Annotated in this window: 70 protein-coding genes (2 of these 70 running past the window's edge); 16 read left to right on the top strand and 54 right to left on the bottom strand. The window is 35.2% G+C overall.

Features of this window, described 5'->3' with window-relative positions; translation table 11 throughout:
• Positions 1-115: the 3' end of a hypothetical protein gene (locus tag ACX5JI_RS05315; protein ID WP_459500025.1), read on the top strand. It extends 410 nt beyond the left edge of the window; only the last 115 of its 525 coding nucleotides appear in the window; its start codon lies beyond the left edge, outside the window; it ends in the stop codon at positions 113-115.
• Between the two features lie 136 nt (positions 116-251).
• Here ACX5JI_RS05315 and ACX5JI_RS05310 read toward each other — a convergent pair whose 3' ends face one another.
• The 13 genes from ACX5JI_RS05310 to ACX5JI_RS05250 form a co-directional block, all read right to left on the bottom strand.
• Complete coding sequence (locus ACX5JI_RS05310; RefSeq protein WP_459500024.1) at positions 252-449, bottom strand: hypothetical protein; 198 nt, start codon at positions 447-449, stop codon at positions 252-254.
• Complete coding sequence (locus ACX5JI_RS05305) at positions 449-1,537, bottom strand: response regulator aspartate phosphatase (protein WP_459500023.1); 1,089 nt, start codon at positions 1,535-1,537, stop codon at positions 449-451. Before ACX5JI_RS05305 ends, ACX5JI_RS05310 begins: the two co-directional genes overlap by 1 nt.
• Positions 1,538-1,708: 171 nt before the next feature.
• Positions 1,709-2,710, bottom strand: a complete 1,002-nt coding sequence (locus tag ACX5JI_RS05300; RefSeq protein ID WP_459500022.1) for a GH25 family lysozyme — start codon at positions 2,708-2,710, stop codon at positions 1,709-1,711.
• A complete protein-coding gene (locus ACX5JI_RS05295; RefSeq protein ID WP_459500021.1) occupies positions 2,710-3,135 on the bottom strand; it encodes a phage holin family protein in 426 nt (141 codons plus the stop codon). Before ACX5JI_RS05295 ends, ACX5JI_RS05300 begins: the two co-directional genes overlap by 1 nt.
• Positions 3,136-3,197: 62 nt before the next feature.
• Positions 3,198-4,877 carry a terminase large subunit gene (locus ACX5JI_RS05290; protein WP_459500020.1) on the bottom strand — a complete coding sequence of 560 codons (1,680 nt, stop codon included), beginning with the start codon at positions 4,875-4,877 and terminating at the stop codon, positions 3,198-3,200.
• Between the two features lie 63 nt (positions 4,878-4,940).
• Positions 4,941-5,309 (bottom strand): hypothetical protein, encoded by a 369-nt coding sequence (locus ACX5JI_RS05285; protein ID WP_459500018.1) that lies wholly within the window; start codon positions 5,307-5,309, stop codon positions 4,941-4,943.
• A gap of 46 nt (positions 5,310-5,355) precedes the next feature.
• On the bottom strand, positions 5,356-5,793 hold the full coding sequence (locus ACX5JI_RS05280) for a P27 family phage terminase small subunit (RefSeq protein ID WP_016079070.1): 438 nt from the start codon (positions 5,791-5,793) through the stop codon (positions 5,356-5,358).
• Between the two features lie 104 nt (positions 5,794-5,897).
• Positions 5,898-6,272 carry an HNH endonuclease gene (locus tag ACX5JI_RS05275; RefSeq protein WP_459500017.1) on the bottom strand — a complete coding sequence of 125 codons (375 nt, stop codon included), beginning with the start codon at positions 6,270-6,272 and terminating at the stop codon, positions 5,898-5,900.
• Complete coding sequence (locus ACX5JI_RS05270) at positions 6,269-6,562, bottom strand: Rho termination factor N-terminal domain-containing protein (RefSeq protein ID WP_459500016.1); 294 nt, start codon at positions 6,560-6,562, stop codon at positions 6,269-6,271. Before ACX5JI_RS05270 ends, ACX5JI_RS05275 begins: the two co-directional genes overlap by 4 nt.
• Before the next feature lie 2 nt (positions 6,563-6,564).
• Positions 6,565-6,729 (bottom strand): helix-turn-helix domain-containing protein, encoded by a 165-nt coding sequence (locus ACX5JI_RS05265; protein ID WP_459500015.1) that lies wholly within the window; start codon positions 6,727-6,729, stop codon positions 6,565-6,567.
• A 168-nt stretch (positions 6,730-6,897) separates the two neighbouring features.
• Positions 6,898-7,785 (bottom strand): M23 family metallopeptidase, encoded by an 888-nt coding sequence (locus ACX5JI_RS05260; RefSeq protein ID WP_459500014.1) that lies wholly within the window; start codon positions 7,783-7,785, stop codon positions 6,898-6,900.
• A 334-nt stretch (positions 7,786-8,119) separates the two neighbouring features.
• On the bottom strand, positions 8,120-9,139 hold the full coding sequence (locus ACX5JI_RS05255; RefSeq protein ID WP_459500013.1) for a lysozyme family protein: 1,020 nt from the start codon (positions 9,137-9,139) through the stop codon (positions 8,120-8,122).
• 228 nt (positions 9,140-9,367) lie between these two features.
• Positions 9,368-9,754 carry a DUF1492 domain-containing protein gene (locus ACX5JI_RS05250; protein ID WP_459500012.1) on the bottom strand — a complete coding sequence of 129 codons (387 nt, stop codon included), beginning with the start codon at positions 9,752-9,754 and terminating at the stop codon, positions 9,368-9,370.
• An 82-nt stretch (positions 9,755-9,836) separates the two neighbouring features.
• Between ACX5JI_RS05250 and ACX5JI_RS05245 the strand changes: the two genes are divergently transcribed.
• Positions 9,837-10,568 carry a hypothetical protein gene (locus ACX5JI_RS05245; protein WP_459500011.1) on the top strand — a complete coding sequence of 244 codons (732 nt, stop codon included), beginning with the start codon at positions 9,837-9,839 and terminating at the stop codon, positions 10,566-10,568.
• A gap of 430 nt (positions 10,569-10,998) precedes the next feature.
• On the opposite strand, the gene ACX5JI_RS05240 is transcribed toward ACX5JI_RS05245, so the two are convergent.
• From ACX5JI_RS05240 to ACX5JI_RS05160, 17 genes are all read right to left on the bottom strand, one after another.
• Positions 10,999-12,117: an alpha-helical endospore appendage domain-containing protein gene (locus tag ACX5JI_RS05240; protein ID WP_459500010.1), complete on the bottom strand. Its 1,119-nt coding sequence runs from the start codon at positions 12,115-12,117 to the stop codon at positions 10,999-11,001.
• A gap of 176 nt (positions 12,118-12,293) precedes the next feature.
• Positions 12,294-12,731 (bottom strand): hypothetical protein, encoded by a 438-nt coding sequence (locus ACX5JI_RS05235; RefSeq protein ID WP_459500009.1) that lies wholly within the window; start codon positions 12,729-12,731, stop codon positions 12,294-12,296.
• A gap of 50 nt (positions 12,732-12,781) precedes the next feature.
• A complete protein-coding gene (locus tag ACX5JI_RS05230; RefSeq protein ID WP_459500008.1) occupies positions 12,782-13,054 on the bottom strand; it encodes a hypothetical protein in 273 nt (90 codons plus the stop codon).
• Positions 13,055-13,085: 31 nt separating this feature from the next.
• Positions 13,086-13,232, bottom strand: coding sequence for a Fur-regulated basic protein FbpA (gene fbpA, locus ACX5JI_RS05225; protein ID WP_459500007.1), 147 nt, complete (start codon positions 13,230-13,232; stop codon positions 13,086-13,088).
• Positions 13,232-13,771 (bottom strand): ERCC4 domain-containing protein, encoded by a 540-nt coding sequence (locus tag ACX5JI_RS05220; protein ID WP_459500006.1) that lies wholly within the window; start codon positions 13,769-13,771, stop codon positions 13,232-13,234. The genes fbpA and ACX5JI_RS05220 overlap by 1 nt, the downstream gene beginning before the upstream one ends.
• Positions 13,772-14,206: a hypothetical protein gene (locus ACX5JI_RS05215; RefSeq protein WP_459500005.1), complete on the bottom strand. Its 435-nt coding sequence runs from the start codon at positions 14,204-14,206 to the stop codon at positions 13,772-13,774.
• Between the two features lie 299 nt (positions 14,207-14,505).
• Positions 14,506-16,893 carry a phage/plasmid primase, P4 family gene (locus tag ACX5JI_RS05210; RefSeq protein WP_459500004.1) on the bottom strand — a complete coding sequence of 796 codons (2,388 nt, stop codon included), beginning with the start codon at positions 16,891-16,893 and terminating at the stop codon, positions 14,506-14,508.
• A gap of 69 nt (positions 16,894-16,962) precedes the next feature.
• On the bottom strand, positions 16,963-17,397 hold the full coding sequence (locus tag ACX5JI_RS05205) for a DUF669 domain-containing protein (protein ID WP_459500003.1): 435 nt from the start codon (positions 17,395-17,397) through the stop codon (positions 16,963-16,965).
• A gap of 20 nt (positions 17,398-17,417) precedes the next feature.
• Entirely contained in the window at positions 17,418-17,576 is a 159-nt protein-coding gene (locus ACX5JI_RS05200; protein WP_459500002.1) for a hypothetical protein, read from the bottom strand.
• A complete protein-coding gene (locus ACX5JI_RS05195; protein ID WP_459500001.1) occupies positions 17,573-18,508 on the bottom strand; it encodes a DEAD/DEAH box helicase family protein in 936 nt (311 codons plus the stop codon). The genes ACX5JI_RS05200 and ACX5JI_RS05195 overlap by 4 nt, the downstream gene beginning before the upstream one ends.
• 2 nt (positions 18,509-18,510) lie before the next feature.
• On the bottom strand, positions 18,511-18,765 hold the full coding sequence (locus ACX5JI_RS05190) for a hypothetical protein (RefSeq protein ID WP_459499999.1): 255 nt from the start codon (positions 18,763-18,765) through the stop codon (positions 18,511-18,513).
• Positions 18,766-18,767: 2 nt separating this feature from the next.
• Complete coding sequence (locus ACX5JI_RS05185) at positions 18,768-19,316, bottom strand: host-nuclease inhibitor Gam family protein (RefSeq protein ID WP_459499998.1); 549 nt, start codon at positions 19,314-19,316, stop codon at positions 18,768-18,770.
• Positions 19,294-19,578, bottom strand: a complete 285-nt coding sequence (locus ACX5JI_RS05180; RefSeq protein WP_459499996.1) for a hypothetical protein — start codon at positions 19,576-19,578, stop codon at positions 19,294-19,296. Before ACX5JI_RS05180 ends, ACX5JI_RS05185 begins: the two co-directional genes overlap by 23 nt.
• 91 nt (positions 19,579-19,669) lie before the next feature.
• Positions 19,670-19,828: a YqaI family protein gene (locus tag ACX5JI_RS05175; RefSeq protein WP_459499995.1), complete on the bottom strand. Its 159-nt coding sequence runs from the start codon at positions 19,826-19,828 to the stop codon at positions 19,670-19,672.
• Positions 19,829-19,996: a hypothetical protein gene (locus tag ACX5JI_RS05170; RefSeq protein WP_459499994.1), complete on the bottom strand. Its 168-nt coding sequence runs from the start codon at positions 19,994-19,996 to the stop codon at positions 19,829-19,831.
• 86 nt (positions 19,997-20,082) lie between these two features.
• Positions 20,083-20,352 (bottom strand): hypothetical protein, encoded by a 270-nt coding sequence (locus ACX5JI_RS05165; RefSeq protein ID WP_459499993.1) that lies wholly within the window; start codon positions 20,350-20,352, stop codon positions 20,083-20,085.
• Between the two features lie 73 nt (positions 20,353-20,425).
• Positions 20,426-20,638: a helix-turn-helix domain-containing protein gene (locus tag ACX5JI_RS05160; protein ID WP_459499992.1), complete on the bottom strand. Its 213-nt coding sequence runs from the start codon at positions 20,636-20,638 to the stop codon at positions 20,426-20,428.
• 205 nt (positions 20,639-20,843) lie between these two features.
• On the opposite strand from ACX5JI_RS05160, the gene ACX5JI_RS05155 reads away from it, so the two are divergent.
• Positions 20,844-21,503, top strand: a complete 660-nt coding sequence (locus tag ACX5JI_RS05155; RefSeq protein WP_459499991.1) for a LexA family protein — start codon at positions 20,844-20,846, stop codon at positions 21,501-21,503.
• 80 nt (positions 21,504-21,583) lie between these two features.
• Complete coding sequence (locus ACX5JI_RS05150) at positions 21,584-22,741, top strand: site-specific integrase (protein ID WP_459499990.1); 1,158 nt, start codon at positions 21,584-21,586, stop codon at positions 22,739-22,741.
• Between the two features lie 114 nt (positions 22,742-22,855).
• Here the strand turns inward: ACX5JI_RS05150 and glnA are convergent, their stop codons facing one another.
• From glnA to hflX, 4 genes are all read right to left on the bottom strand, one after another.
• Positions 22,856-24,190 (bottom strand): type I glutamate--ammonia ligase, encoded by a 1,335-nt coding sequence (gene glnA / locus ACX5JI_RS05145; protein WP_459499989.1) that lies wholly within the window; start codon positions 24,188-24,190, stop codon positions 22,856-22,858.
• A gap of 48 nt (positions 24,191-24,238) precedes the next feature.
• Positions 24,239-24,628 (bottom strand): transcriptional repressor GlnR, encoded by a 390-nt coding sequence (gene glnR / locus ACX5JI_RS05140; protein WP_459499988.1) that lies wholly within the window; start codon positions 24,626-24,628, stop codon positions 24,239-24,241.
• 175 nt (positions 24,629-24,803) lie between these two features.
• Positions 24,804-26,075 (bottom strand): methionine gamma-lyase family protein, encoded by a 1,272-nt coding sequence (locus tag ACX5JI_RS05135; protein ID WP_459499987.1) that lies wholly within the window; start codon positions 26,073-26,075, stop codon positions 24,804-24,806.
• Positions 26,068-27,345 (bottom strand): GTPase HflX, encoded by a 1,278-nt coding sequence (hflX, locus tag ACX5JI_RS05130; protein ID WP_459500285.1) that lies wholly within the window; start codon positions 27,343-27,345, stop codon positions 26,068-26,070. The genes ACX5JI_RS05135 and hflX overlap by 8 nt, the downstream gene beginning before the upstream one ends.
• A gap of 92 nt (positions 27,346-27,437) precedes the next feature.
• Here hflX and ACX5JI_RS05125 point away from each other — a divergent pair, with 92 nt between their 5' ends.
• The 3 genes from ACX5JI_RS05125 to ACX5JI_RS05115 all read left to right on the top strand — a co-directional run bounded on the left by ACX5JI_RS05125 (position 27,438) and on the right by ACX5JI_RS05115 (position 28,445).
• Complete coding sequence (locus tag ACX5JI_RS05125; RefSeq protein ID WP_459499986.1) at positions 27,438-28,061, top strand: trimeric intracellular cation channel family protein; 624 nt, start codon at positions 27,438-27,440, stop codon at positions 28,059-28,061.
• A gap of 99 nt (positions 28,062-28,160) precedes the next feature.
• Positions 28,161-28,298, top strand: a complete 138-nt coding sequence (locus ACX5JI_RS05120) for a hypothetical protein (RefSeq protein WP_459499985.1) — start codon at positions 28,161-28,163, stop codon at positions 28,296-28,298.
• A 12-nt stretch (positions 28,299-28,310) separates the two neighbouring features.
• Positions 28,311-28,445 carry a hypothetical protein gene (locus ACX5JI_RS05115; protein WP_459499984.1) on the top strand — a complete coding sequence of 45 codons (135 nt, stop codon included), beginning with the start codon at positions 28,311-28,313 and terminating at the stop codon, positions 28,443-28,445.
• A gap of 41 nt (positions 28,446-28,486) precedes the next feature.
• On the opposite strand, the gene spoVK is transcribed toward ACX5JI_RS05115, so the two are convergent.
• Positions 28,487-29,443: a stage V sporulation protein K gene (gene spoVK, locus ACX5JI_RS05110; RefSeq protein WP_459499983.1), complete on the bottom strand. Its 957-nt coding sequence runs from the start codon at positions 29,441-29,443 to the stop codon at positions 28,487-28,489.
• Between the two features lie 117 nt (positions 29,444-29,560).
• On the opposite strand from spoVK, the gene ACX5JI_RS05105 reads away from it, so the two are divergent.
• Positions 29,561-30,523 carry a tyrosine-type recombinase/integrase gene (locus tag ACX5JI_RS05105; RefSeq protein ID WP_459499982.1) on the top strand — a complete coding sequence of 321 codons (963 nt, stop codon included), beginning with the start codon at positions 29,561-29,563 and terminating at the stop codon, positions 30,521-30,523.
• 92 nt (positions 30,524-30,615) lie between these two features.
• Here ACX5JI_RS05105 and hfq read toward each other — a convergent pair whose 3' ends face one another.
• Positions 30,616-30,840 carry an RNA chaperone Hfq gene (hfq, locus tag ACX5JI_RS05100; RefSeq protein WP_000813896.1) on the bottom strand — a complete coding sequence of 75 codons (225 nt, stop codon included), beginning with the start codon at positions 30,838-30,840 and terminating at the stop codon, positions 30,616-30,618.
• A 25-nt stretch (positions 30,841-30,865) separates the two neighbouring features.
• Positions 30,866-31,816 (bottom strand): tRNA (adenosine(37)-N6)-dimethylallyltransferase MiaA, encoded by a 951-nt coding sequence (miaA, locus tag ACX5JI_RS05095; protein WP_459499981.1) that lies wholly within the window; start codon positions 31,814-31,816, stop codon positions 30,866-30,868.
• Between the two features lie 391 nt (positions 31,817-32,207).
• On the opposite strand from miaA, the gene ACX5JI_RS05090 reads away from it, so the two are divergent.
• Positions 32,208-32,450 carry a hypothetical protein gene (locus tag ACX5JI_RS05090; RefSeq protein WP_459499980.1) on the top strand — a complete coding sequence of 81 codons (243 nt, stop codon included), beginning with the start codon at positions 32,208-32,210 and terminating at the stop codon, positions 32,448-32,450.
• An 85-nt stretch (positions 32,451-32,535) separates the two neighbouring features.
• Here ACX5JI_RS05090 and ACX5JI_RS05085 read toward each other — a convergent pair whose 3' ends face one another.
• The 6 genes from ACX5JI_RS05085 to ACX5JI_RS05060 form a co-directional block, all read right to left on the bottom strand.
• Complete coding sequence (locus ACX5JI_RS05085) at positions 32,536-33,468, bottom strand: SH3 domain-containing protein (RefSeq protein ID WP_459499979.1); 933 nt, start codon at positions 33,466-33,468, stop codon at positions 32,536-32,538.
• 378 nt (positions 33,469-33,846) lie between these two features.
• A complete protein-coding gene (locus tag ACX5JI_RS05080) occupies positions 33,847-35,010 on the bottom strand; it encodes an iron-containing alcohol dehydrogenase (RefSeq protein WP_459499978.1) in 1,164 nt (387 codons plus the stop codon).
• 207 nt (positions 35,011-35,217) lie between these two features.
• The gene (locus tag ACX5JI_RS05075) at positions 35,218-35,760 is read right to left on the bottom strand and encodes a DUF420 domain-containing protein (protein WP_459499977.1); all 543 of its coding nucleotides are present in this window, start codon (positions 35,758-35,760) and stop codon (positions 35,218-35,220) included.
• Positions 35,761-36,075: 315 nt separating this feature from the next.
• Positions 36,076-36,414 (bottom strand): hypothetical protein, encoded by a 339-nt coding sequence (locus tag ACX5JI_RS05070; RefSeq protein WP_459499976.1) that lies wholly within the window; start codon positions 36,412-36,414, stop codon positions 36,076-36,078.
• 132 nt (positions 36,415-36,546) lie between these two features.
• A complete protein-coding gene (locus ACX5JI_RS05065) occupies positions 36,547-37,941 on the bottom strand; it encodes an amino acid permease (RefSeq protein WP_459499975.1) in 1,395 nt (464 codons plus the stop codon).
• 294 nt (positions 37,942-38,235) lie between these two features.
• Complete coding sequence (locus ACX5JI_RS05060) at positions 38,236-39,453, bottom strand: amidohydrolase (protein ID WP_459499974.1); 1,218 nt, start codon at positions 39,451-39,453, stop codon at positions 38,236-38,238.
• 239 nt (positions 39,454-39,692) lie between these two features.
• Here ACX5JI_RS05060 and hbs point away from each other — a divergent pair, with 239 nt between their 5' ends.
• Entirely contained in the window at positions 39,693-39,965 is a 273-nt protein-coding gene (hbs, locus tag ACX5JI_RS05055) for a non-specific DNA-binding protein Hbs (RefSeq protein WP_459499973.1), read from the top strand.
• 126 nt (positions 39,966-40,091) lie between these two features.
• Here hbs and ACX5JI_RS05050 read toward each other — a convergent pair whose 3' ends face one another.
• The 7 genes from ACX5JI_RS05050 to ACX5JI_RS05020 form a co-directional block, all read right to left on the bottom strand.
• Entirely contained in the window at positions 40,092-40,397 is a 306-nt protein-coding gene (locus ACX5JI_RS05050) for a metal-sensing transcriptional repressor (protein WP_459499972.1), read from the bottom strand.
• A 230-nt stretch (positions 40,398-40,627) separates the two neighbouring features.
• Positions 40,628-42,304: an esterase/lipase family protein gene (locus ACX5JI_RS05045; RefSeq protein WP_459499971.1), complete on the bottom strand. Its 1,677-nt coding sequence runs from the start codon at positions 42,302-42,304 to the stop codon at positions 40,628-40,630.
• Positions 42,305-42,762: 458 nt separating this feature from the next.
• Positions 42,763-43,584: an alpha/beta hydrolase gene (locus tag ACX5JI_RS05040; RefSeq protein ID WP_459499970.1), complete on the bottom strand. Its 822-nt coding sequence runs from the start codon at positions 43,582-43,584 to the stop codon at positions 42,763-42,765.
• 24 nt (positions 43,585-43,608) lie between these two features.
• Positions 43,609-44,427 carry an ABC transporter ATP-binding protein gene (locus tag ACX5JI_RS05035; protein WP_459499969.1) on the bottom strand — a complete coding sequence of 273 codons (819 nt, stop codon included), beginning with the start codon at positions 44,425-44,427 and terminating at the stop codon, positions 43,609-43,611.
• A gap of 15 nt (positions 44,428-44,442) precedes the next feature.
• Positions 44,443-45,465: a FecCD family ABC transporter permease gene (locus ACX5JI_RS05030; RefSeq protein WP_459499968.1), complete on the bottom strand. Its 1,023-nt coding sequence runs from the start codon at positions 45,463-45,465 to the stop codon at positions 44,443-44,445.
• On the bottom strand, positions 45,458-46,465 hold the full coding sequence (locus ACX5JI_RS05025) for a FecCD family ABC transporter permease (protein WP_459499967.1): 1,008 nt from the start codon (positions 46,463-46,465) through the stop codon (positions 45,458-45,460). Before ACX5JI_RS05025 ends, ACX5JI_RS05030 begins: the two co-directional genes overlap by 8 nt.
• Positions 46,466-46,484: 19 nt before the next feature.
• Positions 46,485-47,453: an iron-hydroxamate ABC transporter substrate-binding protein gene (locus ACX5JI_RS05020; protein ID WP_459499966.1), complete on the bottom strand. Its 969-nt coding sequence runs from the start codon at positions 47,451-47,453 to the stop codon at positions 46,485-46,487.
• 589 nt (positions 47,454-48,042) lie between these two features.
• Here ACX5JI_RS05020 and ACX5JI_RS05015 point away from each other — a divergent pair.
• From ACX5JI_RS05015 to ACX5JI_RS05005, 3 genes are read left to right on the top strand one after another with little or no spacing between them, the layout of a single operon-like run.
• Positions 48,043-48,639, top strand: coding sequence for a bifunctional transcriptional activator/DNA repair enzyme AdaA (locus ACX5JI_RS05015; protein WP_459499965.1), 597 nt, complete (start codon positions 48,043-48,045; stop codon positions 48,637-48,639).
• Between the two features lies 1 nt (position 48,640).
• The gene (locus ACX5JI_RS05010; RefSeq protein ID WP_459499964.1) at positions 48,641-49,162 is read left to right on the top strand and encodes a methylated-DNA--[protein]-cysteine S-methyltransferase; all 522 of its coding nucleotides are present in this window, start codon (positions 48,641-48,643) and stop codon (positions 49,160-49,162) included.
• 10 nt (positions 49,163-49,172) lie between these two features.
• On the top strand, positions 49,173-50,282 hold the full coding sequence (locus ACX5JI_RS05005; protein ID WP_459499963.1) for a DNA glycosylase: 1,110 nt from the start codon (positions 49,173-49,175) through the stop codon (positions 50,280-50,282).
• Between the two features lie 78 nt (positions 50,283-50,360).
• On the opposite strand, the gene ACX5JI_RS05000 is transcribed toward ACX5JI_RS05005, so the two are convergent.
• The 3 genes from ACX5JI_RS05000 to ACX5JI_RS04990 form a co-directional block, all read right to left on the bottom strand.
• On the bottom strand, positions 50,361-51,419 hold the full coding sequence (locus ACX5JI_RS05000; RefSeq protein ID WP_459499962.1) for a lactonase family protein: 1,059 nt from the start codon (positions 51,417-51,419) through the stop codon (positions 50,361-50,363).
• A 132-nt stretch (positions 51,420-51,551) separates the two neighbouring features.
• Complete coding sequence (gene pepT, locus ACX5JI_RS04995) at positions 51,552-52,784, bottom strand: peptidase T (RefSeq protein WP_459499961.1); 1,233 nt, start codon at positions 52,782-52,784, stop codon at positions 51,552-51,554.
• Between the two features lie 156 nt (positions 52,785-52,940).
• Positions 52,941-53,591: a 2OG-Fe(II) oxygenase gene (locus ACX5JI_RS04990; protein WP_459499960.1), complete on the bottom strand. Its 651-nt coding sequence runs from the start codon at positions 53,589-53,591 to the stop codon at positions 52,941-52,943.
• Between the two features lie 418 nt (positions 53,592-54,009).
• Here ACX5JI_RS04990 and ACX5JI_RS04985 point away from each other — a divergent pair, with 418 nt between their 5' ends.
• Complete coding sequence (locus ACX5JI_RS04985) at positions 54,010-55,200, top strand: DUF2515 domain-containing protein (RefSeq protein ID WP_459499959.1); 1,191 nt, start codon at positions 54,010-54,012, stop codon at positions 55,198-55,200.
• Positions 55,097-55,576: a CBO0543 family protein gene (locus tag ACX5JI_RS04980; RefSeq protein WP_459499958.1), complete on the top strand. Its 480-nt coding sequence runs from the start codon at positions 55,097-55,099 to the stop codon at positions 55,574-55,576. The genes ACX5JI_RS04985 and ACX5JI_RS04980 overlap by 104 nt, the downstream gene beginning before the upstream one ends.
• Before the next feature lie 33 nt (positions 55,577-55,609).
• Here ACX5JI_RS04980 and ACX5JI_RS04975 read toward each other — a convergent pair whose 3' ends face one another.
• The gene (locus ACX5JI_RS04975; RefSeq protein ID WP_459499957.1) at positions 55,610-56,398 is read right to left on the bottom strand and encodes an HAD-IIB family hydrolase; all 789 of its coding nucleotides are present in this window, start codon (positions 56,396-56,398) and stop codon (positions 55,610-55,612) included.
• A 72-nt stretch (positions 56,399-56,470) separates the two neighbouring features.
• Here ACX5JI_RS04975 and ACX5JI_RS04970 point away from each other — a divergent pair, with 72 nt between their 5' ends.
• Positions 56,471-56,499: the 5' end (the start) of a Crp/Fnr family transcriptional regulator gene (locus ACX5JI_RS04970; RefSeq protein WP_459499956.1), read on the top strand. Its footprint extends 661 nt past the window's final position; the window shows 29 of its 690 coding nt (coding positions 1-29); it begins with the start codon at positions 56,471-56,473; its stop codon lies off the right edge, out of view.

Raw genomic sequence — 56,499 nt, 5'->3', positions numbered from 1 at the left:
ACAAAAATATTGTGAATTAGGTAATAAGTTTGTTCAATCTGGAGGGATTAGTGACACAGTAGGTAGTAAAGATGATGATTGGTATCAATTACTAGAAGATCATAATTTATTGTAATACATTAAGTTGATGTGTTATGAATAACATTATAAAAGATGAATTTTTTTATTTAAATGAAATGTAAATATCTAAATAAAAAAGAAGAACGCCTTGTAGTGAGGGTAAACGTTCTTCTTTTTTGCTGTAAATTCACTTAAATTTCTTGTGCTACAACTATACCAGTATTTCCATGTGCATTAGACGGTGCACCACCATCGCCAATATTGATATAATCAGGTCTTGCAGGTGCTCCGCCGTCACCTTTATTCATTGCGAATGCACTGAAATTATCTGCCCCTAAAATAGAGAGTGTGAATGCAAATCCTAACGCTGTTAATATAACCTTTTTCATTATTTTAACGCTCCTTTCACCAATTGTTTTTGCTTTGCCTCTTTGCTCATGTGATAATACTTACTTGCTTTTTCGTGGTTACTTTCATTATAGAATTTATCTGCTAAACGACCTGCATATTCTTCAATACAGTCAAATAATTCTTCTCTTTCAAAGTATGAAATTCCTGTTAAAATAGCTTTTTCTAGTAATTCTGTGTTTGTATTCATTTCTTTTAAAATCATGAAACGGTACTGATATTCATGATTTTTCAACTGATTACATATATGTAATCCTTTTTCTATCAATGCTTCAGCTTCGTTATATTGGTGTAGTTTTAAATATTCATCAGCTTCTAGATAAATCGCACGAAAATGATTTGGAGACTTTTTTGTCACTTCTGATAAGTGGCGAAGTGCCGATTCTGATAAATTTTGATTTGCATATAGCAATCCTAAGTTATTGCGGATCATTAATGTAAATCGTTCAATACCAGCTTTTTTGAATACATCTAATGCCTTTGTAAAGCTTTCTTCTGCTTGTTCAAATTGCCTTAAATCAATACAAGACATAGCAAAAATATTTTCGCATAATGCAATACAGATTTCATAATTAGAATGCCTTTCATATTCAGCTTTTGCTAAACGAACCTGGTCAATTGCCAATAGCGTTTGATAAGATTGATAAGAAAGATATGCAAATCGATAATGAAATTCAGCATGTTCTAATGGATCTGAAATGTTTTTTAATAATGATTTTGCTTGTTCAAATTCTCCATTTGCTACTTGGTAATTTGTCATTAATGTTTCATATATCCCCTTGAACAAATGATAATAATACGTTAAAACATTATTATTAGGATCATATAGAGAATCAATTGTATCAAAGCTTTCTTTTGTAACACTTAAACTGTCTGTTAATACTTGATAACGGAAATTCATTAAAGAATAATAAAGTAATGTATGCTTATTTACTTCTATTGCGCTAACTTGAGAATCTATTTCTTCTTTTAATGATTTTGATTGAATAAAATCGTGTTTTAACATTGATTGATACCAAGTATCCAATGAATGCTTAATTTGCTCTTTAGTTACTATATGTGTATCCACAATAAATCATCCCCCTTGTCATCTATCTATATTTTACTAAATATTAACATAATTCAGCGCGTTATATATTTAGCCCGCTTTAAAACTACTTGAAAAACAATTGTCAGAATACTTATTTAGAAGCAAAAACAAAAAAAGCCGACTCTCATTGATTAAGAGCCGGCACTTGTTTTATCTAATCCATTTCACATACGATTCATCGAAATACATCCAACCTTCAACACCCTCGCCTGTAACATAAAGCCAATTTTCATAACGATAATGTACATCGTATGCAGATTGTTTTGTAATTACATTAATGACTGGGTCTCCTGTGGATGCACCCTTACGAAGATTAATGTTTGTTCCCGAAACCCAAACAACACCATTTGTTTTACCATCTTTATTAATAAAGCACACATCATCTCTTAACCAATTATCCTCAGCGATCTTGTACCAAAAATGACCGTCAACATAACTCCAAGCTAAGTATGGATGTTTACTATCTTTATTGACTTGACGCATAATTTTCGCATCTGTTGATGGGCTTTGTCGTACATTTGCAACATCAGCACTTACAGTAATACTGCCTAAATTTTCGCCCTCTGCTACAATTCCATTGTTTGTACCAGTATCGGTAAACCAAGATAAAGATTTGCTACCAATTAATTTGTTTAAATCGCATTTTCCAATACCAGAAACATTCCCTGTCTCTGTATATTGCCAAATGTCACATGGATAAGCTGGTTTATTATCGCCATAACGTGGGATCCATACGAAATCAGCATTTATATTTGCTGCCCCAAATTCTACATACGTATGATGGGCAACGTATAACCCTACTTTTTTAGCACCTAAACGACGTAACTCGTCAATGAAAGCCTGTGTTCCTGCCTTCATGTTATCCATTGTTTTTTCTTCCACATCAGCTACCCAGAACAATGCATCCTTATCGCCACGATTCCAGAAATCACGAGCTTCTACTTTTGCATCTTCTACAGAAACAAATCTGCAAAAAGCATAGTTTCCGAATGGTACATTATAAGCCTTCATAGAGGCTACATAAGACTTATACATATGATCTACAACATTTGACCCATCTTGTACTCTAGCAATCACTAAATCAAGCTGCGGAGCAGCTACTCCCCAATTAATATCACCGTTCCATTTTGAAATATCAACAATATGTCCCATTATTCAACATCTCCTTTTTTCTCTTCTTGTTTTTGTTTGCCACCTAAAATTTCAACAGCGTTTGTCAAAGCCTGTGGAAGTGGAATTCCCATACGTCCAGCATTTTCTAAAAGTGAAAGCAACTCGTTTCCAATAAAGAAAAAGAGTGTAGTTTCACGAATAGCATTATTTGTACCTATAATCGCATCAGCTTGAGTGGCTGCTGCGACCAATAAAAATAGCACCACCTTTTTGGCGATGCCTTTAAATCCAACTTTACTTTTCAATTTCCCGTTAAATCCTGCTGCCATTACGCCTGTAATATAGTCGATAACTGCCATGATTACTAAAACTTTCAATGTTGTATCCCATCCTCCCAAAAAGTACCCACAGAAGCCACCAAATGCGGCTACAAATGTTTTCATTAATACGTCAATACGATCCACTTGTTTACCTCCTTTATAAAATAAAAAAGAACACATTATGTGATCTTTTGTTTTGAAGTTATTTATTTTGTCAAATAAGTACCACAAATTTGTACCCACTTGTTTTTCAGGTTACTCCCAACATAAACACCATTATTTTTAATATCTATAAAAGCAACATTATAGTATGGGTTTGATACAACTACAACATTCAAGGCGCAATAAACAAATAAAGGATTATCGGTCATTATACGTTTTTCATAAATAAGTATTTCCGAATCATCAATCATCGCATTCATAACATTTGGAAACTGATTTACAGCAATACATTCTAAACCAAGGTTCTCAAGTTTTTCAATTAACTTCTGTGACATTGCTGGATCATAGTTTATTTGTTGTACATCGTATAAATTCATGCATTCCACAATGTAATCCATAACTTGATCCTGGTTTATCATTTTCCCATCACAAAAGGTAACAAAACCACGTTCAACCATATCCGTATATGGAACGTTATCTTCTTTTTCGCGATGTTCAATATCCTCGTTAGGTACAAAATACATTTGTTTAACCTTTAAGATTGACTTTCCATCTTCGGTATAACCAGAGTTAGGAAAATTCAAGCTAACACATGTTAAATCGGTTGTTTTCGATAAATCTAATCCCAAATAGCAAGTTTCACCTGTTAAATCCCCCAGGTCATCCACAAGAACATGTTCAACTTGTCCTTGTTCAAAGAAGTTTTCCGCTCCATTTACGAATACATTTAAATGTTTAGAAAGAAACTCGGCTTTTTTATGTGCTGAACGTGATGCTGAGATGAATTCTGTTTCAAGTGCACTCATCGTTACAGATACACCGATATTCGGATTAACCATTGCCCAAACATTACGATCTGTCCAATCATAGTTCTTGTTAGGTTCGTATATCATGACAAAACTTGAGTCATTATCATCACGTTTCAATACTTCTTTTGCTTCACGATATACTCGCATACCAACACTTGATGAACCTTTACCAGCTGTTGATATATTAAACATAATTGGCTCAGCACGAGAAACCTGTGCTGATTTAAAGTTATCGTACTGATCCATATTTTCTTGAGCATGGAGCTCATCATTTAAAATGAAGTGTGGATTGGAACCCTCAATGGATTGAATGTTTTTACTCATTACAATGAATTGGTTCTGATAAGCTAAATCATCACGAATATAATCATATGTCACACTCGAAATGGTACCTTTTGGCCCTTTATAAATGTGTGAGCACTCCATTACATCATGATTCATAATTGTTGCTGCAAATGGCTTTGCTGCATATTGAGCCTGGTTAAAATCGCTCGCACAACAATAACAATCGGCACTGAGTACTCCTTCACCATACATCGCATAACCTAGAGCACCAACACCGATTAAAGTTTTACCATTCTTCTTAGGAACCTGAATGTAAGCTTCACGAGTAACTCGGACAATTTGTCCTTTTTCATTCTTATGAACCCATCCATAGATCCAGGAGTAAGCGAATTTCTCCCAATCTTCCAGGATAAAAGGTTGTCCAGCTAAATCACCTTTAGTATGACGGACAAATGTTTCAACCCAATCCATCATTTCATTTGCACGATCCACATCGAACCAGATATCTTTACGCTTTTTCCATTTATAATAACGATCTACCATTGCTTTGATAGTATCGGGATATTTTTTAGGATTCTTTCTTACTTTTTTTGCATAAATATCTGCATAATTAACGCCTCGTTCAATCACATAAACACCACCTCCAAGGCATAATAAAAAGCCACACCGATCGTGTGACTTATTTTCAGATTATCATAATGGCATTTTCTGAAGCGGCACACTAAGGTGTGCTGCACCACAATTTCTACAGGTCCCTGAATATCCTAGATCAATGTTACCTCTGATTGGAACATTAACCAGTTTCCTATTTACATCCCAACATGTAGGGCAATACGGACCACTACCATCACTCTTTCTATAATAAAAATCAGGTAGGTACTCTAAATCATGAGAAATTTCATCAGTACGTTGGATTTCTTCCAACTTTAGTCTTAGTTCTCTATTTTCGTCTAAAATTTCATATGCTTGTGTTTGTAGATCCATTAATTTACTTATTAATTCTACGTTTTCCATACCTACAGCTAATGCTTTGATCCCTTTTATTGTATCTGTTATTCCCATCACACTTCACCTCGTTAATATAATAATAGTTAAATTATATCAACTATTAAGCTTTATTTCTCCATTTTGCACGATGTTTATCTAACTCACTAACCTTTGCTTTAGGTTTTTCCACCTCTTCATTTTTTCCAACCGTAGAACCACCAGTGACGTATTTACCTGGTTTAGCCTTATTAGTAAGCCCCAACAAATCCAATGCCTTTGTTTTTTTATCAGCCCAAGTTTCTACTTGCTGCGCCAATGGATGCTTTGAATTATTTGTGGCTCCTGCTTTATTGGTGTGACGCTGAGTAGGCGGAAACCCTTTCTCTTTCCATTCGATAAACATTGTCATATAAACTTCGAAAATATCTAAATAAGATTCAATTAATGGATCTAAAGTAAGGGTGTAAATATCTGCGTCACGCATGATTTTTAATATCCGATTTTTCTCAGCTTCTGTTTTATCGGCAACAATTTTTTGACGCTCTTTTTTCGTAGACATTTCACACCCCCCTTTATTTTTTAAAATGTTGTCTAACGATAGAGATGCCCCCTACGCTACCTATCCTCCCCAGAGGACAAATTTTATTTTTTGATAGGGGGGGCTTATCCAAAATAACTCGGAAAAACCTTTTTTGGTTTATCTTCATTTTCTTCTTTGATATGACATTTTGGACAAAGTAGCATTAAGTTATTTATTTCTAATTTAAGTGTTTCATCTTGTTTAATTGGTATGATGTGATGAACATGAGCACTCCGACCAAAGACGAACCTTCCACATCGTTGACAGTATCCTTTCTCTCGTTCATATACTTGAGACCTTACATACATCCATTCGTCTGTTCTATAGAATGGTTTGTTCTCGTGATGATAGATGTTCTTCTTGTCTTTCTTCTTCCTTGGTTTATTGCGCTTATGTTCTTCACAATAACGTCCCTTACTTATCTTGTTATGGCAGCCGTTAAAGTCACAGTATTTCATGATAATAAAGCAATGATGTCTTCTTTCTTTTTCATATCAGAAGGAATATCAATACCTAACTCAGCAGCATACTCACGTAACTCTTTCACTGTCATGTTACTTAGTACTGGTACTTCACTAACCACTGTCATATCTTTACCGTTTGCTAAGTCCATGCCCATGATCATGCTCTCAGGATTTACAGTTACTTCGAATCCTGGCTCTTCACCAGTTGGAACAAACAGACTTCGCTTTTCTTTGTTATCCCAATACTCTGTACCTGATATTGTTTTTCTAATTTCAGTAATCATTATTATCTCACTCCCCTTAATCTTGATTTATCAATCACCCATGTCTTACCAATCTTCTTTGCTACAATCTTTCCTTCAGCACAAAGGTTCTTAACATATCCAGGTGATACATTAAGAATAGATGCAGCTTCATGTACACCGATTGTATTATGAAAGAATGTATTCATCCCCTCACTCCTTATCAATCCAATTCCTTTACTTCCTTCGCCTTAATAAACTGAATCATAATTATCAAGCAAACTATGAACCCACCGAAAAAACTTAAACAATAATACATGCTATTACCACCTTGTAATTTTCACATAATAAAAAGCACCCCATAAGGAATGCTTTTATTATCGAAGCCAACGCATTATTTTTCCGTCGAAGTATACCCAACCTTTATCCTTGATATAAATCCAATTGGTATTTTCACGTTGCTCTACAATCCACTGGCCTACTCCAATTCGATCTCTAATTCCGCTGTTTTCACTTGAATGATGAAAACACTCTAAGCCATTCCATTCATTCCAAATAACACCAGAGTTCTTCCCATCTCGTTCGATATGAACAGCATCTTCAGGAATCCAGTTATCATTCGCAATTTTAAACCAGAATCTCTTTCCATCCCATGCATTTTCTAAATATACATGACCAGAACCTTTAGGTACATCACCGACATGTTCTGATAGTTCATTCGGTTCCTTATAAACCCATGAGTGAGGATTTAATACAGTTACATATCCCATATTTTTTATGGACCAATCAGAAGGGAGTGTCACATTTTTGCGAGTATCTACATCTGTAAGGTCAGTTCCATTTCCAGTGTTGCCATCGTCGCCTTTCCCCAAGTAGTCTAACGGGTTCACAGCATTACTCTTATTAATATTCCAGCGTCCTTTATGCAATTCAAAATGCAAGTGTTGACCACTAGACTGCCCCGTGTTACCCATAACTCCAATTGTTTGTCCTTGTGTAACATAATCACCTTCTCTAACCTTTCGAGAACCATTACGCATATGAGCGTATACAGTTTCCCATGTAACTCCATCAATAGTATGCACAATCATAATACATTCACCATAACTGGATGAAAGATAAGAACGACTAACTTGCCCGCTAGCCGCTGCATAAATCGGATGATCACCCACTTGAGCAAGGTCTACCCCATGATGATCTGGTCTACTACCCCTAAAACCACTTGTTACTCTCGTTGTATCTGTTGGATAAATAAATTTTGCCATATTAATCTTCCTTTCTATTTTTACACAATATAAAAAAGGTACTTAAATGAGCACCTTCGTTCACTGTCTATATTTATTATTTTCGGGATATATTATAATTTTCCAATTTTAAGATGAACAGAATGAAAAACTCTCCACCGTTACCTAACATCAAAATGTTCTACTTTTAATCATGTACTGTTTCCAAGACATAACATAGGTTGTCCATACAAGCTGCACTTAAAATAAAATACGGTATTTTATCATTAATTACGTTACCCGTAAAATATCCATTGCCTAATGAAATAAACTTTCTCCCTTTTGGGTGTCACTTCACTAAAAGCTGTCTCTTTCATTATCGAAGCCAACGCATTATTTTTTCATCGAAGTATACCCAGCCTTTATCCTTGATATAAATCCAATTGGTATTTTCACGTTGCTCTACAATCCACTGGCCTACTCCAATTCGATCTCTAATTCCGCTGTTTTCACTTGAATGATGAAAACACTCTAAGCCATTCCATTCATTCCAAATAACACCAGAGTTCTTCCCATCTCGTTCGATATGAACAGCATCTTCAGGAATCCAGTTATCATTCGCAATTTTAAACCAGAATCTCTTTCCATCCCATGCATTTTCTAAATATACATGACCAGAACCTTTAGGTACATCACCGACATGTTCTGATAGTTCATTTGGTTCCTTATAAACCCATGAGTGAGGATTTAATACAGTTACATATCCCATATTTTTTATGGACCAATCAGAAGGGAGTGTCACATTTTTGCGAGTATCTACATCTGTATGATCAGTTCCTCCATTAAAATCCACATATTGTTTAACAATTTCAGCGTAGAAAAAATTCCCACCATTTCTATATCGATAGCCACCATTGTATGCCACAGCGATAGGATGACTATATCGAACCATAGCGCCAGTGTTATTTCCAAGAGATGGCGCAACAACAGTTTTAGAATACTGATCTGCCACCTGTAGTGAATGCTGCTTATTGTTAGAAGCTAACCAACGGATGTAAGCACGTCCAAAATTATATGTTTGAACAATAGCACTTAAATCAGTAATACCATACTTCTTTGCATCTGCAAAAGCTCCTTTTAAGTGCATTACTCCGTAATGAATTGACTCCTTAGGGTTGTTAATTGAATTCATAGGTCTTCCTTGGGATTCACTTGACTGCATAATATCGGGGGTCTTTTCAGCGTCCCCACCACTTTCCACCATGATAATTCCAAGTACATAAGGTACTAACTCAGGTACACCTTGTGCAGTACATTCATTTTCTACCATTGTCTGCCATCGTAGAACCTGTTGTGGCAGATTAACTGTTTTAGTTGAAGCAACTAATTTATTCATTACTAAACATCTCCTTATTTTCTGTCTAAAAAACTACTACTTTACTAAGTACATCTAACTGCTAAATGCTCACTATTCTATAAAATCAATTCGTGGTACTCACCTCCCTTCACAAGAAAAAAGAGCAACCATGCATCAGTTGCCCTTTCGTCAATCTCTTATGTTATTACTATAATTCATTTTTACAATAGTTTCGTTGCCCTAAAGGTAACTCCCCAAAAAGTCACCTTATAGATCGTCTACAAATTTTATTATCTTTCTTACTTCAGCATGCTTACGTTTAATATAGTCTGGACTATAATTTAATTCGAAAGCAATACTCGCTAGTGTCATACCATCAACGTATTTCATTTTGAGTATTTTATTATCTAGCCCTTTGAACTTACTAATTAAATTCTTTAAATCATGCATTGCATTTATCTTGTGCGCTAATTCATATTCAATTGCTTCAATACGTTCTTCTACCTTTGCACCTTCCGATTCAGCGGTTAAACGTACCTCTCGCAAATCACCACTGACCCAGCGTTTTAATTCAGCTTTTGTTTTGTCTAAGTTGTAATCTAAATAAGCAATATCTTCTTCTAATTTCTGATAGTCTTTCAGCCAATCAAACAAATGATGATTCACCTACTTTCAATTATTTATTTTTCATAACAATCATTGTAAAATAATAGAAAAACAGAGAGGAGATTTTCAAATGGAAAATCCCGCAAGTAAACTATATATTCTTTTAAAAGATGCTTACGATAATTGCAAGAATGTTAGACCTATGGACACTTCTTTTAAGGGAACTTGGGCAAAGGTATTTGGAATTGATTCAAATGATACATCGTCTTTGCTGATTTCAATGAATTCCATGCTTAACCTTTTTTTAGCTACTCAAGAATACATAAAAGGCAATGAAAAGTTAAATAATGAGAGAAATTTAAAATTCCTATCTAATATTGAATTAGCGCTTTCTTCAATGAATTTTGAAGGCGATATGAGCAGATTTAAAACCCATATAGATAGTGAAACATTGACTGCATTATCTTTTATAAGCGATCATATGAACTTCATATATGATCTCCATGAAAATAGCGTTAACAGTGAGGAGATTATTAATTTAATTAGTGAAATTGATATTTTAATAGAAAACATAACTGACTCCACTCTCCCAGAAGATGTTAAGTCACTATTATTTAAAAACTTGGACTCAATTAGAGCCTCCTTAATTTCTTATAAAATTTCTGGTATTGATGGCATGAAAACTGCATTAGAACAAACAATCGGTTCATTATTCATGAATAATAAGGTTATTACACCTGTAGCCCAAGATGAAAATGTTAAAGGTATCTTTAATATTATTGATAAAATGAATACAGTTTTATCAACTGGAGTTGCAATTAAAGATCTAATTGGTCCAATCGTGGGTCTCTTACTTAAATAATCACAAGTTTTTAATTATGAGGAAACGGTGTATATCGTTTCCTTTATCTATTTTGGTAGTTAAAAATTTGAAACATCGTTAGTTCATCCTATTTTCCAATTAAAACCTCTAAATCTAGTAAAACACGTTTATTTTCCTTTCTAAGACGTTTTACCGTCCACACGACCAAATATATTAAGAAAGAAAAACAACTTAGTTTTTTCTTAATCTGAAAAGCTGTTTTTTCTACAAAATAAATTTTTTATTAATTATAGATTGCTTTATTTTTCAAATACTCAGGAAAGCAATTTCTCTTTATGTAAAATCCCCACACCCTATGTGGGGATAAGAACACTTTTTAATGCTCATTTCGTTATGCTTACCATTGACACTACACCTAAATTCAAATTCTACTCTTTTTTCACTTATATAATCCCAAATAAACATAAAATTAACTTAGTTTAATTAAATTAATTCCACTAGAAATGTTAAAATCTGAACCAGCACTTCCATCAGTTATAAGCTGAAGAACTCCTCCTCCTGGACCTGTTGTGAATATAGTCGCATTTGAAAAACCTTCAGATCCACCTGCTACAATTCCATTACGATTTGTAGTAGAACCTGCCACAGTCACTCCATTCAATTCTAAATGTACATTTATATCTTCAGCTGTAGCTGTATCATTATTTACAGTCATTTCATACACAACATAATAAGCAGAATTAGGAGCTAATATAATATCAGTAGTAGGCACAGCAGCTGTTATATCACCTGAACTTTGTTCATTGATTTGTGTCCATACTATAGCTTCTGGAACATCCCCTACCTGTTGACCACCAAGCGGCGTTGAATAAGAAGCAAAACTAGCTGTTGGAGCAAGTTGCGTAGCCCCTGTTACTCCCGTTGCTCCTGTTGCCCCTGTCGCTCCACTTGCTCCCGTTGCACCAGTTGGACCAGTTGGACAAGTAGCACACACCCCAGTAGGTCCTGTTACTCCTGATGGTCCCGTTGCTCCTGTTGCTCCTGACGGTCCCGTTGCTCCTGTTGCTCCTGTTGCCCCTGTTGCTCCTGACGGTCCCGTTGCTCCTGTTGCCCCTGTTACTCCTGTCGGTCCCGTTGCTCCTGTTGCCCCTGTTACTCCTGTCGGTCCCGTTGCTCCTGTTGCCCCTGTTACTCCTGTCGGTCCCGTTGCTCCTGTTGCCCCTGTTACTCCTGTCGGTCCACTTGGACCTCCCGCAGGTCCTGTCGGCCCAGCAGGTCCAGTAGGTCCTGTTAATACAGGTGTTTGTATAACACTTTCTAACTTACCTTGTAACAACATCTGCGTTTTTAGTGCACTTTGTATCGTCTTATTTACACTTTCATTCACCGCTAAAATTTCAGCCAATGTAGCAGCTGGGGATAGTCCAGCCAATGTTCCAATCGCATATTGAATTTTTTCTGCTTCTGCATTAATAATATGCGCTAAACCTAGTTCTTCTAAAGCAATGGAAGCTAATATTAAATTAATCGATTCTTCACGCGTTAACGTAATATTCGGTGTAATATTAGGTATATTTGCTTGTGACATATTAGTTTCTCCCTTCACATCATAAATTTATTGTTCTTTAAATAATATGGTAAGTTCAGGACAAGGGTGACAAGCTAATACCTAACAACAAAAAATTCCACTGTAAAACAACATCATCAAATGGCACTTTAAACTACAACAAGCACCTCTTCAATCAAGAAGCCCAGGACAAATTTTTATTCCGCAACACTTTCATCATCAACAATCTTCAATTGACCAGGAGCAACTTCCGTTGTCTCATCTGAATTAACGTTATACTCTCCCCCTTCATGTGGTTCTTCATAGAATTCATCAATAGACATTTGCGAAGGCTCAAGAATGATATCAACATTTCCTCCAGCGAAAGGATAAAGTTGATTCACTACACCTTTAGCATCACTTTTTACATTTAATTTAATTGCTGTTTTCTTGCTATCACGTTGAATGTTAACGAATTCCGCACCAATTGGTTCAACTTCACTTTTCTCCACAGTTAGATGAACAATTGTACCTGGCATTTTTAATAAATCATCAGCATGTGGAAGTTCATCACTCAATACGTGAAACTGTAAAACTTCCTTTTTATCGTCCTTTTGCATTTTCTTGAATAAAACGTTCAATTTTACCTTTGTCATGGTTCAGGCTCCTTTTGTATTAGATTGATATTAGAACTGAAGTTTTCCTATTATTTCTGTACGTTTCTAGCCTTAGAAAGTCTTTCAGCCGCTTTCTGTTTCTGTTCTTCTGTCATAACTCGTAAATTCTTCATTGTTACTTGTTTTTCTTGAAGAACACCTTTAACAGCCGTTGGCCTTCCATCCTCTTCTTCTAAGGTCTGTAACTCACATAAATTAGCTAGTTTTCGAATGTGTTTAGGAACAGTAGAGTAAACCATCCACTCGCCTGTGCTATAGTCAAAAACCAATGTAGTTTCTTGCTCTTCACGAGAATAATTCATTATTCATTCGACACCTTTCGACAAAACAGCCTTATGAATTTACCTCTTTATAAATCTCTTTAAGTTGTGCTAAAGATAATTCATAAAGCTGTAACCCTTCAGGCGTTTTAAAATATCCCATTTGGATTAATTCTGATTTATAAAAGTCCCTTTGGACTTCAATTGTTTTTGATTCCATCATATGACTCCTTTTTTCAAATACTCACGAGCCATGTATAAAAAATGATGATATATGTAATTTCCGGTTGTAGCAGGCTCAATAAACACCGTTGAAAATCCATACCTTACTTCAAATGTTTTCAAACTACCAAGCAATGATTCTGGTTTGTATTGACTTATATACTCACCTTTTAATATTTTGTGATAGCCTTGTAGATCTTCCACAAGAAGAACAAATGGATGTTTAGCAGCACGAATCAATTCATTTTCAAATCTTGTACGATCTTTAATCGATTGAACCAATTCATCTACACCGTTTTTCCGTTCTACTCCAGCACTTAAATAAACATCTCGTGTAATTCCCATCTCAGGATTCTTAGGAATTACCGCTGAATAATCGGCTGTATCAATTTTTCTAAGTCTGAACGGAACATCCTTTTTACGAAAATAATCTAGTACATGCTGATTCTTTTGTTCCCTGGTATCTACCATAATTTCTAATGTATCTAGAATTTGTTTTAATTCTTTATCTGTATATCGATAATGAATTGCTGACATTTATTTCACCTTCCTAAAGTGCGACATTGCACGATTGAATATTTCTTGCGAAAGCTCGTCTGTTAATTTATTTTCATAGTTGGCCACAGATGCTTTTACATACATCCAGCCATTAAGTGAAAAGTTTAATGTTAATTCCATGACCAACCTTGCTGCAGCTTCATCATGATTAAACCAATCATTTATTTTCGGATTCATATCCTGTTCAATGCCGATATAAAAATTAATGATTTTATCAATCGTTTGTTTCACAGCATGATCTTGATCTGAATAATTATCTTGCAAGTACTTAACGATACGCAGCTTGTATTCTTTAATAACTGATTCAACTTCAGGAGCAATTTTTTCATGGTTCTCAATATATAAATCATTCCCATCAAGAACGAGCTTCGCTCCCATCGATTGAACATCAGCACATATTTGTTTTGGATGCATATTACACCTCTTTTTCTAAAAGGGTTATCAAGGGTTACTAAGTTTTTTATTCAGTAACCCACTACAAAACCAGTCGTATCAAGGGTTCAAGGTCAATTTGGGTTATCGGGGTTACTAAAGTTACCCGGTTTTCTATTAAAGTCCTATATATATATATTATTTTTTATTTATTTATTTTCTTATAGGCTGTTATAGGAAACTCAGTAACCTTAATAACCCATAAGCTATAAACCATTGATATAACAACATTTATACGGGTTACTGAAAAAATAGTTTAGTAACCCTTCAGTAACCCAACATCAAATCTTTTTCCTATTTATAGGAGTTATGTTACTTTCTTCTTTTTTATCGTCTGTTGAAAATAAACTCGCACTAGCATGACTATTCAATGTCATACCCATAATGAAAGTTTTATTTTTCGATCCTTTTTCTTTTTTGAATCCACGAATTTCTAATTGACGATAAAAAGCACGATTCTTTAAATCCAATTCATTATTTTGATAACACCACTTTGTATAATTTTCATATAGTAGCTTCGCTTCAATTCTCTCTGTAGGATGTACCGTACAATTTTCATCAATGAAAGGTGCCAATATGTCCATATCCTCACGATATTCAGCATTCGCTGCCTTCACAGCTTCAGGAGCACGCAACCCTTCGGCCTGCCACTTCATGCAACCCTCAACAGCCCACCGCAAAACACCTGGCATTTCTTTTGCTAATTTATCTGGTAGATCATAATCAATCTTGTCTTTTGGTATCGTTACAGTAAATGGAATAAGCATAATCCTTCTCCAAATACCTTCATCCGAACCTTTAACAATCGGCTTATGATTGGTAGTGAAGAATACTTTAAATTCAGGAGTAAACTCAAAATATTCCTGACGTAAGAAACGAGCTGACATCTTCTCACCACCGGTGATTTGTTTAACCAGGGCTTCAGATAATTGTTGCCCTTCTTCACTTTCTACAGCTGACACAAATCGAGCTCCATCAAGTCGGGCCACATCGTTATTGATTCCTGAATCATTTCTTTTTTTCAAGAAAGTATCACTGTTTGTTTGTCGTCCATAATCACCAAGTAAATCCTGAATGATATTGATAAAAGTAGACTTACCATTTCGGCCATTACCGAATAAGAAAAACATTACTTGCTCTTTCGTTACACCGGTTAATGAATAGCCAATTGCTTTCTGCAAATAATTAATGAGCTCATGATCCGCTTCACCTGCAGGTGTTTTAAAAATACTTTCCAAGAAAGCTTTCCAGTTTGGACATTCAGCATTCCTGTCATACTTAATTGGAGAAATCTTCGTTAATAACAAGTCACGGTCATGCGGCAATAATTTACCTGTCTTTAAATCGATAACTCCGTTCTCACAGTTAAATAAAAAGTTATGAGAATCTAATTCTTTCTTTTTCACTGATACCATAGGTCTCACATCCAATATGCTATTTATTCTAATTGACCGTCTTTCACATTTTTTTGCCCAATCATGCAATAACTTTGATTGATATTTATCTTCTGTAGCCTTCGCTTCTCCATATATGGCCCTAAGTGTTTTAGCCGTGATAGCTTCGATCTGTCTCTTACTGTCCTCATGCCAATGCTTGCCGTTCCATATGAGCCATTCCAATTCATTGCAATAGCGAACATTCTCGCCATGATAATATGCAATACGCTCCGCATTCCCTAACTCAGTTAAATGAAACTTTGGGGCTTCATCAATAATTTCCTCAGTATCTTCAATTGAGTTATCAGAAATATAAACCTCATACTTTTTCTCTTCGGGCGGTTCATAATCAGCTATTGTGGAAGGCGTAGAAAGAATTGCTGTATCGATTGTCATTTGTCCATATGTACGGCCATCACTTGAATGTGGCTTATCCCACTTCTCACGAAGTAAGGAAGATTCTCTAAACATTGAATCCATCTTAGCTGCATCCTTATCCGTCCAGAATGCAAGATGATTACATAGGGCCATATCCGTTGAAGAATGGTCACCATTAATCAATATGCCCTGGAATAAATCTTTAATGGCTGCACCACTTTTACTATCAAACATTCGCTCCCATAATTCTGCATTCGATAAACTAGTAATATCTTCTCGTTCGAATGAAGTAGTGCTTTGCTTCTTTTCAGGCTTTGGCTTTTCTTTCAAATACTTCTCAAATAAAACTTTTAATTCATCCGTTCTATCTTCCACAGGAACTTGATCTAAGCAATCACCAGTGAAAGTAAAGTACCGTCCGTGTCTGTATACTTCCAATCCGATATCTACATTTTTCCGTCCTGTACCTGGTCCTTTTAATGGCAGCTTACCTTTTGCAATAATGTGGATGCCATCACCACTTGGTGAATATTCCGTGTAACTATTTACAGTTTCAATAACATCCTCAGCTAAACTTGTAAGAGCACCTTCTTGGATACAATGGTCAATATCAATTCCAATGAATGGATCATCCTTTGAAAACATGAATCCAATTCCGTCATAATCTCCTTGTTCATAGAATTTTATGATTGTCGGGAACGTTGACCAGCTCCGCTTATTATTTGATTGAGCCATTTCCCCATTGATTTGATAAGGAACTTTTGTTTTCTTACCGTTTCTTACTTCTGACCGCCATAAGATCCAATGAGGAGTGTTTTTAAGCTCTGCCGGTATTTGATTAAATTTATATCTCATTTGATTTTCTCCCTTTGGAAAAGGGAGCCATTAGTAGCTCCCTCCTATTTGAATCTTGTTAATTATTTTTTAGAATGGTACATCATCATCTGAAATATCAACGCTAGTACTTGGAGCTGCCGCTTCAGATACTTTAAAACCATTTACTTGCGGATATGTTTTACCGTTATATTCACGTTCACCAACCACTAATCTAAGATTTTTATTTAAAAGCGTATCTGCCCATTCTTTATAGGAAGCAAATTTCATTCCAGTTGGAAAAGCTGCCGCTTTAGATATTGCTTGGAATCTCCATTCTGTATTTTCAGAGACAACAAAATTATCAAATTGAATCTTTTGACCTTGATGTGCTTGATTTACATCTGAGCGAATTTCATAATCTACGACAACCATGTTGCTTTTAGTAGAAGATTGCTTCATTTCATAATTAACTACTGTTACCTCATATTCACCTGGCTTAACTTGTTCAAATCCTTTAGCTTTTTCATGATCTACTGTAAACATTATTTATTCCTCCAATTTTTTTAATATGGTATTACAGCAAGGATGTTGTGCGGATGGAGCGCTTCTCCATGCCCTACAACTAAAATCCCTCTGTATTTTTCATAGTGATAAACATCAACTTTTTGCATAAATTGACCTGCTAACTTTTTTTGAATTTCAATAAGTTGCCCTTGTGTCATGCTTTTTCTCCAGATTTACTAAAGGGTTGCAATCTCTCTAAAGCAACGCTTAAGAATTTCATATTGAAACCTTCAAGTTTTTGATTAGTTTTAAATTCAATTTCAGATAGCATCTTAGTTGCATCTTCACTCGTACTAGCAATCTCTTTAATTTGTGCAATAAGATTATTTCTTTCTTTTTCTTCCTCGCTTTTCACATCAACACCCAACTCAAGCCATTTGTACAATTTGCGACCTACTTCAGCAGTAATCTTTTGTGGATGTCCTTCGAACATTTGCGTATTATCCTTTGAAGTATCAGCTACATGATCAATATCGATTACAAAATTAAGCATGAACTCATATTCCATTTCATCCTTTTGTACTGGCTTAGTACCAACTTTACGTGGAGCCATTTTCCCTTTTGCATCTGGTTCTACTACATATTCAGTTTTAGTTCGTAAAGTTGCTAAAATATGAACATTGTTCTGAGTTAACGTTTTTATTAATTTAGTAGTTTCAGATGAAAGCTTGCCCCAATTTTGAAATGAGTTACCAGACATTTCACCATGAGTTTCTATAATGCCGCCTTCGCCTTGCCAGTTGTGTGACAAGGAATCAATGATAAGTACTTCAGCACCAGCATTCTTCATAACTCGAACCGCTTCGTTATATCTTTCAGTTGTGTACGGCGGAGTGAAATTGATATGAAGGAAATTCCCTATTTTCGTTTCTCCATACACAAGACCTACATGAAGTTTTGAGCGTTCATGCTCTGTGTCGATAACACCAATCTTCTTCCACAATTCTTCTTCTGATAAATTAGGGTATGCTTCTTGCATCATCCCAAAAGCTGTAAGTAATGAACTACCTGTTTTACCTGAACCACTACAACCGATAAAGCCAATTACAGCTTTCATCTTTTCGCGTTTCGCTTCTGTTACTTGGAACATATTTATACCTCCACAATCGAACGTCTTTTTATGCCAATAATTGGCTCTGTATATCCAGCAAGCTCTAACTGCCTTTGAGCTTTTCTAAATACATAATCGATATTTTCATTTTCTTTTATGGATCCGTCAGGATTTAAATGTTTATTAGGAATCCATACGTTTTGATTTGTTCCACCTAATGTAAATCGTTTTGCTGCATATCTTTTATAGTTACGGTTAATAAGCTCTAACCGTATTCCTTTGTAGAACTGAATCATTTCTACACTTCCACACTATATGTAATAGACGCAGGTTTAACCGTCACCCCTGGAACCAATTGTCCATCCTCATCCACAACAACTTTTTCACCGCTAATTTCTTCAATCTTGAATTTCTTCTTCAAGTCACCCCATTTAACTTCCGTCTTTAAGCAATCATCGAGATGGTTTTCAATAGCGTATTGAAGTAATTGTTCTTTATCCCGCTGTTCCGGCGTTTCCTTACTCTTACGAGTTTTAGATTTACCGTATGGTGTACTAATCGTTTTCTGCTTGGGATCCGCTGCAAGTTGTTCCATATGATAACGTTGGATATGACCTTCAAAGAATGAAATACTATTGTGGATGGGTTTCAATTCGCTTTGTTCCCAGTTATCAATACGATCACGTTCAACATTTGCTAATTGTGTTACTTTCTTTTCCTCTGCTTTAAGAGCCGTTAATTTACGAAAAGCCCAGTTCAATCCATTAATATCCGTAATTTCAAATTGTTGTTCCGCATCTTGCAATTCATCTACTTCCGCCAATTCAATTGCTTGTAATGAGTTCATCTATAAAACCTCCAAATTTATTTTTCATTTCTTGTGCACCATACAGTGAATAATATGTAAAACCGTTATTATCAAAAGAAACTTCAAACGGATAATCCTTTGATACACGACTTACTATCATAGGCTGCGTTCCCACCTCCTGTAGCAAGTATTCGAATACTTTGCGAGTTACATGTACTTGATTGTTACGAACACTGAGAATGCCGTTATCTTGTGCTAAACGTATAGCTTGTACAGTTTCAGTAACTGTTTTAAGGTCCATCAATAGAAACCTCCTTTACACGAATAAATTTCATGATATAATGACTGTGAATTTTGTTTTTCTAAATCACCTGTTGGCGCAGGTGGTTTTTTTATTGCGCTTGAAAGCATTCAACATTGTGATACTGAATTAAGTACGACTTTAAATTTTCTAAGAGTACGATATTTTGACCAAATACAAAATAAGTATCACCCTCTATAATTTCATCACCGAATACATCTTCAATTGGGTGATCAGCAACCTTATTCAATTAACTCACCTCCCTTCGAGCTGAAACCTTACGGTTCATTTCATATAGCTTGCGCTTCGCTTCTAATTCCATAGCGAGTAACAATGTAGGACTGTTCTTCGCTTCAGCACATCTTTGTCTTACTTCAGATACCTTCATTAATTTTGTTGCGGATAATACTCCGTTCATGATTTTTCACCATCCTTAATAATTTTCGATAAATAACGACTTCATTTTTCGACATTTTATAAACAAAAAAATAAAGCCCTTATTTATCAGTGGATTGGTTGTTCTTTTATCCACATCAACAAAAAACATTCTGTTTCTACCGCTGGAAAGTACCATTTCCCACCTATCTTGTATTTTGGAAAACGTTCATCATAGAAAAACTTCTCTTTTATGGTGTTTTCACTCATACTTGTTTGTTTACAGAGCTCTTTCATATCCCACAAAGTTTTCCTTCTCTCAAGTTGATCGAGCCGTTTCCTTAACTCCTCTAAAAAACGCTGTTCGATAATTTGGTTATCGAGTTGAATATTAAACATTTTGTTACCTTCTTTCTTATCAAGAAAATTCGACATTTCTTTCTCAAAAAAAGTGAGAATTTCTCCTCGAATTTCAATTGATTTCATTTTCTTCAAACTCAAAAAGATACTCTAAGTTATGTTCTGGAAAAAAGGTTTTTTTAATTTCAAGAGCTTCATCATAATAAAAGCGAAACTTACCATTTATTTTGTCACTCACTGTCGCGTGGCGAAGATTCAGATGCAAAGACAATTCTGTGATCATAATTCCTTTTCTCGCCATCTCTGCACGCAGATTCGGATACATTTTCTCACCACCCAACTAATTTGAACGATATTGCGTTTATATCCACTTCAATATAAACGCATTTTCGTACAAAGTCAACGAAAAAACGAAAAAAAATACTCATTTTCGTATACTTTTCTATTTACATACAAATTCAGTTAGGTTATGATATAAACAGATATACGAAATATCGTATACATTTTTAATTAGAAAGGTGGTGAAATTAGTGGAAAAAGCAGAGATTGTAATACGCTTAATAAAAGAAGCTGGATATAGTAAAAGGGCTTTCGCAGAAAAGATCGGACTTCCGCCCACAACATTGCAATCAATGTTATCAAGAGGAATAGGTAAAGCATCTATTGATAATGTAATAAAAGTTTGTAAAGGATTAGGAATTACTACCGATGATTTAGAACGACTAGCAAATGAAGAGAATAATCCAGTCAAAGAAGAAGTTTCTATATACGAAACTATTCGAAACGACCAATCAAACATTATTCATATCCCTATCATTGGCTCTGTTGCAGCCGGGATTCCTATATTTGCCGAAGAAAATATTGAAGGATATTTACCAATGTTAAGTACATTTTTAAATAAGCGCAAAAAATATTTTTATCTTACTGTGAAAGGTACTAGCATGAATCTTGAATTCCCTGATGGTTCTTATGTTCTTGTGGAGGAAACTCCTTTTGTTGAGAATGGACAAATTGCTGTTGTAAAAGTCAATGGTTATGATGCTACTGTGAAAAAGATTTCAAAATCCGGAAACATCATTACTTTAATACCATTGAGTAATGATCCTGTCCACGAACCACAGACTTACGATATTTCAGCTGAAGATGTAAAAATCATTGGTCGTGTTATACAAGCAGTAAAGAATTATTAAATTTCTAGCGCTAGCAATTTAACATCAAAGAGTAGGCGACGGTCTACTCTTTTTAAACAAAAAAAGAAAGGAGCTTTCCTATGGCTACCTTCCATAAATATAAAAAGAAAGGATCTACTAAAGATTTTTGGGAATACCGTATCTATTATCAGGATCCAATCACACGGAAAACTAGGGAGAAATCCAAAAAGGGATTTTCAAATAAAGCCGAAGCAAAATTAGCAGCAGAGGAAATGGAAAGGCAAATTCGTGAAGGTGATCATCCAACTGATGAATCATTGAAATCATATCTCATAACATGGTTGAATGAATACAAAAAAGGAACCGTGGCGAAAAATACACTTTCATTACACAATAATAGTATCGAAAACCATATCATTCCTTATTTTAAAAACATTCTCTTAAAAGATGTTAAACCTACTCTATACCAAAAATTTATCAATCATTTAACTGAAAAAGGATTCAGTAGGCGGACTATTGAAATCGTTCATGGTACTATATATAACGCTATGGAGAAAGCAATAATCTTAGAAAAGATAACAAAGAATCCTTGTATTGGGGTAGAAATAAAAATCAAAAAGAAAGAACCAGAAATACAGTTTATAGAATCAGAACATATTGCTGATTTTTTGCGAGAGGCGTATAAATACGATTATATTTATTGGATATTTTACAAAACATTAATTGAAACCGGCATGCGAAAAGGTGAAGCAGCTGCTCTACAATGGACTGATATTGATTTGAAAGAAAAAACCATTAACATTAACAAATCATTAGATTTCCGAGAGGCAGCTAAGAATCCAGATATGATTTTTGGGGACACAAAAAATTATAATTCAAAACGAAGCATTACAATCAGTCAGGGTCTTGCAAATGATCTGCATTTTCATCAAAAATACCAGAACCAAAACAAGCTTGCCTTAAATGATAGTTACCATTTTGAGCTGAATTTAGTTTTTTGTAGAAATGATGGTAACTATATGCCAAAATCAAGTCTTTTTAATTCATTTTCTAGAATTTTAAAGAAAGCAAATATACCACCTTTACCAATTCATTCATTACGACATACACACGCCGTATTACAACTTGAAGCTGGCGTAAGCATGAAGTATTTACAAGAACGCCTTGGACATGGCAGTATGCAAATTACATCTGATGTCTATTCACACATAAGTAAAAAGTTAGATCAAGAAGCAATGAACAAATTCGAGGAGCACATGCAAAATGTCCTTGAATAATTTTTTTCAAAAAATCCGGGCAATTATCGGGCGGTTGATAAAATAAACAAACCCTCAATAAAATTGCCCGAAAGAAAAAAGCCCCCGATACCGTAGTATCAAGGCCTCACACTCTTAGTAAAGAGTCATATATTGATCGCGTTCCCATTGGTGGACTTGTGTGCGGAACATATCCCACTCAATTTCTTTCGCTTCAATGAAGTGCTCAAGTAAATGCTCACCTAATGCACCACATACAACTTCGTCAGATTGTAATGTAACTAACGCTTGCGCTAATGTTGCTGGTAAGTCAACGATACCTGCTTCTTCACGCTCTTCTTTTGTCATTACATAAATGTTACGATCTACCGCAGCTGGTGGTGTTAATTTATTTTTAATTCCATCAAGGCCGGCTGCTAATAATGTTGCCATTACTAAATATGGGTTTGCAGCTGGATCAACACTACGTACTTCTACACGTGTGCTGATGCCGCGAGATGCTGGAATACGTACTAACGGGCTACGGTTTTGTGCAGACCATGCTACGTAACAAGGTGCTTCATAACCAGGAACTAAACGTTTGTAAGAGTTTACAGTTGGGTTTGCTACCGCTGTAAACGCTGGTGCATGTTTTAAAATCCCTGCGATGAAGTGACGAGCATCATCACTTAATTGTAAATCACCGTTTTGATCGTAGAATACGTTTTCTCCATTTTTGAATAGTGATAAGTTACAGTGCATACCAGAACCGTTCACTCCAAATAATGGTTTCGGCATAAATGTTGCGTGTAAACCATGCTTACGAGCGATTGTTTTTACAACAAGTTTGAATGTTTGAATGTCATCACATGAACGAAGTGCATTCGCATATTTAAAATCAATTTCGTGTTGCCCTGGTGCAACTTCATGGTGAGATGCTTCGATTTCAAAGCCCATTTCTTCAAGTTCAAGAACGATATCGCGACGACAGTTCTCTCCTAAATCCATCGGTGCAAGATCGAAGTATCCACCATTATCATTTAGTTCTAATGTTGGGTTGCCTTTTTCATCAACTTTAAATAAGAAGAACTCTGGTTCTGGTCCAAGATTGAATTCTGTAAATCCTAATGCTTCCATTTCTTTTAGCATACGTTTTAAATTGTTACGTGGGTCACCTTCGAAAGGAGTGCCATCAGCATTGTAAATATCACAAATTAAGCGAGCTACTTTACCTTTTTCAGCAGTCCAAGGGAATACTACCCAAGTATCTAAATCTGGATATAGGTACATGTCAGACTCTTCAATACGAACAAACCCTTCAATTGAAGATCCGTCAAACATCATTTTATTATCTAGAGCTTTTGTTAACTGACTAACTGGAATCTCTACGTTTTTAATAATCCCTAAAAGATCCGTAAATTGTAAGCGGATATACTTTACATTATCTTCTTTCGCTAAACGAAAAATATCTTCTTTTGTGTACTTTGCCATTACATATTCCTCCTTAGTCCCTCTAAACACTTTCAGAATTCATCATCTTTAATGAAAAAATCTAGATATATCACCTTGTCGTAAAGAAGTTCGATTGAATCTACCTGTATGTTGTAATTCATCTCGAAGAATTTTACGAAGCTCGGATTTTGAAATTTCTTTCGTTTCTTCTTTTACTTTCACTGCTTCTGTTTGATTTTCTTTCATTTGTAACACTTGTTTAATACCAGCCATATTTAAGCCTTGATCTAACAAATCTTTAATTTCTAACAACTTATCTACATCGTTAAATGAAAACAATCGACGATTTCCCTTCGTACGGGTCGGGAAAATTAAATTGTGCTCTTCATAGTAGCGAATTTGTCGCGCAGATAATTGTGTTAAATCCATTACAATACTTATAGGAAACAGCGGGGCAGAACGTCTATCTTCTTTCATTGTTTCAGTTCCTCCTTCGCCTTAACTGTTTCTTATTTTATATTATGTTATGTTTATTGTCAACGGATGTTAGCTTTTCTTACATGATTTTTTATAAATTTTTTCATTCCTTTTTAAAATAGCAAAAATACCTTCTTCTTATACAAAAAAGCTGTCGAAATCGACAGCTCCCCTCTTACGAAATTGTTAATAAATTCTTTTCAATTAATGCATCAATTGCAGAACAAATCGCAATCTTCACATGAGAATACGTTAGTCCACCTTGTACATAAGCCACATACGGGGGACGAATTGGTCCATCTGCCGATAGCTCAATACTTGCACCTTGAATGAACGTACCCGCAGCCATAATGACATCATCTTCATAACCTGGCATATAATTTGGATACGGTGTAAAGTGCGAATTAATTGGAGATGCATATTGAATCGCTTGACAAAACGCAACCATGCGCTCTTTGTCATCAAATTGAACAGACTGAATCAAATCTGTTCTTGCAGCGTTCCAAGTTGGCGATGTATTCATTCCTAACTTCTCTAAAAATGCCGCTGTAAAGACAGCTCCTTTTAAAGCTTGACCAGCAACATGAGGAGCTAAGAAGAAACCTTGATACATTTCTTGTAAGCTATATAAAGAAGCACCCGCTTCTGCCCCAATGCCCGGAGACGTTAAGCGATACGCACAAGCTTCTACGTATTGCTCTTTCCCAACAATATAACCACCCGTTTTTACAATGCCGCCACCTGGATTTTTAATTAGAGATCCCGCCATTAAATCTGCACCAACATGACACGGCTCTAATTCTTCCACAAATTCTCCGTAGCAGTTATCAACAAATACAACAACATCTGATTTAATCTCTTTTACAAATGAGATCATCTCTTTAATTTCCGCAATTGTAAATGACGGACGAGTTGCATATCCTTTTGAACGCTGAATTCCGATCATTTTCGTATTTTCATGAATTGCTGCTTCTACAGCTTCAAAATCAACTCTTCCTTCTTCTGTTAACGGTACAGCATTGTAACCAATGTTATATTCTTTGAAAGAACCAACGCCTTTGCCGCGCACACCAACAATTTCTTCTAACGTATCATATGGTTTCCCTGTTATATATAACAACTCATCACCAGGGCGTAAAACACCAAATAAAGCTGTTGAAATGGCGTGTGTGCCTGAAATAATTTGCGGACGCACAAGACCCGCCTCTGCTCCGAATACATCAGCATACACTTTTTCTAACGTGTCACGACCGATGTCATCATAGCCATACCCTGTCGTTGGAATAAAGTGCGAGTCACTAATTTTATGGTTTCGAAAACTTTCTAATACACGGAATTGATTACTGTCAATTACCTCATCAATGCGTTTATGTACACCTGTAATTTGTTCTTCTACTTCTTTTACAATAGGAGCAATTCTTTCTCCATTTTTCAGACGATCAAACATTTTTATTCTCTTCTCCTTTTTCCACTAAAAATCTCTTTAACTGTCCATTCAGCGGCGAATGGGCAAATATATAACCTGTACACTCATATAAAAACTCATCTTCTTTGAATTCCATTTCAGTTAACACCGTTTCTGTTTTTAAAAGTGTAAGTAACCTACCTTCACTTGGAGGGATCATCACCTTATACGATGCCATTTCTTCCATCATCTTCATTTCTACCGATTCTTTCAACTTGGTTAAATCTACTTCTTCAAATGCACTCGTCATAAGAAAATTACTTTTTGGAAACGGAATAAAATTTTGATGTAGTTTATCCTTTTTATTGTAAACTGTAATAATTGGAATATGATCAATTTCAAGGTCTTGTAGTAATTTTGTCACCGTCTGTTCGTGACCTACATAATTCGGATCTGCAGCATCAACGACATGTAAAATTACATCCGCTTCCCCTGCTTCTTCCAGCGTAGAACGAAACGCAGCAACTAACGACGTTGGTAAATCTTGAATAAAACCTACCGTATCAGTTAATAGCACTGTGTATCCACAAGGTAATTGCATCTTTCTTGTCGTTGGATCTAACGTTGCAAACAACAAATTTTCTTCAAACGTATCCGCTTCTGTCAATCTGTTAAATAACGTCGATTTCCCAGCATTTGTATATCCGATTAACGCAACTTGAAATACTTTATTATCCTTCCGGCGCTCACGGTATCTTTTCCGGTGCTCCACCACAACTTCTAGTTGTTTTTTAATTTCATCAATACGCGAGCGAATATGACGACGATCTGTTTCTAACTTCGTCTCACCAGGCCCCCTCGTACCAATACCACCCCCAAGTCGCGATAGCGCCAGTCCCTGTCCCATAAGACGCGGCATCGTGTATCGCAGCTGAGCTAATTCCACTTGAAGTTTACCTTCTCTTGATTTCGCACGCTGTGCAAAAATATCTAATATGAGTTGCGTTCGATCAATTACCCTTGCATCTAATACCGAAGATAAATTACGAATTTGGCTAGGTGTTAACTCATTATTAAATATAATAACAGCCGGTTCTAACTCTTCTGTCAGCGCTGCAAGTTCTTCTAATTTCCCCTTACCTATATATGTAGCAGGATGAAATTTCGGACGTTTTTGCGTTGTAGATATCAATACTTCTGCCCGCGCTGTCTTTGCGAGCGACGCAAGCTCTTTCATGGAATGCATAAACCGTTCATCGTCATCTTGCGGCAATTGACAGCCAACTAATATGACTTTTTCTTTTTCTTCCATCAAATATATTCACTCATCCTTTTCGAAATTTAAACCTTCTAATATAATAGCAGAGGAAGCACATTTCATCTAGTTAGCGGGGGAGAAAATTCATGGCATGGGAGATTTTTAGCATCATCGGTACAATCGCCTTCGCATTAAGCGGAGCTATTGTCGCAATGGAAGAAGATTACGATATCTTCGGGGTATACATTTTAGGAATGGCGACCGCATTTGGGGGAGGTGCCATTCGTAACTTATTAATCGGTTATCCAATCGTAGCGTTTTGGCAACAAGACATGTTATTTGAAATCGCACTTTTATCAATGACAACTATTTTTCTATTTCCGAATAAATTAATTAAACATTGGAAACGTTGGGAAAACATCACAGATGCAATCGGCTTATCAGCATTCGCTGTGCAAGGGGCACTTTACGCACAAAAGCTTAACTTACCTATTAGCGCTACAATTGTCGCATCTGTTTTAACAGGAATTGGCGGCGGTATCATTCGCGATTTATTAGCACGTCGTAAACCTCTTGTCCTTCGCGCCGAAGTATATGCATTTTGGACGATTTTAGCAGGTTTTCTAATCGGTGCCGAAATCGTTGTTAGCGATTGGGCTTTGTACATTTTATTCACTTTAATTGTCTGCTTCCGTATGATTTCTATTCATTACAACTGGCATTTACCACACAGACGCTTAGACAATAAAGAGCGTTCTCTTCATAAATAGTTCATTTTATCCCTTTACATATCGTAAAGGGATTTTTCTTTTCTCACGTGTTTTTCTGTCTATAATGTCCATACTAAATTTTAAAGCGAGGTGAATATAATGACAAACCACGTAAACAAAGGAGCTCAAAAAAGCTCAGTAAATCAAATTAGCTATGATCCAAAATCCGCTCATGAAAAAAGCAAAAAAATGGAACATTATCATAGAGCATATCAACAAAAAGCCAAAGAAGAATAGAGGTGATAAAGAATGGCAAAAGGAAACAACAACCGCAATCGCGGCCAAAGTAGTAGTGTTAATCCACAAGGACTTGCATCAGATGTTGGCGATCAAAGCCCCAAAAGCAAATTAGAACAACGAGCAAAAACCAAAAATACAAAATAGAACGTAATGGATTTCTCTTCCAGACAAAACAAACGCACAGCTTATGAACTGTGCGTCTCTTCTTCAAGCGTTAAATCACTACTTGATATCCCAATTAAATCATACTTATCATACGCATCCTCTTGTAGTAAGCGCATCGCTTGTGTACGAATGGATTTCTCAACAATATTTCGGACATAACGTCCATTACTAAATGATGTAATTTGCGACGAATATTTCACCGCATGTAAATGATCACGAAATTTCCACTCCGCCTCTTTTGATAACTGATATTCTCGTTCATCATACATTCTCTTACCAATTTCGAGTAGCTGATTTACCGTATAATCAGCAAACTCAATAATAAATGGAAAACGCGATTGTAGACCTGGATTTAAAGAAAGAAAATGATTCATCTCTCTTGAATATCCCGCTAAAATTAAAACAAATCCATGTTGTTTATCTTCCATATGTTTGACTAGCGTATCAATCGCTTCTTTTCCAAAATCCTTCTCTCCACCACGCGCCAGTGAATACGCCTCATCAATGAACAATATTCCCCCCATAGCTTTTTTAATTAAATCTCTTGTTTTTTGTGCTGTATGCCCAATGTATTCTCCCACAAGATCCGCACGTTCCGCTTCAACCAAGTGCCCTTTTGATAAAATATTCATCTCAAATAACAATTTCCCAATCATTCTCGCAACAGTTGTTTTCCCTGTTCCTGGATTTCCTTTAAATAACATATGAAGCACTTGTTTTTCTGACTTCAATCCCATTTCTTGTCTTTTCTTATTCACAAAAATCCATGCATAAATTTCTTTTATTATTTTTTTTATATCTTCCATTCCAACAAGTTTACCCATTTCCTCTTCAATTCGTTGTAACATTTCATGCTTTATAGATGTTTCACTTGAAATTACCGATTTATTTTCTGAAGCAGGTACTGAAATTTTTTTTCGGTGATTTAACACGATATTAATTTGATTATTATTTTTCTTTCGCATCGATTGTTCCATACAACCACCTCTTTTTATCGACTCAACAAATCATATTATTAATATTTCCATTTCCCTTATAAATAACTATTTTCAGAAAAATTTTGCTATAATATAAAGAAAAAGAGTGGTGGGAATATGGAAACTAAAAAACTTCATGATACGGTACAAGCTTTCTCGGCCTTTTTATTAAACAAAGGTCGTAAACCTTCAACCATTAAACGTTACGTCTATGATATTGAAGATTTCGGACATTGGCTAGAAAAAAATAAAAAACTTTCCTCTAGTAATATATGGGCTACACTTTGTACAAAAGACTATGAAGATTATTTTTCCGATTTAAAACAAAAACGCCATTACTCCGAAAAAACAATGCACCGTGTATTTATTGTCTTAAATAGACTATATCATTTTTTAAACATCCCAAATCCATTAAAGGACATGGAACTCGTTATCCAACCAAATCGCTCGTTACGTGATGAAGATTTCATTTCAAAAAACGATGAAAAACGCTTAAAACATATCTTGACCTCATTAGAAGGATTATCAGAAAAACAGCTCCCAGTTCGACCATTACTCATGGACCGTAATATTTCTATCGTGAATTTACTTATTGACTACGGCCTATCCTTACAAGAACTTGTATCATTAAATATGCATCACATTCATTTTGAAACAAATACGATTTCTATTCCAGCTGTTGCAGGCGTTGAAAGAACCATCTATTTAACTCATAACGACAAACAACAACTATATCATTATTATAAAAAAATCCCTGAGCCAGTTCGTCCAAAATACCATAGTGATGACCCACTATTTGTAGCATTTGATTTCAACCGTAACACATATCGGTGGGTATACGAAAATGATGCCCCAAAAGCACTAACAGAAATAGCAGTTCAAAAAATGATTCGTCTTGAGGTAGCTAGGGCAAATCTACGAAAAGGTATTTCTAGTCAACATTTTCGAAACACCTTTATTTTACGATTAATCGAACAGCACATTCCTGAACAAGAAATTATGAAACGTGTCGGTTTTAAATCAAAAATTTCCTTAAAAAGATATTATCAATATGCACACCAAAAAGAAAACGCCTTATGAATAGGCGTTTTTTACTCTTTTTTATATTCAACTTACATCTACTAATGATAAAAAAAGAGCGAGTTTCTCGCTCTTTTTTACTATGTATATTTCTATTCTAATTCAATTGAAACGTTCTTTTGTGGAACAAATGTAGAAATAGCATGTTTATAAATAAGCTGTTGCTTACCTTCTGTTTCCAATAAAACTGTAAAGTTATCAAAACCTTTAATTAACCCACGAAGCTGGAAACCGTTTAATAAGTACAGCGTCACAAACGTATTTTCTTTACGGAGTTGATTTAAAAACTGATCTTGAATATTGATTGATTGCTTCATGTCGAATCCTCCTCTTTTTCTCTACTTACTTATTATTCGACTTTTGTTGTAGCTTTCCTTCTATGTACTGCAAAATTTCTGTTGTTTTTTCACCGTCGGTCACATCAAACCATGTCACATCCATTTTGTTACGGAACCATGTTAGTTGACGTTTTGCATAGCGACGTGAATTCGTTTTCAACTGCATGATCGCTTCTTCTAGCGAAACACATCCTTCAAAATAACTATATAATTCTTTGTACCCAATCGCTTGAATGGATTGGCAATCTTGGATTCCCTTCTCATATAAAGCATTTACTTCTTGCAACAACCCTTGTTCAACCATAAGATCAACACGCAAGTTGATGCGATCATATAACATTTCACGATCCATAGTCAAGCCGATTAACGAAACATCATATAACAACTCATTTTCCTGCTTTTCAAGTTGATCACTCATCTTCTGCCCTGTCGTATGAAAAATTTCTAGAGCACGAATGACACGCCTTACATTATTCGCATGAATACGATGCGCACTTTCTGGATCTACCTCTTGCAGTTTCTTATGTACATATTCGACACCATGCTCTATCGCTAGTTTTTCCAATCCCTCTCGATACACAGGGTCTCCAGCTTCCTCTGTAAACTGATAGTCATATAAAACTGATTGTATATAAAGACCCGTCCCACCAACAATAATCGGTAGTTTCCCGCGTTCTGTAATTTCTTGAATATGCCCTCGAACAAGTTCTTGAAATTCCACCACAGAAAATGAATCTTCTGGATTTTTAATATCAATCATGTAATGCGGAATTCCTTCCATTTCTTCTGGCGTCACCTTTGCTGTCCCAATATCCATCGTACGATAAATTTGCATCGAATCCCCGCTAATAATTTCACCATTTAATGATTTCGCAAGATCAATACTTAACTTTGTCTTTCCCACCGCAGTTGGTCCGATGATGACAGCAACTTTTTCACGTTGCAGTTCTCCCATATGCTTCAACTCTCTTTATGTAATCTGATCCATCTAATTATTATACCCAATCTTACCAATTTTAGTAGCTATAATGCAAGTTCTTTCAATTCGGTAAATGAAATTCTAAAAAATAACATACTATAATCCTCTCTGCATCTTAAAACGAGAGACTGCGCCCCAAATAACGCGATAAGTTGAAACTTTAATCAGCGGGGATTTTCTTTATCCCCACTGATTATTAACCCTCACGAATCAGGCTTTTACGGGCAGTTTAATCTTCCACATAACTTCCTTTCTCTCACTAAATTTTGAGGCGAAAGTCTTACTACCTGCAAATAGCGGGATAAAATTGACATAGTTTGTCCATCGGTACATATACATGATAAAAAATAGAATTGGAGAGGATATAATGAACACTGGACAAGCTACTATTAATTTTTCCACATTAACAGAAGAACTCATTTTAGCGACAGCATTAAAAGAAAAGAACTGCTCACAAGAAGAATTATATTTCGCTTTAAGCTGCTTACTACGTTCCTTCCATACATTATTCAACAACCAAGTTTTAGAGGAACCCACTAGACAGTATGCACAAAACCAATTTTCCAGTGCATATAAGATTATTACAGGCCGAACTGTATACCCATTTTAAATTACAAAAATGGCTGTTAGGAAATCTCCCAACAGCCTAATAGATCAGTACTCAACCTTTGAAAACTGGATTTATTTACAATAGATTAATTTAAAATTTTCACTTTAACAGTTTTACGTCCCCAGTTTTCAGCAGCTGAATCAGAGCCAACTAGAACGTCGATACGATTCCCTTTAATTGCACCGCCAGTGTCCCCAGCGATTGCTTCCCCATATCCTTCTACCCATACTTTTGATCCTAATGGAATCACTTTCGGGTCAACAGCGAGCATCTTCATGTTTGGGTTTGCCGTTAAATCATGACCCGTTGCAGTTAATACACGGCCACCGTATGTACCACCGTTTTCACTCGGGTTAGCTGTATACGCTGTAGCTACAACTGTTAGCTCACGACCACCAGAAGGAGCGTTTTTTTCAGCCGGTTTTTCTACAGGCTTAGCAGCTGGTTTTTCTTGTGCTACCGGCGCTTCTGCTTTTGCGGGTGTTTCAGTTTTAGCAGGCGCTTCCGCTTTTGCTGATTTTTCAGTTTTAGCAGGTACTTCTGCTTTTGCAGGCGCAGGTGTTTCTTGTTTTTCAATAACAGGTGCTGTACCTGTTAAGAACGGAACATGAACGTATGCGGTTTTCCCGTTATATTCAAATTGTAACCACCCATTTTGTACTTGGTTCGTTGTTTCAATCGTATCGTCCTTCTTAAGCGTACCAAGAATTTCTGAGTTTGTGTTCGCTTCAGCACGTACGTTTAATACGTTTGCTGTTACGTAATAGATGCTTTTTGTGAAATTTGCACTTACGAATACGTCTTTACCATCTAATTTGATTTTTGACCATCCGTTTTCTGTATTTGTTACATCTAATTTATAACCATTTAATACTTTCCCTACAACTTTTGATTCAGTAGTTGGGTTTTCTCTTACATTTAATACCTCTGTCGTTACAACAGTTTCCGCTTTTGCAGAAGCAGTGAAAATCCCAAGACCAAAAACCGCTGCCGTTGCTATACCAATTAATTTTTTCATGAATAGCCTCCATTCGCTTTGTTTTCGTGACCTCATTATAGCAACAGTTTTTTACGAAATTTAGGATATCACACAATTACAAACGATTCGTAACACATCATTAATGATTTGTAACATAAAATCGAGCATAAAAAACTAGTCCCTATACGTAACTTTAGGAGTTTTAATAGGGATTTTCTCTTTCTATCATAAATATTTTTTGGAAATAAAAGTAACAGTATTACTATTTTGTTACAAAAAAACACCGAAACATTACAAATTCCCGTTACATTATGTCTTTTTATGTAATGAATCTTTTGCATTTTAATCATATATAACTGACACTAAAACTAAAAAAACCTTCTTGATACATACCAAGAAGGTTTTTTACATTGTTTTTTACAATGAAGCTCTATAAATCGCTACTACATCTGCTTTATTTAATTTCTTAAAATGACCGAATTCACCATACACCATCGCTTTTTCCGCCATTACATCAATTTGCTCTTCCCCGATTTCATAATCAGCTAGGCGAGACGGTGCTTCAATAGATGTCCAGAAGCTTCGCAACGCTTCGATACCTTCTACTGCAATTTCCTTATCCGTTTTTCCGTTTGCTTCTATATTAAATACACGCACCGCAAATTTTTTAAAGCGATCTACATTTTCATCTAAAACATGCTTCATCCAATTCGGGAATAAAATCGCTAAGCCACCACCATGCGGAATATCATACACAGCTGAAACGGCGTGCTCAATATTATGCGTTGCCCAATCACCGCGAACACCCATTGCTAAAATACCATTTAGCGCCATTGTTCCAGAATATAAAATGGTTTCTCGATGCTCATAGCTTTCCAAATCACTTAAAAGTTTCGGTGCTGTTTCAATGACTGTTTTTAAAATAGATTCACAATAGCGATCTTGTAATTCTGTATTTGAACCTTGATGGAAATATTGTTCTAATACATGCGACATAATGTCAACCATACCATAAATAGTTTGATTTCTTGGTACAGAAACTGTGTGCACCGGATCTAAAATGGAAAATTGCGGGAACGTAACAGGACTACCCCATCCATACTTTTCCTTCGTTTCCCAATTTGTAATAACAGATCCTGCATTCATCTCAGAACCTGTCGCTGCAAGGGTTAGTACTGTACCAAACGGTAAAGCTTCACTTGCAAATGCTTTCTTTGTCACAATGTCCCATACATCACCATCGTATTTACTACCGGCCGCAATCGCTTTCGTACAATCAATGACACTTCCACCACCGACAGCTAAAATAAATTCAATATCGTTTTCTTTACAAATTCGAATCCCCTTGTTCACAGTAGATAAACGTGGGTTGGGTTCAACACCTGTTAACTCAAAAATTTCTGCATCAATTTCTTTTAAGATAGAGATTATATTATCGTATATACCATTTCGTTTAATACTCCCCCCGCCATATACGAGAAGAACCTTTTTCCCGTACTGAGGGATCTCTGTCTTTAATTGTTCTAATTGACCTTTCCCAAAAACTAGCTTTGTTGGATTACGAAATACGAAGTTTTGCATGCTTTCCCATCCTTCCAATATAAAAGTTACTATACTTTTGTATAACACATTTTTTTCATTTCACAAAAACATTTGCTTCGCAAAAAAAATTTCTACGAGCTCAAGTTATGCTCCCACCACTTAAAATCCTTTACATCTTACATTGCGGAGCTTTAGAACCTGTGATAGTAAAATAAAAAAACTCCCAGCCTAAAAGGCTGAAAGTTTTTATTGATAATACGGTGAAATCATTAAATAAACAATAACACCAGAAAGACTTACGTATAACCAAATTGGCATCGTCCAACGAACAATCTTACGATGGCGAGTTAGTTGATTTGTAAAACCATATACGAGTGCGAACAAAGCTAGTGGAACAATAATTGCTGCAAGTAAAATATGTGTAATTAAAATAATGAAGTACACATACTTAATAATCCCTTCTCCACCAAAATGCGTTGCTGGTGCTAAGTAATGGTACGTTAAATATGAGACACAAAATAGCAATGTTGTTGTAAATGCCGCAAGAATAAAACCTCGGTGCATTTTCACATTTTTCTTAATAATAGAAAACAATGCTGCAAGTAAAAATACAAATGTAAAGCTATTAAAGATTGCATTTAACATTGGCAAAATTGTTACATCAAAATGTACTTCTCCTTTGTATCCAACAGGCCCAAAAAACAAAAATAAAATAATCGCATTGACAATTACAGAAAGCGTTATCACAATAGGAGCATAGCTTTTCTGATTTGTTGATTGATTTACCAAATTGTTCACTCCTTTTTCTTCTACATATGTATAATGAACCTCACTATTTTAACATATTATTCATAGTGTAAATGTGACAATACTTTGACACAGTAGTAATAAACAAAAAAAATCCTCCTTAATTATATTTCTTAAGAAGGATTTTATCGGTTTATTATTGAAATAGCAATTCGTTTAGTTTTTGTTAGAAAACATATCACTATATGCTTGAAAAATCTCTGTTACTTGATATCCCATTAAAGAAATTGCTGTTAATGAAAAGAAACCAATCATAAGAAAACGAAACCACATATTATTCTCCTCCTTGTATTTAGCTTATAAACAATACGCTACATTACAAGTCGGGCGGCACTCTTCTTCATCGCTTTCCTTTTTCTTTACGATCGCTGTTATAAAACGAATCATAAAGAGGGTAACAAAAGGAATTTGTTCGCAATTTATATTGGCATAGTTTGGCAACGGCTCTCGTTGCAATTCGAACGGAGATGAGACGGAATAGAACATACCTTGTTCTTCCATATATACGATTACAATTTTCATACAAAATAATATCCCTAGAAAGGAAACAAAATCTTGCCAGTCCGTCGTATATAACAGATTATAAAGCTCTAATACGTACTCTTCCATCGTCATCCCCCCTTCCTTTGTTATCATTTTGCTCGCCTTCGTATAAAAAGTCAAGAAAAAAGTTCATATTCACTATGGCAATAGTAATTACTTCTTCGCTACTTATATATGAAGCCTTTCTAGTAATGATTGGATGTAGTTTTCTTCGTAAATAAGAAATTAAACTCGAAGTGATTCTTCATTCTTATTTTTAAGACTTAAAACTGAACTATTTTTCTTTCTATTAAAAAGAAAATAAGAAAATATAATAAGGACTGTAACAAGCATCGTTAATAGTGCTTGTGATCGTAATGATTCAATTATAAACATCGCAATGAGAACTGCTGAAATCCCCGCAATTGTAACATAGGTTAAAATCGGAAACAGCCACATTTTCACTTTTAAATCTTTTTGTTCTACTTCTCCCATCTTCTTACGCATTTTCAAATGAGAAACTGCTATAACAAGATAAACGAGTAGCGCAATCCCTCCAGATGCATTCACTAAAAATAAAAACACTTTATCTGGTGATATGTAACTAAACACAACGCCTATATAAGCAAAAAAAGTACCAAATAAAACAGCACGAACAGGAACTCCACTACTGTTTAACTTTAGAAAAGTTTTTGGAGCATCTCCTCTTTCCGCCATGGAAAAAAGCATTCTTGAATTTGTATATAACCCTGAATTTAAGCAAGAAAGTACAGCTGTTAAAACGATAAAATTCATAATTTGTGCTGCGGCAGGGATACCTATATGTTCAAGTACCGCTACAAATGGACTTTTTAATATATTTGCTGAATTCCACGGGAGGAGCGTAACAACTACCGCTATAGATCCAATGAAAAATACGAGAATACGCCAGATCACGCTATTTGTTGCTGTTTTCACTGCTTTAACAGGCTCTGCAGACTCACCAGCTGCTACTGCGACAATCTCTGATCCCATAAATGAAAATATGACGACTGTTATACCAAGCAACACCGAACTGATACCATTTGGCATAAACCCACCTTGGCCAACTAAATTTGAAGTACCAGGTGCTTCCGTTCCTGGTACAAGCCCCAAAATAACAGCAAGACCAAGACAAAGGAACAGGACGATACTAACTACTTTAATAAAAGAAAACCAATATTCAAACTCTCCAAATGATTTCACCGAAAAAATGTTCGTCAACGTTAATAATATCGTTAATATTAAACTTAAAAACCAAAGTGGAATTTGCGGAATCCAATATTGGATAATGCCAGCGCCTGCTGTAGCTTCTATTGCAATAACAATTACCCAGAAAAACCAATATAACCATCCGATTGTATACCCTGCCCATGGACCAATTGCTTCACGTGCATATGTCGCAAAAGAACCACTCGTTGGGTTAATGGCCGCCATTTCTCCTAACATCCTCATTACAAAAATAACTAGAAGTCCTGCTAATGCATATGAAACGATAGAACCTGGTCCCGCTGAATGAACAACTGCACCACTTCCAACAAACAAACCAGCTCCAATTACGCCACCAATTGAGATCATTGTAATGTGACGTATTTGTAAGTCCTTCTTGAGATTTTTATTCAACTCACGTACATCCCCTTCCAAATTTGATTTTGAAATTTATGTAAGAGTGTTATGCAAAAAATCTTGTCCTGCACCTCAAATATATCAAAATATTCTGAATTTAACAATTATAAAATACTCTCCTACATAAATTATTACATCAGGTTTACTAGTTTTTCTTTATTTCAAAACAATTATTGAAAAAGTTATAGCTTCTTTAGAACATATTTGGATACTATCCCCCCCCCCGAAAAATAATAAAAAACATCAATAGGTTACTTTGTACGACCTATTGTTGTTTTTTATTTGTATAAATTACTTTGTTCTATTCATATTCATTTCATAAAGGAACCCTTCTCCAGCTCTCAAATAACCATTTACAAGACTTAAAATTAACTTCCCGCCAACTACCATCGCACGTTCATCAAAATCAAACTGAGGGTGATGATGTGGATATGTCGCTCCTACTTCTTCATTACCTGCACCTGTAAAGAAAAATGCTCCCGGAACATGTTCTAAGTAATATGCAAAATCTTCACCACCCATAATCGGTGGCACCTCAATGACTCTTTCTCTTCCAAGGTCGCGTTCTGCAATCTCCATAAAGTAACTCGTTTCCTCTAAATGATTTATTAATATTGGATAACCACGTTTATATTGAATAGTGACTTCAGCATGAAGTGAATGACAAATCCATTCAACTATCCTTGTGAATTCTACTTCTATATAATCCCTCACTTCAGGATCAAGCGTCCGAATTGTTCCTGTAAACGTCGCTGTATCCGCTATAATATTATCTGCCTGACCAGCATGGAATGTACCAACTGTTAATACAGCTGATTGTAATGGATCTACTTTTCTGCTCACTAAAAGTTGCAATTGATTAATAACTTGTGTTGCAACAATAATTGCATCTACAGTATGATGCGGCATTCCTCCGTGCCCACCTTGACCTTGAATCTTCACTTCAAAAGTATCAGCTGCCGCCATCATTGCACCAGCTTTTGCACCAACAACGCCTATAGGCATTTGTGAGGATAAATGTGTACCGAAAATAACATCCACCCCTTCTAAACAACCATCCTCAATCATTGCAATGGCGCCGCCGGGTTCTTTTTCTTCCGCATGCTGATAAATGAAAACCACTTTTCCAGAAAGTTGCTCCCGATTATCACTCAAAACTTTCGCCACTCCTAATAGTGTCGCTGTATGTCCATCGTGTCCGCAAGCATGCATGACCCCAGGAACCTTTGATTTATATGAAACTTGTTTCTCATCTTGAATAGGAAGTGCATCAAAATCAGCACGTAACGCTATTGTTTTCCCAGGCTTTCCCCCTTCAATTATCCCAACTACTCCTCTTCCTCCTACATCAGTTTTCACATCAATATGAAAACTTTTTAAAATCTCAACTATTTTTTTAGGTGTCTCTACTTCTTTAAACGCTAACTCTGGATATTGATGAAAATTTCTCCGCCATAAAACCATTTGCTCGTAAAACCCTTCCAACTCTTTATGCCATGTCTCTATCATCGTAATTCCCCTTTCTTTTTTGAACGCTTTAAATAAAATTTACAAAACATTCTGTTTTTAATCAATGAAAAATAACTTTCCATTGATCATTTAATTCTAGTTATGTTACATTACTGTGAAAAAATAAAAGAAGAATAGTTACCATATTTCTCACCAATTTTCTGCGTACACTTGTTCTCAGAGATTTTATACGTTATAATAACAACTTAAATAGCATTATTTACATATGAGGTGAAGTTATGAATAAAACAGAATTAATTAAAAACGTAGCACAAACAGCTGAAATTTCTCAAAAAGAAGCTAGTGTAGTTGTACAAACTGTAGTAGAATCTATCACTAACACTTTAGCTGCTGGTGAAAAAGTACAACTTATCGGATTCGGTACATTTGAAGTTCGTGAAAGAGCTGCTCGTACAGGCCGTAACCCACAAACAGGTGAAGAAATGCAAATCGCAGCTTCTAAAGTACCTGCTTTTAAAGCTGGTAAAGAACTAAAAGAAGCAGTAAAATAATGAAAAGATAGCCTTCTCATAAATGAGAAGGCTATCTTTATGTTTCACTGCTTCTACTCTCTACTTGTTGAAACGGATCCTATAGCGAATAAAAAAACAAGCTAGTATAGGGCCTAACTTGTCTGATCACGCTTTTGAGAACCGTTCAAACACTTTCATTAACTCGTCAATTGCCTCATCACCATTTCCTTCTTTAATGGCACTAGAAACACAATGATTTGTATGGTTTTTAAGTATGCCCATACCAACTTTCTTCATTGCTGCATTAATAGCTGAAATCTGAACTAAAATATCAACACAATAACGATCATTTTCAACCATATTCTGGATACCACGTACTTGCCCTTCAATTCTCTTTAATCGATTCATAATTTGTTCTTTTTCTTTATCAGATCTATGAGTAGTAACTACTTCCGTTTCATTATGATTCATTTTATCACCTTCTTACAGTTTATCCTCATCTAAATGTAACAATACCTTCTCCAAGTATATCAATTATAGCATTAAACTCGCACGCGAGGGTACTTTGTATAAGAACCTAATAATAAATACCACTATATTTGTTATTCTCTGTTTTTATACCTTATAATCAAAATCCCTATACCGGAAAAGTATAGGGATTTTGATAGCTTACTCCTTATCAAACAACTTATTCTATTAATTTATTTTGAGACATTAATTGTTTGAATTTCCGTTCTTTCAAATGCCTCTCCATCTTTTGTTTTTCCTTTAATTGCAATTGTTACATTGAGGTTATCAGCTTGTGAAGGGGTTTGAATACGATTAATAAACGTACCATTTTCTTGCTTTATCCCCTGTTGTTGAATCGTTTCTTGGTTACTCATAGTAATAGTCTTCACTTGCACATCTACCGAGTTCATATCTAATTGTTCCAAATCCATTATTTTTACTTTTAATGGAATATCTTGATTTGTTTTAACTGTTTGATCCACGTCTATAGATACAGTAGATGAACCTATAAAGTTAGTAAACATAAAATATGCATCTGTTGATGAGCTAACAATTTTAATTTTCCATTCCCCTTTTTCAGGATTATCAATGAAAAATCCCTTTGAGTAAGCTCCTTGAAGAAAATCTTGCATTTGCGAAAAGATAAATTCTGTACTTTTTTTATTATATACTTTGTTTGAAGGTGAAATAAGGGTCACATTTGTATTTTTTTCTTTTGTTAAAATATTAAATACAGACTGTTTTACATTAGAATCTACATAAATACTTTTTTCTATTTCTTTATTAGCTGTTAATGCTCCACCAGCAACCACTTGTTCTACTGGCTTTTCTATTATTTTCTGAACATCTGGTGTTGCCAATAGCGCTTTTTTAGTTAACGCTAAATCTGGTACCTTCTCTGTACTTCTTAAAACAGGTTCAATTTTGTTAAAAACTTTTGAACCATGATGGATTGCATCGTGATCTAGATTGTCGACAAATAGTTCTTTTCCATATGGAAGACGCGTACTCCATACGTTTACTAAACCATCATTGTCCCCATATTGTGAAAGGTATGCTCCTCCAAACCATAATGCTTTAAGAGAAGGACCCCAATTATTACCACCAGCTGTATAATACGTATTTTTGTAAACGTTCTCATTTTTATCTGTTATTTCACGAAATCGTTTCATGTTTCCTGTTTGTAAAGATTCCGTACCAGCATCTCTTTTCCCTAGTAGTTTAGCCAACCACCCTGCCTCAGTACTGTATACTAAATCCGCTAAATTAGAACCATGTAATGGTGAGGAAAGAGTGACTACTTCATTTACATAAGAATGAGCGTTGTTATAAACAATTGCTGTTTGTGTATCAATTCCGCCTTTACTATGAGCTACAATGTTTACTTTTTCTCCAAAGTGATCATATATTTTTTTTAATAAATCCGCTAACATCGCTCCATTATCCCAATTGTTAGCTGCTTGATTTGCTCCCGCTGCATCATATAGTTGAACAAACGCTGTGCGATATCCAGCTTTATATGCCCTTTCATACATATCATTATGTCCATAGTATGTAGTATCCGCCCACCATTCACGAGCTGTACAGTGGAGCCCCTGTACAAATACAATTGGAGGTTTATTTATATCTACACTTTCTGGAGTTGCTCCCAATAACCAAGTTCCTGGTTTTGTAGGAACACCTTCATTTAGCATTGCTTTTGGAACTGGAATTCCCCCGACCGTTCCTTTATAAACACTAAGATCCGTATAATATTCATCACTTCCTGCAGTCGTACTCCCTGCCCATATAGGTGCTGCATTTCCAAATAACATAACACTAGCTGTTGCCGTTGCTAACATAAACCTTCGAATTCTATTTTTTTTCACTATACTAACAACCTTTCTTTTATAATTGTTAAAGATATCTATTAAAATAAAAATCCCATTACATATGTCATTTATGTTCTTTATCAAGAACACAAATAGACTTCTTCATACAAATAAAACATGGCTAAGTAGTACACCACCTCTCGTATTTTTTTAATACACCTAATTTTCCATCAACTACTCTTTTATAATAACAAAAAACTCTAAATATGTTAATATTATAAATAATTAGAATGTGATATTAACTTGAATAGTTACATAGATTAATAAATGAAAAATTACTTATCATCCGTTAACGGAAATACCTCTTACTACAATAATAAAATATAACGTCGGTATTGTTTCATATAAAAAAGGTAAGCACTCGCTTACCTTTTTTATATAGTCTTAACTCTAGTAATGTATACACAAGCACACATCAACTTACTAAATGAACTTTGCCAGTATTCTATTCAATATTAGACTGAATTGCTGACAAACCGTAATGCCCTACTTAAAGTAGTCGGTATTACAGATGCGTGGTTTTCTCCATCAGCTTCATAAAAAGCAAATCGTAAACTGCTATGCTGTAAATTTGATAAACGCTTCGCTAATGCGTTTGTATCTAAAACCATATGCTCTCTTTCGAGTGACCCTACTGTAAGAAAGACTCCGATTTCAGAATTAGCTTTACTCAGTTCATTGATAAACTCCGCTTCCTTCTCAAGAACAGACTGGTTATTCCACCAAATAGACGGACTACTGATGAAATAATTTTGAAAGGCGTTTATATTTGTAAACAATACATGTAAAGCAAACAATCCACCAAGTGAATGTCCAAATATCGTTTGTTTTTCCCTATTAATCTCAAACGTCTGTTCAATTTGCGGCTTCAATTCATCTTGAATAAATGCTAGAAACTCACTTGCCCCTCCCGACTTTGGCCACGGCTTTCCATCTGGTTTTGGCGGCGCATCTACTGAAGCGGACGAAGGTGTAAAATCATAGCATCTTTCAGCAGCTGCAAAAGTTCCTTCTATCGGATAACCAACACCAATAATAATAGATGGTGCAACTCCTGTTTTTTCAGCTCTTACCGATTGAATCTTGATAGCCTCTTGAAATGTTTGAAAGAATGCATTCCCGTCTAATACATAAATCACAGGATATCCACCATCTGGTGCAGGTTGCTTTGGCTTTGAAATATAAATTTGATATTCACGGTTCCCTTTTTTCGAATGGATCTTCCATTGCTCTGTACCGTAAATGGCAACATCTTTTTTTTCAATACTTGTGTTCATATAATCCCCCCTCTCTTTCTCTTCTTAACTCGTTACATATAATTCCTCATGATCTTCTTGAAAGACACTATCATATCCAAAGCATACAGGAGCACCATTATACGGATCTATCATAACGCGTGCATCAATATGAAAGACACTTTTTAACACTTCGTTTGTGATAATTTCTACTGGGCTTCCTGTTGTAATAATTTCCCCATCTTTCATTGCGATAATCTCATCTGAAAATCGTGCCGCATGATTAATATCATGTAAAACCATAACGACTGTGCAGTTATGATTTTTATTTAATTGTTCAACAATTTGCAGGACTTCCAATTGATGGGACATATCAAGGTATGTAGTTGGCTCATCTAATAATAAAACTTCCGTTTCCTGCGCTAAAGCCATAGCGAGCCATACTTTTTGTCTTTGTCCCCCTGATAAATTTCCAATTTGACGAGTGCGAAAGGCTGATGTTTTCGTAATATCCAACGCCCAATCAATTATTTCTTTATCTTTAGATGATATTTTATTCACATTATTTCGATGTGGATAACGCCCATATGAAACCAATTCTTCCACCTTAAGCTCTGTTGGTGCAATTGGATTTTGCGGAAGTAAAGCTAGCTGTTTTGCAATTTCCTTTGTAGAAATCTTATTTAAATCCTGTCCTTGTAAATATACTTTACCGCTTTTCTGTTTTAAAATCCGGCCCATAGTTTTTAATAACGTTGATTTCCCACAACCGTTTGGACCAATAATTGTAGTAACTTTTCCTTTTTTGATTTCTACATTCAAATCACGAAAAACAGTAAACTTTTCATAACTTGTTTCTAAATTTTCAGCGCTTAGAACATTCACTTTCTCTCACTCCTCTTACGCTTTCGCTTTGTATAACAAGTATAGGAAATATGGTACACCGACAATTGAAATTACAATCCCAACTGGTAACTCTGCTGGCGCGAAAATGGTTTTCGCAATAAAATCTGAAACAATCACAAGTAGCATTCCGATTGCACCACATACCGGAATCACGTGTCTATGCTGGATTCCTACAAGTCTTTTCGCAATATGGGGAGCCATAAGACCAACAAATCCAATACTTCCGGAAACAGAAACACAAGCACTAATTAATCCAATACTACTTAATAATAAAATCGACTTTTCCCTCTCTACCGAAACTCCTAAACTTGTTATACTCGACTCCTCTAATTGAAATAGGTCTAGTAAATACGCCTTTCTTTTAATAATCGGAACTAAAATAATAATCCACGGTAACATGGCAACAATATACTTCCAGTTTGCATTATATATGCTTCCTGAAACCCATACAGCAGCCATTTCAAAGTCCGTTGCTTTCATTTTTAGCGATATGTACATAGAAAGTGCTCCAAAGCCTGAACCAATTGCAATCCCTGTTAGCAAAAGACGCTGCGAATCTAATTTTCCATTTTGCCAAGAGAACGCATAAATTAACAAAGCAGCTCCTAATCCTCCGACTAGCCCGAATAATGGCATCATCATGATTGAGATCCAATCTGTACTCTTTAATTGTCCCTGAAAGAAAAACATAAAAAGCACAATTGCAGTTCCCGCACCTGCATTAACTCCTAAAATACCTGGGTCTGCTAAGCCATTCCGTGTAATACCTTGCAGAACAGCTCCTGCGATTCCAAGACCTAGCCCTACTAATCCTGCGATTACGATTCTCGGAAGTCTAAAATCAAATATAACTAAATCGTGTTCAGGTACAGGATCTATTCGGAATAACGTTCGAAATACGTCTGTAATCGTAATATCAAATGTACCATTTGTTAAACTAATATAAATTGCACTTAAAATTAAAAATATAATAATCCCCATTGTCACAACATAACGGGACATTGAATTTCTAAGCATGCTTCTCTCCTCCTCTTGTTTTAATTAAATAAAGGAAGAAAGGAATTCCAATTAATGACGTAACGACTCCTATTGGTGTTTCAAATGGATAATTTACAAATCTACTCAATATATCACATAAAGCGAGAAATACTCCACCAATCACACCGGCACAAGGGATAATCCATTTATAATCTACCCCAATTAAAAAGCGCGTAATATGAGGAATAATCAGTCCTACAAAACCAATTTTTCCAACTAAAGCAACCGCAGTACCTGTTAAAAATACAACAGATAAAATTGCAATCGCCTTTACAAGCTTTGTACGCTGGCCTAAATTAATAGAAACCTCTTCTCCTAATGAAAGAATCGTAATAGATTTTGAGATAAGAAGCGCCAAAATAACACCCGCTAAACCAAAAGGAATCGCGAACTTAAGTATATTCGGATCCACTTGATGTAATTTTGCGTTATACCAAAAACTAATATTTTGAGAAACTTGAAAATAAGATGCAATCGCAGCTGAAAGACCGCTTAAAAATGTACCTATAACCGTCCCAATAATCGCTAGCCGAACTGGTGACAATCCATTTCGAAGCAGTGAACCGAAACCAAAAACAATTCCTGCCCCTAGTGCTGAGCCTAGCATAGAACATAAAATCATATTTACTGAAGACATTCCTGGCAGAAACACCATACAAATTGTAATTACAAAGGCTGAGCCATCTGTCACACCCATAATAGAAGGGGATGCAAGATAGTTTCTTGTCATCCCCTGCATAAGTGCTCCTGATATGGCTAGAAAAGCTCCAACTAGTAGAGCCCCAACTACTCTTGGTAAACGAGAAGTGATAATAATATTATGATTTACATTACCTGAATCAAAATGAAACAGTGCATTCCAAGCCGTTTCAAAATCAATATCTTTTGCCCCATATAAAATAGATAGCATAATTGTAAGCAAAATAACTATAGGCGCTAAACATAAAATTACCATTGGTACTGCATTTATTTTCCGCATATCATTCAACGCACCTTACTTATTTAGATAAATTTTTCACTGCTTCTTTTAAGAAAGCCGTCTTACTCCAAGCAGTACCACCTTGTGCCATTGGATCAACAGTGTTTACAAATACTTTTTTATCTTTTACTGCATTAATACTTTGCCAGATTGGATTGCTTTCTAACTCTTCTAGAGCTTTTGGTTTATCTTTATTTTCGCTTGCTTCAAATTGCAAGAAGACATAATCCGGATTAATTTCAGCAAATTTTTCTAAAGAAATCGCTTCTTGCGCCTTAACAGCTTTAATTTGTTCTGGAACAGTTAATCCTAAATCTTTATAAATAACAGGGTTGAAGTATACGCCTTCTGGATAAAGATTCAAGCTACCAGCTCTTAATCTTACAACAAGAACCTTCTTATCTTTTAACTTATCGGCAATTTCTTCTTTTGCTTTTGCAGCATCCGCTTTATAATCTTTGATAACTTTTTCGGCTTTATCTTTTTTACCAGACAATTCTCCCATTAACTTTAAATTATCTTCCCAATTTGTAGAAACGTGTGAGACTGGAATTGTCGGAGCTACCTTCGTAAATTTCTCAGCCATTTCTGGTGGGAATTTTGTACTAGACGTAATAACATCTGGTTTTAATTGAAGTAACGTTTCAAAATTCGGTTGCATTTTCTCACCGATAGATTTTGCACCTTCTAAATCTTTCGCAACGTATGCTGGTAATTTCCCACCTACTGTAATTGCTCCCACTGGCTTAATACCAAGTACCACAGCATCTTCCATAGACTCTAAGCTAGCGGTTACAATATTCTTTACTTTTGTAGGTACTGTATATTCTTTACCTAAATATGTAATCTTTTGTTTCTCATCTTTCTTTGTTTCAGTTGCTTTTGTTTGTTGCTTTTGCTCACTAGAACTTTTGTCTGCACTATTACATGCAGCAAGACCTACACTTAATACTGTAACCATTCCTAATGTGAATAATTTCTTGTTCATACTGAATAAATCCCCTCTCTAATTTATAACTTTTAAATATAACATTTTAATGATAATTATTATTATATGAATCTATGTATCTCCTAGTAATACTATCTATTCACCATTGAAACTCATGTATTCCACTTCCCTAATTAAAAATTCTCTACTACCCTCATCCAGGTGATAATGATTCTCGTTATTAAGTATATAGTTATACACAAAATATTTCAAGAATGATTTGAAATATTTTAACAAAACAAATAAAAAAGTCGTATCTATCCTCATTCAGAATAGACACGACTTTTTTACCGCTATAAAATTCCATATTTAATTCTACAAGGAACAGGTCTGCTCTCATGTCTTCCACTCTTACATTCCGCTTCAATATTTATTTTTTTATTTTTCAGAAACAATGAAATACATTTCACTTTTTGTTCTTCACTTACTGATTTAGCATGATATCATACTTGCTCCATGTTTTATATTTTGTTTACATGCTAACACAAAATATAACTATCATTTTTCACCTTTGTAATCTTGCTCTTATATTTATAAACCCATACATACGTACTTCGTTCAGGGTATACTAATTTCGGAGGTGATTCCTATGCAAAATGAGAGATTACAATTAGACACAAGTGTAAATAATTTGACGGATGAACGTTGGCAAGCAATCGTACACAGCAACTCTTCTTATGATGACCAATTTTTTTATGGTGTAAAGACAACAGGGATATTTTGCCGACCATCATGTAAATCTAAAGTACCTAAAAAAAACAATGTACAAATTTTTCTCAATGCACAACAAGCATTATCCGAACAATTTCGTCCCTGTAAACGCTGTAAGCCGAATGGATTTAAGTTACCTAATGAAAATTGGGTAACACAAATTATAGAGTACATTGATAAAAATTATCACGAGCCATTAACTCTCGAAATACTTGCAGATATGTGTCATGGCAGCCCATATCATTTACAGCGCACCTTTAAGCGAATAAAAGGCATCACTCCGCTAGCGTATATACAACAAATAAGGATTTCTAAAGCTATACAGTATCTTACACATACAAATCAAACAATTACGGAAATAGGTTTTGCTGTAGGCATACCCAATACTGCACATTTTGCAACATTATTTAAAAAGAAAACGGGATATACCCCTACTGAATTTCGAAACATAAACCATATAAACGAGGTAAAATAACATGGCATCTAAAACAAACCACATTATATATTGGACGCTATTCATTCATGAAAATTGGCATATGTATATTGCAGCAACATCAACTGGATTATGCTTTGTGGGGTCTCAGCAGCAAACTTTTGAAGAGTTAACAACTTGGACGGAAAAACGTTTTCCAAAACATACTTTCGTCCAAGAAGCCTTAAAGCTACAACCATATATTCAAGAACTAACAGAATACCTAGACAAAAAACGTGAAGTATTTTCGTGTCCCCTTGATATTCACGGAACGCCTTTCCAATTAGCTGTTTGGAATGCATTACGGGAAATTCCTTATGGAAAAACCTATTCCTATTCAGATATTGCACAGCTTATTCAAAAACCAAAATCAGTACGCGCTGTAGGCACCGCAATTGGAGCCAATCCTTTATTAATTACAATCCCTTGCCATCGTGTGATTGGAAAGAACGGGAAACTATCTGGTTTTAGGGGTGGATTAACAATGAAAAAAGAATTATTAACATTAGAAAAAATATTACTGTAGGTGGTTACAAATGAAGAATGTTACAATTCCTCTTGAATGGGATGCTCCTTATTTTATAGGTAACAAAACACTAAAAAACTACTGCTTCCCTTGGTGTAAACAAAAGCAGTCTCTAAGAAACAATCGAAAATTTAAATCTAGAAAAGAAGCGGAGAAAACTGGTTATCAGCCTTGTAGAAATTGTTGTCCTGCGCTTCCATATAGAGCGTGGAAAGATGAAGATGAAAATGAAAACATAACATTAATTGTTCCGAAAGAATTTAACTTTAAACAAAATTTACACTATCTTTCTCGTTCCAAAAATGAATGTATGTTTCACATTGAAAATAACAAAATTTATAGAGTGGTTCCGATTGAGGGAGAAAACCCGTTAATCGAGACAAGTGTAAATGACGAAGGGAATATCCATGTTCGCTTTTTAGGTGATAAGACGCCGCATGAGAAATGGGTTCGTGCTACAGTAGCTAGGTATGTGAGAGAATGGTTTGATTTAGATACGGATTTAACCCCCTTTTATGATTTAGCAAAAAAAGATGCACTTCTGTCTAAACCAATCAACGAATATTACGGACTCCGCAATATGGGAATTCCTGATTTATTTGAGGCACTTTGCTGGGGTATTCTTGGCCAACAAATTAACCTCACATTTGCCTATACATTAAAAAAACGATTTGTGGAATCCTTCGGCGAACACATTGAATGGAATGGACGGAAATATTGGATATTTCCAACACCAGAAGTCATCGCAAACCTAGCAGTAGAAGATTTAACAGAATTAAAAATGACTATGAGGAAATGTGAATACCTTATTGGTGTCGCAAAACTCATGACACAAGGTTCCTTAAGTAAAGACTTGTTCATAAAAAGCGACCTAAAAAATGCTGAGAGAACATTAACCAACATACGTGGTATTGGGCCATGGACAGCAAATTATGTGTTAATGCGTTGTCTAAGATTCCCATCCGCTTTTCCAATTGATGATGTTGGTCTACAAAATGTGATTAAACTTTTAACAGAATCAGATCAAAAGCCAACAAAACAAGAAATAAGAGAGTATGCTTCAGCATGGAAGAATTGGGAATCCTATGCAACCTTTTATTTATGGCGAGTGCTATATTAAATTCTTCGGCACAACAATAGATAGGTTCATTTCAATAAGTAGAACCTATCTATTTTTCATATTATAAAAGACAATTAATTATTCATATAAAAACTTTACGCATACCGGTTCAGGCACTATCACATCTGACTGTAAGGGGATTAATTGTCCTGTAGTCTCATTTCTAGAAAATAGCACAAGGTTACTAGACTTCTCATTAGAAACAACAATGAACCTTTCAGTAGGATCTAAAATAAAATCTCGTGGCCAATCCCCTTCTGTCGATACAGTTTCAATAAAAGTAAGCTTCCCGGAATTTTGATTCACATGAAAAATAACAATACTATTATGCCCTCGGTTTGCCGCATACACAAAACGCCCATCAGAAGAAATATGAATCGCACTTCCAAAATTACTTTCACTATACGTTTCGGGCAAAGTAGAGATATACTGTATTTCTTCAAATCTACCCTTTTGTTCATCGTACATTAAAACAATAACTTCAGAACTAAGCTCAGTAATTACATAAACATATTTCCCATTCGGATGAAATACAAGGTGCCTCGGTCCACTTCCTGGATTAACAGATAAGCTATGAACTTCTATTAGTTTTTCGTTACTTTGTTCATATGTAATTACTTGATCCATTCCTAAATCAATTGCTATCACATATTTTTGATCAGGTGTACTACCTACATAGTGAGCATGTGGTTTTTCCTGTCTTTCTTTATTTAGACCTGAACCATAATGCTGGACAATCGATGATGCAGCATTTATACTTCCCTCTTCTTGATTTATCACATAAGATTCAACAGTTCCTTTATGATAATTGGCAGTAACCACCATTCCTTTTTCTTGATTAACACTCAAATGACAAGGTGACGCCCCTTCTACAATTTGCATATTTACCAGATCAAGCTTTTTTGTTTCGCTGTTGATTGAAAACGCAGCGACACCTCCTAATTGATCCATTCTTGCAACAGAATACAAATACTGATTATCATGACTAATAGCTAAATAAGTAGGACTCCCTACATGAGCTACTACTTTTATATCCTTTATTTCCGCTGCTTTTATATCTAATGTAAATTGATAAATCCCTTTACTATCCCCTCTTGTATACGTGCCTATATAGCCAAGAAACTCATTCTTATTCATAATAAGACTCCCTTCCCTTACATACATTATGCGGTTCACTTATAGACAAATATATCATTAATATATCGAAAATTCTCAATTAATAAAGGATAAAAAAGAAATCCGGGTAGCTATCATTACCCGGATTTCTTTTTATGCCTGTTCTTCAAACAATCGTACTATTTCTACAATTACTTGAACAGCCTTCTCCATATTATCTACAGAAACATATTCAAATTTACCGTGGTAGTTTTCCCCACCAGTAAAAATGTTTGGCGTTGGTAAGCCCATATATGATAATTGAGACCCATCCGTTCCACCTCGGATTGGTTGAATATTTGGCTCAATATCTAGATTTTTCATCGCCTCATACGCAATATCAACAATTTCCTTAACTGGTTCAATTTTCTCAACCATATTATAATACTGATCATTCATCTCAAGAATAATGGTTTCCTCACCATATTTCTCTTGCATCTGCTTCGTAATATTCGCAACTTTTTCTTTACGATCATTAAAGTTTTCACGTTTAAAATCTCGAATAATGTAATGGGATTTACTTTGTTCCACATCACCATTTACAGAAATGAGATGATAGAAACCTTCATATCCCTCTGTATATTCTGGTGCCTCTTCTATTGGTAACTGTGCATGAAACTCCATCGCTAACTTACTTGCATTTACCATTTTATTTTTTGCTGTTCCAGGATGCGTATTATTCCCTTTAAAAGTAAGTTTTGCACTTGCAGCATTGAAGCTCTCATACTCTAGTCCTCCAAGTGGACCTCCGTCCATCGTATAAGCAAAAGATGCTCCAAACGCTTCCACATCAAAATGGGCTGGTCCACGGCCAATTTCTTCATCAGGCGTAAATGCCACTCTAATTTTCCCGTGTTTAATTTGTGGATTATGTAATAAATAATTCATAGCTGTCATAATTTCTGTAAGGCCGGCTTTATCATCTGCACCAAGAAGTGTTGTTCCATCAGTTGTAATTATAGTGTGGCCTTTATATGATGGTAATTCTGGAAATTGTTCTGGCGTTAAAACAACATTTAATTCCTTATTGAGTGTAATTGCCTTACCATCAAAATTCTCATGAATTTGTGGTTTCACATTTTTTCCTGTAAAGTCAGTTGCTGTATCTAAATGCGCTAAAAAACCAATTACAGGCACATCTTTATCCGTATTTGCAGGAAGTGTCGCCATGACATATCCATTTTCATCCATCGTTACTTCTGTCATACCAATTTGTTTTAATTCTTCAACTAATAATTTTCCAAACTCAATTTGCCCAGGTGTCGTTGGTACTGTATGACTTTCTTCATTCGATTGTGTATCCACCTTCACATATGTTGTAAATCTTTCTATAAGCTCTTGTTTCAAAGTAGTCCACTCCTTTTTTATGAATCTCTCTTTATTATAATCCTCATGACAAAATTTTTTAAAGTTTTTGACTGTAATATAGCGTGAAATTGAACTACTCTTACAGAAAAACATTTCAAACAATCATACACAAAAAATTTGTAATTGAATGATATCTTACAACAAAGCTCTTCTTCTCATCCATTGTGTCGCGACCCACTTTTCCCCTTTTATAACAGGCGCACCACCATGTAAAGTGAGTTTATTTATTGAAGTTTCCTGATAAAAATACTCAAAATATACCGCCATTCCTTTTTTCGGAGCTATGGAAAGATCAAGCTTTGGAAAATATGTTTCTCCGCCTTCTTCCACTTCGTTTAAATACATCACAAGCGTACTAATACGATTGTTTTCTGCTGCTTTGCTATGTTCTGCAAAGTAATCATAGTGTGCTTTATATTCTTGTCCAGGGGTATATTTTAAAATATGAAGACCTTCACCATATTCGGCAGGAATATTCATAATCGAAGACACTCGTTTTTCGATTTTGGCAACGATTTCGTTTTTTTCTAAAAATGTACCACTACTTGTTCGGATATTGTTTACTTCACGAGAAGCGCCGATTTTCGATCGTTTCATTGAATAGTTTGACAATTTTATTAATAATTCACATTCTTTATCACTTAATACATTCCCTAAAACAACGATAAGAGGCTCTTCTAGCCTTGAAATGATTTGTATTTCTCTGTCCTCTGTCACAATAGCGTTTCCTATGTGGTTAAAAATCGTTAGTTCCTTACTTTCAACTGTTCGATTTTCCGTTGTCATTTTCCCCATCCCCCAAAAAAATAATTAGATAGCATTAATATATCACAATTTTCTCTTCATTCTTATCTTTAAGAAAATTATAATTATTAATATTTCGGTATATTATAATGGCTGAACAAGAAGACATGTAGTTACTTAAATCATTTTAAATATTGTTTACGTTTTAAAGAGGAAAAGACTACGTTAATACAAATTTATAAACATATAAATCTTGGTTTTTAAAAATATCGGAGTCTATTTTGAAGAAATTATCCTCGAAGTAGTAGTACAAAAGACTTATTATGCCTATCGTTAAAAGTAGCACTCTATTTATGTCCCCCAAAAACAGTTCACATTTATTTAGACTATGTGTAATAAGATGGTGGTAACCGTTCTATTACACGATTTGTTGAAATTCATGTTAATAGGAGGAAATAAAATGTATGAAAACAATCGAAAAAAAATATGGAACGGGCCCTCCAAAGCGATCCCGCTTTCTCTTTTACATATAAAAAATGAACTCAAGAAAAAAAGCAAAAATAATTCCGCTTCGCATAAAAAAGAGACACTAACCATTGAGGAGAAAATGCTTATTTCTAACATTAAAGTACAAACAAAACAGCTTAATCAAAATAATATAACGCGAACACGAGCTTATTATCAATTTTATCTCCGGTACCCTGAGATACACTGGGCGCTGCTTGGACATATGGTATCACGTAATGGTGGTTGGAATATGACAGATTTAAAAGGAGATTTATATACAAGGCTGTTATCAGAAAAAGACCAGGATATCTTTTTCTCTTTTTTAGAACGAGGGAATTGGTTAATCTTTCAAGATGTGTATCCCCAATTTTTATTATATGAACAAAGCATCAAAAGAGCTAAACAGCTCTTTCATCTTCTACCACATCTCAATATATCAACATTTATGGAAACAATGTGGAACTATTTTTGGAGAACAGGGGATCGCTACACCCTTACTATCGCAACCATTATTAATGAACAAAGTTATTTAGAAAAAAGGGTCATTCAAAATGCCTACTTTCAAAAGACAGTACTCAATAGTGTTGGATTTAAACTCTTTGACTTCTTGCGTTTTAATCATATTCTTTTTCCATTCTATGAAGATGACACTAAACAAAAAACATTATTATTTGGCGATACAATGACGCATTTCACCTCCTTGCATGAGCGAATTTTGCTCGGTAAACGCTTGTACGCCTTGTTATTCCGAGATGGAAACACCTTATCAAAAGTAGTAAGTTGGATTCACGATCACCCACATACAGCTTCACGAAAAGACTACTGGCCTCACTTATTTGCTGATGTAAATGAGTCATTTTCCCGTCAATTTTATAAACGTAGAACAAAAAATTGCCAGCTTAGAAAAGGAGCAAATCGTTTATATAGTCCTCAGTTAATATATGCATGGAAGGATTTGAAACATGAAGAAGCTGAAAAAGGCGATTGGTTTACGGACTGGCGTATAATAGACTATTTCATTAATAAGGGAGCAAATTTTAATGGAGAGATTAAGAACAACTATTGTAAAACACTTAAAAAAATTGAACTTGCAATTCTTACAAAAAAGAATATCCTTCTCAGAGAAGAAGAAACAGAAGAGTAATCACCTAGCATTTATAATTACCATTATTTTCTCCTGTTTCATTGGGACATATTTAGACTTCTTATTTGTTAGTAAACAAATGTATGATTTCCCGCTAAGACCATTTCCAAATATATTTCCAGTCAACATTGCCTTTACGTTACTACTATTACCAACCTTTACGGCTTTCTTTTTACATATTGCCAACGTTTTATCTACAGTTTCAAGAATTCTATTTATTATTTTAATCGGAATTGGTGCAAGTATATCCGAACAGTTTGCTGAAAACTTAGGATTGTTCACTCATAGCGAAAACTGGCATCATTCTTACTCCCTCTTCGGATATATGATTTTCATGTTTTTTATGTGGAAGACTTATCGGTGGTTACAATACTAAAAAAGCAAATTAGAAACTAACTTCTAATTTGCTTTAAATGTCCCTCATTAAATCCCATGTATTTGTAGATTCTGTATCTGATAACGTAATAATTTTTTCAATAATACATCGCTCATTGCTCTGTAGACTCATAGATGCAACAGAGCACAACATTTTATGCTCACCAATACAAATTCCCTCTTTTGCATGCAAAAACATTGGCACATCATTTGCGTCGTTACCAAAAGCAATGAACGACCCTTCCTCTACTCCTAATTTTTGTAAACCTTTCCATTTATCAATCCCTAATGGACTTATGTCGATAATATCTTCTTGATGATGTGCGTACATTTGTACAGATAGTTCATTTAACACTTGCACTAATTTTTCTTCATTCCCATCAGGGAACAACACAACTTTCACCATTTCATCAATACAATCAATCGATACATTAGCAGCTAATTTATCGGGATCTATGTTGCGATAAATCGGATGGTTTTCACTTCCAGTATAAGCATAATCCCATTGAGTATCGATCAAATACGCAAGCTTATGCTCCTCGATTAATGATCGAATAGACTTCATTGTTAATTTATCAAATGGTGTAACCTGAGTGACTTTTCCATTTTTCGCAACAAATGCCCCATTTCCACCAATCATTGAATAGTGATGCATATGCTTTGGTATCACAGGTAATAAATCTCTTATTGGTCTAGCAGATGCAAATATGATTTCATGCCCTCTAGCATGACAAGTATCTAATGCTTGAATTATACCTTCCGTTAATGGTTTTCCTTTAAAACAAATTGTACCATCAATATCAAAAATAAATTTCATATACATCACTCCTTTCTTTTTAATGTAAAAAAATTCTTTTATAATGAACAGGACAGATGTCCGGAAAGGAGAAAAATCATGAAAAAAATTGATGACGACTTGCTGCT

This window comes from Bacillus sp. C1, assembly GCF_054570475.1.
This window is presented reverse-complemented; position numbering and strand designations above follow the sequence as displayed.

Excerpts from the sequence above, each read along its gene's own strand:
- ACX5JI_RS05310 (WP_459500024.1), bottom strand. The coding sequence starts at position 449 with ATGAAAAAGGTTATATTAACAGCGTTAGGATTTGCATTCACACTCTCT.
- ACX5JI_RS05300 (WP_459500022.1), bottom strand. The coding sequence starts at position 2,710 with ATGGGACATATTGTTGATATTTCAAAATGGAACGGTGATATTAATTGG.
- ACX5JI_RS05285 (WP_459500018.1), bottom strand. The coding sequence starts at position 5,309 with ATGGGAATAACAGATACAATAAAAGGGATCAAAGCATTAGCTGTAGGT.
- ACX5JI_RS05280 (WP_016079070.1), bottom strand. The coding sequence starts at position 5,793 with ATGTCTACGAAAAAAGAGCGTCAAAAAATTGTTGCCGATAAAACAGAA.
- ACX5JI_RS05275 (WP_459500017.1), bottom strand. The coding sequence starts at position 6,272 with ATGAAATACTGTGACTTTAACGGCTGCCATAACAAGATAAGTAAGGGA.
- ACX5JI_RS05270 (WP_459500016.1), bottom strand. The coding sequence starts at position 6,562 with ATGATTACTGAAATTAGAAAAACAATATCAGGTACAGAGTATTGGGAT.
- ACX5JI_RS05265 (WP_459500015.1), bottom strand. The coding sequence starts at position 6,729 with ATGAATACATTCTTTCATAATACAATCGGTGTACATGAAGCTGCATCT.
- ACX5JI_RS05260 (WP_459500014.1), bottom strand. The coding sequence starts at position 7,785 with ATGGCAAAATTTATTTATCCAACAGATACAACGAGAGTAACAAGTGGT.
- ACX5JI_RS05255 (WP_459500013.1), bottom strand. The coding sequence starts at position 9,139 with ATGAATAAATTAGTTGCTTCAACTAAAACAGTTAATCTGCCACAACAG.
- ACX5JI_RS05245 (WP_459500011.1), top strand. The coding sequence starts at position 9,837 with ATGGAAAATCCCGCAAGTAAACTATATATTCTTTTAAAAGATGCTTAC.
- ACX5JI_RS05240 (WP_459500010.1), bottom strand. The coding sequence starts at position 12,117 with ATGTCACAAGCAAATATACCTAATATTACACCGAATATTACGTTAACG.
- ACX5JI_RS05235 (WP_459500009.1), bottom strand. The coding sequence starts at position 12,731 with ATGACAAAGGTAAAATTGAACGTTTTATTCAAGAAAATGCAAAAGGAC.
- ACX5JI_RS05230 (WP_459500008.1), bottom strand. The coding sequence starts at position 13,054 with ATGAATTATTCTCGTGAAGAGCAAGAAACTACATTGGTTTTTGACTAT.
- fbpA (WP_459500007.1), bottom strand. The coding sequence starts at position 13,232 with ATGGAATCAAAAACAATTGAAGTCCAAAGGGACTTTTATAAATCAGAA.
- ACX5JI_RS05220 (WP_459500006.1), bottom strand. The coding sequence starts at position 13,771 with ATGTCAGCAATTCATTATCGATATACAGATAAAGAATTAAAACAAATT.
- ACX5JI_RS05215 (WP_459500005.1), bottom strand. The coding sequence starts at position 14,206 with ATGCATCCAAAACAAATATGTGCTGATGTTCAATCGATGGGAGCGAAG.
- ACX5JI_RS05210 (WP_459500004.1), bottom strand. The coding sequence starts at position 16,893 with ATGAGATATAAATTTAATCAAATACCGGCAGAGCTTAAAAACACTCCT.
- ACX5JI_RS05205 (WP_459500003.1), bottom strand. The coding sequence starts at position 17,397 with ATGTTTACAGTAGATCATGAAAAAGCTAAAGGATTTGAACAAGTTAAG.
- ACX5JI_RS05200 (WP_459500002.1), bottom strand. The coding sequence starts at position 17,576 with ATGACACAAGGGCAACTTATTGAAATTCAAAAAAAGTTAGCAGGTCAA.
- ACX5JI_RS05195 (WP_459500001.1), bottom strand. The coding sequence starts at position 18,508 with ATGTTCCAAGTAACAGAAGCGAAACGCGAAAAGATGAAAGCTGTAATT.
- ACX5JI_RS05190 (WP_459499999.1), bottom strand. The coding sequence starts at position 18,765 with ATGATTCAGTTCTACAAAGGAATACGGTTAGAGCTTATTAACCGTAAC.
- ACX5JI_RS05185 (WP_459499998.1), bottom strand. The coding sequence starts at position 19,316 with ATGAACTCATTACAAGCAATTGAATTGGCGGAAGTAGATGAATTGCAA.
- ACX5JI_RS05180 (WP_459499996.1), bottom strand. The coding sequence starts at position 19,578 with ATGGACCTTAAAACAGTTACTGAAACTGTACAAGCTATACGTTTAGCA.
- ACX5JI_RS05170 (WP_459499994.1), bottom strand. The coding sequence starts at position 19,996 with ATGAACGGAGTATTATCCGCAACAAAATTAATGAAGGTATCTGAAGTA.
- ACX5JI_RS05165 (WP_459499993.1), bottom strand. The coding sequence starts at position 20,352 with ATGTTTAATATTCAACTCGATAACCAAATTATCGAACAGCGTTTTTTA.
- ACX5JI_RS05160 (WP_459499992.1), bottom strand. The coding sequence starts at position 20,638 with ATGTATCCGAATCTGCGTGCAGAGATGGCGAGAAAAGGAATTATGATC.
- ACX5JI_RS05150 (WP_459499990.1), top strand. The coding sequence starts at position 21,584 with ATGGCTACCTTCCATAAATATAAAAAGAAAGGATCTACTAAAGATTTT.
- glnA (WP_459499989.1), bottom strand. The coding sequence starts at position 24,190 with ATGGCAAAGTACACAAAAGAAGATATTTTTCGTTTAGCGAAAGAAGAT.
- glnR (WP_459499988.1), bottom strand. The coding sequence starts at position 24,628 with ATGAAAGAAGATAGACGTTCTGCCCCGCTGTTTCCTATAAGTATTGTA.
- ACX5JI_RS05135 (WP_459499987.1), bottom strand. The coding sequence starts at position 26,075 with ATGTTTGATCGTCTGAAAAATGGAGAAAGAATTGCTCCTATTGTAAAA.
- hflX (WP_459500285.1), bottom strand. The coding sequence starts at position 27,345 with ATGGAAGAAAAAGAAAAAGTCATATTAGTTGGCTGTCAATTGCCGCAA.
- ACX5JI_RS05125 (WP_459499986.1), top strand. The coding sequence starts at position 27,438 with ATGGCATGGGAGATTTTTAGCATCATCGGTACAATCGCCTTCGCATTA.
- ACX5JI_RS05120 (WP_459499985.1), top strand. The coding sequence starts at position 28,161 with ATGACAAACCACGTAAACAAAGGAGCTCAAAAAAGCTCAGTAAATCAA.
- ACX5JI_RS05115 (WP_459499984.1), top strand. The coding sequence starts at position 28,311 with ATGGCAAAAGGAAACAACAACCGCAATCGCGGCCAAAGTAGTAGTGTT.
- spoVK (WP_459499983.1), bottom strand. The coding sequence starts at position 29,443 with ATGGAACAATCGATGCGAAAGAAAAATAATAATCAAATTAATATCGTG.
- ACX5JI_RS05105 (WP_459499982.1), top strand. The coding sequence starts at position 29,561 with ATGGAAACTAAAAAACTTCATGATACGGTACAAGCTTTCTCGGCCTTT.
- hfq (WP_000813896.1), bottom strand. The coding sequence starts at position 30,840 with ATGAAGCAATCAATCAATATTCAAGATCAGTTTTTAAATCAACTCCGT.
- miaA (WP_459499981.1), bottom strand. The coding sequence starts at position 31,816 with ATGGGAGAACTGCAACGTGAAAAAGTTGCTGTCATCATCGGACCAACT.
- ACX5JI_RS05090 (WP_459499980.1), top strand. The coding sequence starts at position 32,208 with ATGAACACTGGACAAGCTACTATTAATTTTTCCACATTAACAGAAGAA.
- ACX5JI_RS05085 (WP_459499979.1), bottom strand. The coding sequence starts at position 33,468 with ATGAAAAAATTAATTGGTATAGCAACGGCAGCGGTTTTTGGTCTTGGG.
- ACX5JI_RS05080 (WP_459499978.1), bottom strand. The coding sequence starts at position 35,010 with ATGCAAAACTTCGTATTTCGTAATCCAACAAAGCTAGTTTTTGGGAAA.
- ACX5JI_RS05070 (WP_459499976.1), bottom strand. The coding sequence starts at position 36,414 with ATGATAACAAAGGAAGGGGGGATGACGATGGAAGAGTACGTATTAGAG.
- ACX5JI_RS05060 (WP_459499974.1), bottom strand. The coding sequence starts at position 39,453 with ATGATAGAGACATGGCATAAAGAGTTGGAAGGGTTTTACGAGCAAATG.
- hbs (WP_459499973.1), top strand. The coding sequence starts at position 39,693 with ATGAATAAAACAGAATTAATTAAAAACGTAGCACAAACAGCTGAAATT.
- ACX5JI_RS05050 (WP_459499972.1), bottom strand. The coding sequence starts at position 40,397 with ATGAATCATAATGAAACGGAAGTAGTTACTACTCATAGATCTGATAAA.
- ACX5JI_RS05040 (WP_459499970.1), bottom strand. The coding sequence starts at position 43,584 with ATGAACACAAGTATTGAAAAAAAAGATGTTGCCATTTACGGTACAGAG.
- ACX5JI_RS05030 (WP_459499968.1), bottom strand. The coding sequence starts at position 45,465 with ATGCTTAGAAATTCAATGTCCCGTTATGTTGTGACAATGGGGATTATT.
- ACX5JI_RS05025 (WP_459499967.1), bottom strand. The coding sequence starts at position 46,465 with ATGCGGAAAATAAATGCAGTACCAATGGTAATTTTATGTTTAGCGCCT.
- ACX5JI_RS05020 (WP_459499966.1), bottom strand. The coding sequence starts at position 47,453 with ATGAACAAGAAATTATTCACATTAGGAATGGTTACAGTATTAAGTGTA.
- ACX5JI_RS05015 (WP_459499965.1), top strand. The coding sequence starts at position 48,043 with ATGCAAAATGAGAGATTACAATTAGACACAAGTGTAAATAATTTGACG.
- ACX5JI_RS05010 (WP_459499964.1), top strand. The coding sequence starts at position 48,641 with ATGGCATCTAAAACAAACCACATTATATATTGGACGCTATTCATTCAT.
- ACX5JI_RS05005 (WP_459499963.1), top strand. The coding sequence starts at position 49,173 with ATGAAGAATGTTACAATTCCTCTTGAATGGGATGCTCCTTATTTTATA.
- ACX5JI_RS05000 (WP_459499962.1), bottom strand. The coding sequence starts at position 51,419 with ATGAATAAGAATGAGTTTCTTGGCTATATAGGCACGTATACAAGAGGG.
- ACX5JI_RS04990 (WP_459499960.1), bottom strand. The coding sequence starts at position 53,591 with ATGACAACGGAAAATCGAACAGTTGAAAGTAAGGAACTAACGATTTTT.
- ACX5JI_RS04985 (WP_459499959.1), top strand. The coding sequence starts at position 54,010 with ATGTATGAAAACAATCGAAAAAAAATATGGAACGGGCCCTCCAAAGCG.
- ACX5JI_RS04980 (WP_459499958.1), top strand. The coding sequence starts at position 55,097 with ATGGAGAGATTAAGAACAACTATTGTAAAACACTTAAAAAAATTGAAC.
- ACX5JI_RS04975 (WP_459499957.1), bottom strand. The coding sequence starts at position 56,398 with ATGTATATGAAATTTATTTTTGATATTGATGGTACAATTTGTTTTAAA.